This is a genomic window from Mesorhizobium humile (genome assembly GCF_033977215.1).
GTDB lineage: Bacteria > Pseudomonadota > Alphaproteobacteria > Rhizobiales > Rhizobiaceae > Mesorhizobium > Mesorhizobium humile.
This window is the reverse complement of the sequence record NZ_JAVIIV010000034.1, coordinates 1-40,888: the sequence shown is the minus strand read 5'-3', so window position 1 is coordinate 40,888 and position 40,888 is coordinate 1. Positions and strand designations below refer to the sequence as shown.

Annotated in this window: 43 protein-coding genes and 1 tRNA gene; 26 read left to right on the top strand and 18 right to left on the bottom strand. The window is 65.5% G+C overall.

The window, feature by feature from the left end; translation table 11 throughout:
• Positions 1-223 precede the first annotated feature (223 nt).
• Complete coding sequence (locus tag RFM52_RS30850; protein WP_320293823.1) at positions 224-547, bottom strand: hypothetical protein; 324 nt, start codon at positions 545-547, stop codon at positions 224-226.
• Positions 548-726: 179 nt separating this feature from the next.
• Between RFM52_RS30850 and mbfA the strand changes: the two genes are divergently transcribed.
• Entirely contained in the window at positions 727-1,710 is a 984-nt protein-coding gene (gene mbfA / locus RFM52_RS30845; protein ID WP_320293822.1) for an iron exporter MbfA, read from the top strand.
• A 167-nt stretch (positions 1,711-1,877) separates the two neighbouring features.
• Here mbfA and RFM52_RS30840 read toward each other — a convergent pair whose 3' ends face one another.
• Together RFM52_RS30840 and RFM52_RS30835 are read right to left on the bottom strand one after the other, a co-directional pair.
• On the bottom strand, positions 1,878-2,222 hold the full coding sequence (locus tag RFM52_RS30840) for an antibiotic biosynthesis monooxygenase family protein (protein ID WP_320293821.1): 345 nt from the start codon (positions 2,220-2,222) through the stop codon (positions 1,878-1,880).
• A complete protein-coding gene (locus RFM52_RS30835; RefSeq protein ID WP_320293820.1) occupies positions 2,219-2,587 on the bottom strand; it encodes an NIPSNAP family protein in 369 nt (122 codons plus the stop codon). The genes RFM52_RS30840 and RFM52_RS30835 overlap by 4 nt, the downstream gene beginning before the upstream one ends.
• Positions 2,588-2,757: 170 nt before the next feature.
• Between RFM52_RS30835 and RFM52_RS30830 the strand changes: the two genes are divergently transcribed.
• A complete protein-coding gene (locus tag RFM52_RS30830; protein ID WP_320293819.1) occupies positions 2,758-3,432 on the top strand; it encodes an ArsR/SmtB family transcription factor in 675 nt (224 codons plus the stop codon).
• 214 nt (positions 3,433-3,646) lie between these two features.
• Here the strand turns inward: RFM52_RS30830 and ligD are convergent, their stop codons facing one another.
• The 3 genes from ligD to RFM52_RS30815 form a co-directional block, all read right to left on the bottom strand.
• A complete protein-coding gene (ligD, locus tag RFM52_RS30825; RefSeq protein ID WP_320293818.1) occupies positions 3,647-6,157 on the bottom strand; it encodes a DNA ligase D in 2,511 nt (836 codons plus the stop codon).
• A 12-nt stretch (positions 6,158-6,169) separates the two neighbouring features.
• Positions 6,170-7,024, bottom strand: coding sequence for a non-homologous end joining protein Ku (ku, locus tag RFM52_RS30820; protein WP_320293817.1), 855 nt, complete (start codon positions 7,022-7,024; stop codon positions 6,170-6,172).
• Positions 7,025-7,105: 81 nt separating this feature from the next.
• The gene (locus RFM52_RS30815; protein WP_320293816.1) at positions 7,106-7,612 is read right to left on the bottom strand and encodes a YciE/YciF ferroxidase family protein; all 507 of its coding nucleotides are present in this window, start codon (positions 7,610-7,612) and stop codon (positions 7,106-7,108) included.
• 397 nt (positions 7,613-8,009) lie between these two features.
• Here RFM52_RS30815 and RFM52_RS30810 point away from each other — a divergent pair, with 397 nt between their 5' ends.
• The 4 genes from RFM52_RS30810 to RFM52_RS30795 all read left to right on the top strand — a co-directional run bounded on the left by RFM52_RS30810 (position 8,010) and on the right by RFM52_RS30795 (position 10,652).
• A complete protein-coding gene (locus tag RFM52_RS30810) occupies positions 8,010-8,156 on the top strand; it encodes a hypothetical protein (RefSeq protein ID WP_108702809.1) in 147 nt (48 codons plus the stop codon).
• A gap of 2 nt (positions 8,157-8,158) precedes the next feature.
• On the top strand, positions 8,159-8,284 hold the full coding sequence (locus tag RFM52_RS30805) for a hypothetical protein (RefSeq protein ID WP_263498209.1): 126 nt from the start codon (positions 8,159-8,161) through the stop codon (positions 8,282-8,284).
• Between the two features lie 111 nt (positions 8,285-8,395).
• Positions 8,396-8,848 carry a thiol-disulfide oxidoreductase DCC family protein gene (locus RFM52_RS30800; protein ID WP_320293815.1) on the top strand — a complete coding sequence of 151 codons (453 nt, stop codon included), beginning with the start codon at positions 8,396-8,398 and terminating at the stop codon, positions 8,846-8,848.
• 70 nt (positions 8,849-8,918) lie between these two features.
• A complete protein-coding gene (locus RFM52_RS30795) occupies positions 8,919-10,652 on the top strand; it encodes a saccharopine dehydrogenase family protein (RefSeq protein WP_320293814.1) in 1,734 nt (577 codons plus the stop codon).
• Here the strand turns inward: RFM52_RS30795 and RFM52_RS30790 are convergent.
• Positions 10,601-11,062, bottom strand: coding sequence for a RidA family protein (locus RFM52_RS30790; RefSeq protein ID WP_320293813.1), 462 nt, complete (start codon positions 11,060-11,062; stop codon positions 10,601-10,603). The two genes, RFM52_RS30795 and RFM52_RS30790, sit on opposite strands and share 52 nt — an antisense overlap.
• Before the next feature lie 239 nt (positions 11,063-11,301).
• On the opposite strand from RFM52_RS30790, the gene RFM52_RS30785 reads away from it, so the two are divergent.
• Together RFM52_RS30785 and RFM52_RS30780 are read left to right on the top strand one after the other, a co-directional pair.
• Entirely contained in the window at positions 11,302-11,670 is a 369-nt protein-coding gene (locus RFM52_RS30785; protein ID WP_320293812.1) for a YciI family protein, read from the top strand.
• Positions 11,671-11,681: 11 nt separating this feature from the next.
• Positions 11,682-12,929, top strand: a complete 1,248-nt coding sequence (locus tag RFM52_RS30780) for an RNA polymerase sigma factor (protein ID WP_320293811.1) — start codon at positions 11,682-11,684, stop codon at positions 12,927-12,929.
• Between the two features lie 500 nt (positions 12,930-13,429).
• Here RFM52_RS30780 and RFM52_RS30775 read toward each other — a convergent pair whose 3' ends face one another.
• The 6 genes from RFM52_RS30775 to hrcA all read right to left on the bottom strand — a co-directional run bounded on the left by RFM52_RS30775 (position 13,430) and on the right by hrcA (position 19,645).
• A complete protein-coding gene (locus RFM52_RS30775; RefSeq protein WP_320293810.1) occupies positions 13,430-14,053 on the bottom strand; it encodes a glutathione S-transferase family protein in 624 nt (207 codons plus the stop codon).
• A gap of 456 nt (positions 14,054-14,509) precedes the next feature.
• Positions 14,510-15,490 (bottom strand): cysteine synthase A, encoded by a 981-nt coding sequence (cysK, locus tag RFM52_RS30770; protein ID WP_320293809.1) that lies wholly within the window; start codon positions 15,488-15,490, stop codon positions 14,510-14,512.
• 235 nt (positions 15,491-15,725) lie between these two features.
• A complete protein-coding gene (locus RFM52_RS30765) occupies positions 15,726-16,343 on the bottom strand; it encodes a LysE family translocator (protein ID WP_320293808.1) in 618 nt (205 codons plus the stop codon).
• A 486-nt stretch (positions 16,344-16,829) separates the two neighbouring features.
• The gene (locus tag RFM52_RS30760) at positions 16,830-18,161 is read right to left on the bottom strand and encodes a PQQ-dependent sugar dehydrogenase (RefSeq protein ID WP_320293807.1); all 1,332 of its coding nucleotides are present in this window, start codon (positions 18,159-18,161) and stop codon (positions 16,830-16,832) included.
• A gap of 117 nt (positions 18,162-18,278) precedes the next feature.
• Complete coding sequence (locus RFM52_RS30755) at positions 18,279-18,476, bottom strand: hypothetical protein (RefSeq protein ID WP_320293806.1); 198 nt, start codon at positions 18,474-18,476, stop codon at positions 18,279-18,281.
• Positions 18,477-18,547: 71 nt separating this feature from the next.
• Complete coding sequence (hrcA, locus tag RFM52_RS30750; RefSeq protein ID WP_320293805.1) at positions 18,548-19,645, bottom strand: heat-inducible transcriptional repressor HrcA; 1,098 nt, start codon at positions 19,643-19,645, stop codon at positions 18,548-18,550.
• A gap of 218 nt (positions 19,646-19,863) precedes the next feature.
• On the opposite strand from hrcA, the gene rph reads away from it, so the two are divergent.
• From rph to hemW, 4 genes are all read left to right on the top strand, one after another.
• Complete coding sequence (gene rph, locus RFM52_RS30745; protein WP_320293804.1) at positions 19,864-20,580, top strand: ribonuclease PH; 717 nt, start codon at positions 19,864-19,866, stop codon at positions 20,578-20,580.
• A gap of 184 nt (positions 20,581-20,764) precedes the next feature.
• Positions 20,765-21,175, top strand: coding sequence for a VOC family protein (locus tag RFM52_RS30740; RefSeq protein ID WP_320293803.1), 411 nt, complete (start codon positions 20,765-20,767; stop codon positions 21,173-21,175).
• Entirely contained in the window at positions 21,175-21,852 is a 678-nt protein-coding gene (gene rdgB, locus RFM52_RS30735) for an RdgB/HAM1 family non-canonical purine NTP pyrophosphatase (RefSeq protein ID WP_320293802.1), read from the top strand. The genes RFM52_RS30740 and rdgB overlap by 1 nt, the downstream gene beginning before the upstream one ends.
• The gene (gene hemW, locus RFM52_RS30730) at positions 21,849-23,021 is read left to right on the top strand and encodes a radical SAM family heme chaperone HemW (RefSeq protein WP_320293801.1); all 1,173 of its coding nucleotides are present in this window, start codon (positions 21,849-21,851) and stop codon (positions 23,019-23,021) included. Before rdgB ends, hemW begins: the two co-directional genes overlap by 4 nt.
• A 198-nt stretch (positions 23,022-23,219) precedes the next feature.
• Here hemW and RFM52_RS30725 read toward each other — a convergent pair whose 3' ends face one another.
• On the bottom strand, positions 23,220-23,408 hold the full coding sequence (locus RFM52_RS30725) for a hypothetical protein (protein ID WP_320293800.1): 189 nt from the start codon (positions 23,406-23,408) through the stop codon (positions 23,220-23,222).
• 237 nt (positions 23,409-23,645) lie between these two features.
• Here RFM52_RS30725 and rsmI point away from each other — a divergent pair, with 237 nt between their 5' ends.
• Together rsmI and RFM52_RS30715 are read left to right on the top strand one after the other, a co-directional pair.
• On the top strand, positions 23,646-24,536 hold the full coding sequence (gene rsmI, locus RFM52_RS30720) for a 16S rRNA (cytidine(1402)-2'-O)-methyltransferase (RefSeq protein ID WP_320293799.1): 891 nt from the start codon (positions 23,646-23,648) through the stop codon (positions 24,534-24,536).
• Between the two features lie 51 nt (positions 24,537-24,587).
• Positions 24,588-24,965 carry a YraN family protein gene (locus RFM52_RS30715; protein ID WP_320293798.1) on the top strand — a complete coding sequence of 126 codons (378 nt, stop codon included), beginning with the start codon at positions 24,588-24,590 and terminating at the stop codon, positions 24,963-24,965.
• A gap of 224 nt (positions 24,966-25,189) precedes the next feature.
• Here RFM52_RS30715 and RFM52_RS30710 read toward each other — a convergent pair whose 3' ends face one another.
• Positions 25,190-25,996: an undecaprenyl-diphosphate phosphatase gene (locus RFM52_RS30710; RefSeq protein WP_320293797.1), complete on the bottom strand. Its 807-nt coding sequence runs from the start codon at positions 25,994-25,996 to the stop codon at positions 25,190-25,192.
• Positions 25,997-26,316: 320 nt separating this feature from the next.
• Here RFM52_RS30710 and RFM52_RS30705 point away from each other — a divergent pair, with 320 nt between their 5' ends.
• From RFM52_RS30705 to RFM52_RS30655, 11 genes are all read left to right on the top strand, one after another.
• Complete coding sequence (locus RFM52_RS30705) at positions 26,317-27,009, top strand: glutathione S-transferase family protein (RefSeq protein WP_320293796.1); 693 nt, start codon at positions 26,317-26,319, stop codon at positions 27,007-27,009.
• Positions 26,990-28,141, top strand: a complete 1,152-nt coding sequence (gene queG / locus RFM52_RS30700) for a tRNA epoxyqueuosine(34) reductase QueG (protein ID WP_320293795.1) — start codon at positions 26,990-26,992, stop codon at positions 28,139-28,141. Before RFM52_RS30705 ends, queG begins: the two co-directional genes overlap by 20 nt.
• A gap of 13 nt (positions 28,142-28,154) precedes the next feature.
• The gene (locus tag RFM52_RS30695) at positions 28,155-29,057 is read left to right on the top strand and encodes an SDR family oxidoreductase (protein ID WP_320293794.1); all 903 of its coding nucleotides are present in this window, start codon (positions 28,155-28,157) and stop codon (positions 29,055-29,057) included.
• A 143-nt stretch (positions 29,058-29,200) separates the two neighbouring features.
• Positions 29,201-30,283, top strand: coding sequence for a penicillin-insensitive murein endopeptidase (gene mepA / locus RFM52_RS30690; protein WP_320293793.1), 1,083 nt, complete (start codon positions 29,201-29,203; stop codon positions 30,281-30,283).
• Positions 30,284-30,372: 89 nt separating this feature from the next.
• On the top strand, positions 30,373-31,392 hold the full coding sequence (locus RFM52_RS30685; RefSeq protein WP_430699221.1) for a glucokinase: 1,020 nt from the start codon (positions 30,373-30,375) through the stop codon (positions 31,390-31,392).
• Positions 31,393-31,584: 192 nt separating this feature from the next.
• Positions 31,585-33,456, top strand: a complete 1,872-nt coding sequence (locus RFM52_RS30680) for an ABC transporter ATP-binding protein (protein ID WP_320293792.1) — start codon at positions 31,585-31,587, stop codon at positions 33,454-33,456.
• Positions 33,453-34,274 carry a 4-hydroxy-tetrahydrodipicolinate reductase gene (gene dapB / locus RFM52_RS30675; RefSeq protein ID WP_320293791.1) on the top strand — a complete coding sequence of 274 codons (822 nt, stop codon included), beginning with the start codon at positions 33,453-33,455 and terminating at the stop codon, positions 34,272-34,274. Before RFM52_RS30680 ends, dapB begins: the two co-directional genes overlap by 4 nt.
• A 77-nt stretch (positions 34,275-34,351) precedes the next feature.
• On the top strand, positions 34,352-34,972 hold the full coding sequence (locus tag RFM52_RS30670) for a 2,3-bisphosphoglycerate-dependent phosphoglycerate mutase (RefSeq protein WP_320293790.1): 621 nt from the start codon (positions 34,352-34,354) through the stop codon (positions 34,970-34,972).
• Positions 34,973-35,163: 191 nt separating this feature from the next.
• Positions 35,164-35,248: transfer RNA gene (locus tag RFM52_RS30665), tRNA-Leu, on the top strand.
• Between the two features lie 407 nt (positions 35,249-35,655).
• Positions 35,656-37,329: an FAD-dependent oxidoreductase gene (locus RFM52_RS30660; protein WP_320293789.1), complete on the top strand. Its 1,674-nt coding sequence runs from the start codon at positions 35,656-35,658 to the stop codon at positions 37,327-37,329.
• On the top strand, positions 37,329-37,634 hold the full coding sequence (locus tag RFM52_RS30655; protein ID WP_320293788.1) for a UBP-type zinc finger domain-containing protein: 306 nt from the start codon (positions 37,329-37,331) through the stop codon (positions 37,632-37,634). The genes RFM52_RS30660 and RFM52_RS30655 overlap by 1 nt, the downstream gene beginning before the upstream one ends.
• Before the next feature lie 36 nt (positions 37,635-37,670).
• Here the strand turns inward: RFM52_RS30655 and RFM52_RS30650 are convergent, their stop codons facing one another.
• Positions 37,671-37,847: a hypothetical protein gene (locus tag RFM52_RS30650; protein ID WP_140542936.1), complete on the bottom strand. Its 177-nt coding sequence runs from the start codon at positions 37,845-37,847 to the stop codon at positions 37,671-37,673.
• 145 nt (positions 37,848-37,992) lie between these two features.
• On the opposite strand from RFM52_RS30650, the gene RFM52_RS30645 reads away from it, so the two are divergent.
• Positions 37,993-38,118: a type II toxin -antitoxin system TacA 1-like antitoxin gene (locus RFM52_RS30645; protein ID WP_320293787.1), complete on the top strand. Its 126-nt coding sequence runs from the start codon at positions 37,993-37,995 to the stop codon at positions 38,116-38,118.
• Between the two features lie 253 nt (positions 38,119-38,371).
• On the opposite strand, the gene RFM52_RS30640 is transcribed toward RFM52_RS30645, so the two are convergent.
• Together RFM52_RS30640 and RFM52_RS30635 are read right to left on the bottom strand one after the other, a co-directional pair.
• A complete protein-coding gene (locus tag RFM52_RS30640; protein WP_320293786.1) occupies positions 38,372-39,121 on the bottom strand; it encodes a maleate cis-trans isomerase family protein in 750 nt (249 codons plus the stop codon).
• A 97-nt stretch (positions 39,122-39,218) separates the two neighbouring features.
• Positions 39,219-40,460, bottom strand: coding sequence for a D-amino acid dehydrogenase (locus RFM52_RS30635; RefSeq protein ID WP_320293785.1), 1,242 nt, complete (start codon positions 40,458-40,460; stop codon positions 39,219-39,221).
• Between the last annotated feature and the right edge of the window lie 428 nt (positions 40,461-40,888).

The following is a 40,888-nucleotide window of genomic DNA, read 5'->3' as shown; positions in this document are numbered from 1 at the left end:
CACGGCATGGATTCTAGGGTCTGCGCGCGTCGCTTCGCTCCTTGCTCCGCCCTAGAATGACGAAGAATAGGGCGCCACTCGCGCGCAATGCCCCTCTGTCGCCTTGGCGACGTCTCCAGGGGGCTGACGCTGTCAGATGCGATTGCCCTGCCCGCCCAAGGGGGAGGTTAGCAGCTTCGGCCGGCGCCCTGATGACCTGCTTGGCGGCGGTGACGGCTGAGGCTCACCCCAGCAGCGTCTTCGTCCTTTTGCTGCCGCCGAGCTTGCGCCAGGAGTTGAAGCGGTGGGTGGCGGCAGCGAAGGATATCTTCATCTGCTGGGAAACCGTGTAGCGCGACTTGCCCTCGTCGAACATGCGGTAACAGCACTCGGCGCCTTCCTCGGTCAGCTTGCCGTCCGGCGTCTTGTTGTGTGGGTTGGCCGGGTCGAATTTTTCGAGCTGCTCCTCGACAAGGCCCTTCAGGCGCTGCAGGTCGGCCTCGATGCTGGCGATGAGATCGAGAACGGGCTTCGCATCGAATCCGTGCGGAGGCTTCTTGTGCGTCATTCCTTTGGTTCCTTCAATTTCGGCTGTTGCCGACTATATAGGCTAACATTTGGTGATAATGAAGAGGCGGCGCGGCTCCGCTGGATCACTCTTTCGCGCGCGCAGTCGTGCCGTTCACAATTGACGTTCGACGGCCAAGACTCTAGTTTAGAATTATTCTAAACTAGAGTGATCCCATCATGCTTTCCCGTGTTTTCGGCTTCGGCCGCCGTTCGTTCGATTCACTGTCGGAGCAGGAGATCCTGGCGCTGGCGATCTCTTCCGAGGAGGATGACGGGCGCATCTATCGCGCCTATGCCGATGGCCTGGCGCAGGACTTTCCGCAATCGGCAAAAGTGTTCGAGGCGATGGCCGAGGAGGAGGACGGGCATCGCGATTCGCTCATCGAGCTTTACCGCAGGCGCTTCGGCGAGCGCATCCCGCTGATCCGGCGCGAGCATGTGAAAGGCTATTTCGAGCGCAAGCCCGACTGGCTGGTGAAGCCGCTCGGCATCGAGCATGTGCGGCGACAGGCCGAGGCGATGGAGCAACAGGCCTATCGCTTCTATGTCGAGGCGGCCAAGCGCACCACCGACGCCTCGACGCGAAAACTGCTCGACGATCTCGCCGTGGCCGAACAGGGCCATGAGAGCTCGGCGCATGACTTGCAGCAGGAGCACGTGCCGGGGACGGTCCAGGTCGAGGAGGCGAGCGCCGAGCAGCGCCAGTTCATCCTCACCTACGTGCAGCCCGGGCTGGCCGGGCTGATGGACGGGTCGGTGTCGACGCTGGCGCCGATCTTCGCAGCCGCCTTCGCCACGCACGACACCTGGCAGACGCTTCTGGTCGGCCTCGCCGCCTCGATCGGCGCCGGCATCTCGATGGGCTTTACGGAAGTCGCCTCCGACGACGGCAAGCTGTCGGGGCGCGGCTCGCCGATCAAGCGCGGACTGACGGTCGGCCTGATGACGACGCTGGGCGGCCTCGGTCACGCGCTGCCCTATCTGATCCCGCACTTCTGGACGGCCACCGCCGTGGCGGCGGTGGTGGTGTTCTTCGAGCTCTGGGCGATCGCCTTCGTCCAGAACCGCTACATGCAGACGCCCTTCTGGCGCGCCGCCTTCCAGGTTGTGCTGGGCGGCGCGCTGGTGTTTGGCGCGGGCGTGCTGATCGGGAATGCGTGAGGGCCGGCGTCCCCTTCTCCCCTTGTGGGAGAAGATGTCGCCGAAGGCGACGGGTGAGGGGTGTTCCAGATGCCACCAGCGTCTCACTCCGCTGGAGCACCCCTCATCCGTCTCGGCGCTAAAGCGCCGTCCACCTTCTCCCACAAGGGGGAGAAGGAAGAATCGCGCTACCCATTCACCGCCTTGCTGTCCGCCGGCGCCTCTTGCCTCTCCGTCAGCCCATAGTCGCGCACGACATGGGCGATGCGCAGACGGTAGCCGGCAAAGATTCCGCCACGGCCGGCCTGCTGCGCCTGCCGGTGCTCCTCGGTGTTGCGCCAGGCCTTCACCGCTTCCTCGTCGCGCCAGAATGACAGCGACAGCACGCGCTTCGGATCGGTAAGGCTCTGGAAGCGCTCTACCGAGATGAAGCCGTCGATGCCGTCGAGCAGCGGCCGGAGATTGGCGGCGATGCCGAGATAGGCATCGCGCTTTCCCTCCGCCGGCTCCACTTCGAAGATGACAGCGATCATGCTTCTATTCCCTCCTTGACCGTCACGTCGGTGCGAAAGACCTGCCGCGGACCATGCGGTCCGGACACCAGCTTCAGGAAGACGCGATCCTCCTTGAGGATGAACTTCTCGCGCCGCGCGAACTCGTAATTTGCCTTGCCGGCCGGGTCGGCGGCAAGCCGCGCGCGATAGGCTTCATAGGCCGCGAGGCTCTCGATGTCGTAGGCGGCGTAGGCCGTGGTGGCAGAGCCTTCATGCGGGGCGTAGTAGCCGATCAGATCGGCGCCGCAGCGCGGAATAGCCTGGCCCCAGGCCCGCGCATATTGCTCGAAGGCCGCCTTGCCGAACGGGTCGATCTCGTAGCGGATGAAGCAGGTGATGGTCATTGTCGGTCTCCTCGTCTGGTTGGTTTTCGACGACGACGGTTCGATCCCGGTCGAAACATCGCTTGCGTCATTGTGCTAGGCATCTTCCTGTCAGGAGAGCTTGCCGCGCTGCTTGAGATGACCGCAGAATAGTGCTTCCCTGACGGGAATGCTTCGATGAGGATCGAACCATGCGTGAAGGACCCGACATCGCCCGCATCGCCAGCCTGGTCGGCGACCCGGCCCGCGCCAATATGCTGAACGCCCTGATGGGCGGCACGGCGCTGACGGCGTCGGAGCTGGCGCTGGAGGCCGGGGTGTCGCTGCCCACCGCTTCCTCGCATCTGTCGAAGCTGATGGATGGCGGGTTGCTGACCTTGGCCAGCCAGGGCCGGCATCGCTACTACGGCCTGGCCAGCGCGCAGGTGGCCGGCATGATCGAGGCGATCATCGGCGTCGCTGAGGCGGTCGGCCCGAAGCGCGTGCGGCCCGGACCGCGCGATGCGGCCATGCGCGTGGCGCGGGTCTGCTACGACCACCTCGCCGGCGAGCAGGCCGTGGCGATGCTCGACCGGCTCTTCGACAGGAAGCTTTTGCTGCGCGACGACAATGAGATCAGGCTCTCGTCATCCGGCGCCTCACATTTTTCCGCGCTCGGCATCGAGACCCATGCCAAGGCGCGGCGGCCGGTGTGCCGCGCCTGCCTCGACTGGAGCGTGCGGCGCTCGCATCTCGCCGGCTCGCTGGGCGCCGCCATCCTCGACAAGATCATTGCCGAGAAATGGGCGCGCCGCGAGAAGGACAGTCGCGCCGTGGTGTTCTCGCCCAAGGGCAGGCAGGAGTTTGAGCGGGTGTTTCTGGTGTAAGGCGGGTGCAACGATAACCTCGCAATGTCGGCGCGAGGCACCCCCCTCTGCCCTGCCGGGCATCTCCCCCTCAAGGGGGGAGATCGATGTCACGCCGGCTTTCGCCAACCTTCAACGTTGCAGGACAAGCGAGGCGCCGAAACTGCCAATCTCCCCCCTTGAGGGGGAGATGGCCGGCAGGCCAGAGGGGGGTGCTGTCCCTCGGCGGTGAAAACTACCCCCGCTTCAACACCTTCCCCAGCTTGAAGAACTCCTTCCACGGATCAGCCTTCTTCAGCTGTGCCAGCGTGGAAGCATCGCCAAGCGGGAAAGCATTCGGCGCCAAGCCCTTCTCGAGCTCCGCCCACGTCACCGGCATCGATACCGTCGCGCCCTTCTTGGCGCGCGAGGAATAGGGCGCGACCGTCGTCGAGCCGCGACCGTTGCGCAGGTAGTCGACGAAGATTTTCCCGGTGCGCGCCTTCTTCGACAGCGTCGCCGTGTAGCGATCGGGTGCCGCCTGCTCCAGCGCGCGGGCGAAATCATGCGCGAAATCCTTGACCGCATCCCACTCCGCCGACGGTTTCAGCGGCACCAGCACGTGATAGCCCTTGCCGCCGGAGGTCTTGACCAGGTTCGGCAGCGACAGCTCGTCGAGCTGCTTGCGGATGTCGAGCGCTGCCTCGCGCACCTTGGAGACATCGACACCTTCGTCCGGATCGAGGTCGAAGATGATCTGGTCCGGCTTTTCCAACGCATCGAGCGTGCAGCCCCAGATATGCACCTCGACCACGCCGCACTGGACAAGCGCCGCCAACCCGTCGAAATCCTTGATATAAAGGATCTCCTCGCCGTCGGTCGGATCCTTCATCCTGGCGATCTTGTCGCTCATGCCGGGCGAGGCGTGTTTCTGGAAGAAGCGCTGGCCGTGGATGCCGTCCGGCGCGCGCACGAGACTCAGCGGCCGGTTGACGACGAATTGCTCCATGCGCGGCCAGACCAGCGCGTAGTGATCGAGCAGGTCCTGCTTGGAGACTTTTTCGTCGGGCCACAGCAGCTTGTCGGGATGCGAGAGCTTTATCGACGTCTTGGCCATTCCGGCCGAGGTTTTCGGCGTGGTCTTTGCGCCCGGTTTTGCTTCGCCCTCTGCCTTATTGGCCTTCTTCGGCTGTTCCTGCACGACTTCCTCCGGCGGCTTGTCCTCGCGAAGCCCCTGGAACGAGGCGTGGCGGATTATACGGTCGGATGTCCAACTGCGGAACTCCACCTCGCCGACAAGTTCCGGCTTGACGAAGGTGAGGCCCTTGCCCTTCGGCACGGCGGCCGAAAAGGGCGACGTCTTCGCCGTGAGCCCGTCGAGCTTCTTTTTCAAATCCGTCAACACCTTGCCGGAAAAGCCGGTGCCGACGCGGCCGGCATAGTGCAGCTTGCCGCCCTCGTTGAAGCCGACCAGCAGCGAGCGCACGCCGCGTCCAGTCTTGTCGGAAGGCAGATAGCCGCCGATCACGAATTCCTGCCTGAGCGTGCATTTCGACTTGATCCAGGAGAGCCCCCGCCCGCTGCGGTAGGGCGCGTCGGCCCGCTTTGACACCACGCCTTCCAGGCCCATGCGGCAGACATGCTGCAGCATCACCTTGCCCGGTTCATGAAAGTGATCGCTGAAGCGCAGCGCCGAATTTTCGGGCTGCTTGCCGAGCAGCTCGGCCAGCGCCTGCTTGCGCTCGACCAGCGGCTCGCGGCGCAAATCCCTGCCGTCGAGCCGCATCAGGTCGAAGACGTAATAGACGAAGCGGTCGGCGCGGCGGGCCGACAGATCCGCCTGCAGCAACGGGAAGGACGACACGCCGCTGTCAGCCAGCACCACGACCTCGCCGTCGATGATGGCGTTGCGGCATTTCAGCTTGGCAAGCGCTGCCGTCACCGGACCGTCGAACTTTCCGGTCCAGTCGAGGCCGGCGCGAGTGAGCAGCCTGACGTCGCTGCCTTCGATCTGCGCCTGCATGCGGTAGCCGTCGAACTTCACTTCATGCAGCCAGTCTTCGCCGGCAGGCGCATCCTTCTCCAGCGTCGCCAGCTGCGGCTCAATGAATTCGAGACGCTTGCCATGCCCGGCCTTGGCCTTGCCGGCGGCAGGCCGGTTGGATTGCCAGACCTTCGGCTTCTCGCCCTTGGCCGCTTTGCCCTCGCCGACCTCCTCGATGGTCAGGCCCGACTTCACCGATTTCGGCTCGTCCGCAAGAACATCCTCGCCGGGACGGGCAGCGGCATCGTCGGATTTGATCAGCAGCCAGTTGTCGCGCTTCTCGCCGGGGCGCGGCCTCAGCCTGACCAGATGCCAGCGGCCGTTGAGCTTGTGGCCTTCGAGCTCGAAGTCGATATGGCCCTTCTTCATGCCCTGGGCCGGATCGCCGTCCGGCGTCCACCTGCCTTCGTCCCAGACGATGACCGAGCCGCCGCCATACTGGCCCTTCGGAATGGTGCCTTCGAAGGAAGCATAGTCGATCGGGTGATCCTCGACATGAACGGCCAGCCGCTTCTCATGCGGATCGAGGCTCGGCCCGCGCGTCACCGCCCAGCTCCACAAGACGCCGTCATGCTCCAGCCGGAAATCATAGTGAAGCCGTGTGGCGGCATGCTTCTGGACGACGAAGATGCCGCCCGCCTGCTTGCCGCGCGTTACCTTGCCGGCCGGCTCGGCGGTTTTCCTGAAATCGCGCTTGGCGTGATATTGCTCGAGGCCGGCCATGGCGCCATTCTCCTATGCGGATTTACGTTTCGGCGCGGGCTTGCTCTTGCTTTTCCCGGCCGCCGCTTTCGATATGGCTTTGCCGCCGCCTTCCGCGTTGAGGCTTTTCTTCAGCGCGTCGAACAGGTTGACCACATTGGAGGGCTTCGGCGGCGCCTTGGCCTTGGGCGCCTTCTTGCCCGCCTTCTTGGCGCGGATCAGCTCGAGCAACGCGTCCTCGTAGCGGTCCTCGAATTTCGACGGATCGAACTTCGTCTTCTTGCCGTCGATGATATGCTGGGCGAGGTCGATCATCTCCTTGTCGGTCTTCGCCGCCTTGATGTCCTCGAACACCGTCGCCGGCCGGCGCACGGTGTCGTCATAGCGCAAGGTGGTCAGCACCATGCCCTTGCCGAGCGGCTCGATCACCACCGGGCGCTCGCGCTGGTAGAGCACGATGCGCGCGAGGCCGGCCATTTTCCTCGCCGCCATGGCGTCGCGGATGACGGCGAAGGCTTCTTCCGAGACCTTGTCGGCCGGAGAGACATAATAGGGCGTGTCGAGATATATCTGCTCTATCGACGATTTCTCGACGAAACCGTCGAGGCTCATCGTGTGCGAGGATTCGATCTGCACCGCCTCGATCTCGTCCTCCTCGATATGAATGAAATCGCCGTCGCTCACCTCATAGCCCTTGATCTCGTCCCCCTCTTCGAGCGGCTTGCCGGTCCCGGCATCGACATAGATGCGTTTGACGGTGTTGCCGGTCTTTCGGTTGAGGATGCGGAACGAGACTTTCTCGGCATGGGTCACGACGTTGGTCAGCTCGATGGCACATGTGACCAGCGACAGCTTGAGATAGCCCTTCCAGGCCGGACGTGGTGCCATTGCGAACTCCTGCGCGATGCGGTTTCAACCGCAACGGACAGGGGTTCGCTTGGGTTCCGGGGAGGCCGGCCACGCGGCCTGTTATTCGGCGGCCTGCAGGTTGACCTTGCTTTCGGCGATCTCGGTGAGCTTGCGGTCGGTCGCCTCTTCTTCCTTGAGGTTCTTGGCCAGCACGTTGGCGCAGTCGCTGCGGCCGAGCTGCCTGGCCCAGGCGATCAGCGTGCCGTAGCGCGTTATCTCATAATGTTCGACGGCCTGGGCGGAGGCGATCAGCGCTGCATCCAGAACTTCCTTGTCGTCGACATCGCCGCTGACTTCGTCAGCCTCTGCAAGGATGCCGTCGATGGCCGGGCAGTTGACAGTCTTGGCCTTGACACCGCGCAGTTCGAACACCTGCTCGACCCGCTCGATGTGGCCCTTGGTCTGCGCGAGATGCTTCTCGAAGCCGGCCTTCAATTGGGGATCGGTCGCCTTGTCGATCATCTTCGGCAGCGATTTCTCGATCTGCTTCTCGGCATAATAGATATCGCGCAGCGTGTGGATGAAGAGGTCGTCCAGCGTCTTGATGTCTTTCGAAAAGAAGCCCATGGCGGTTGCCTTCCATGTTTCGCGTTGTGGGAAAGTTGCGCGGCGGACAGCCGTCAACATGGCCAGGTTCGCCCTGGCCTTGCGGGCTCAACGTTGTCTTCTTTGACAGGTTCCAGCCCATCGGGCCGCGCGAAAGGAAATTTCCCCGGGCCGGACGAACGTGAAACACAAGCGCGTCCAAGCGACATCGGAACGAAACATATGTGATGCAAAAGTCACACGGAACGGAATCGCGACGAAAGGCACCGAAAGACCCCGAATCAGCCGCAATCCGGCCACGATGCAACGACTTTCGGACCAGAAATTAACATCACGTTCACCGACTATTCACGCCTCGACGCTATGCTCTCGATCAATTCGGACGGGACATCCGAAAGCGGGACAGGGACCAAGTAAAATGAACTTCTGGAATCACATCGCCGGCTACGCCGCCGCCATTCGCGAATTCGTCGCGCCGACCTATCGGCCGGAGCGCTATTACATGCGCGGCCCGGGCCCGGCTTGCGCGCGCCGCGGCAACTCGCTGGGCGTCAGCGCCAACTGATCATGACCCGCGAACGCGCCCACCACAGCCGCATCTGCCGGCCTGCCGCCGACCAGCGCGCCACCACCTATCGCGCCGAGCGCCTGACGCTCGCCGCCAACTGGCGTGCGACAACGCCGCGGCTTTGACGCCGCCGCCGGCTGGCTTAGTGTCTCCCTCTAGTTTGACGCAATTCCGGACGGAAAACCGCTCACACTTTTCCTGGAATTGCTTTAGGGACACAAGCAGCCGGGGCCGCCATGACCGACCTGCCCGAACCGAACCGTCCCGCCTCTCCAAGCCAGGCCTATGACGCAAGCCTGCCGCTGATCGTCTTCGACGGCGTCTGCGTGTTCTGCTCGGGCTTCGTCCAGCTTATCCTCAGGCTCGACCGGGAAAAACGCTTCCGCTTCGCCACGGCGCAATCGCCGCTCGGCGAGGCGCTGTTTCGCCAGCACGGCCTGCCGACCGACGATTACGACAGCAACCTCGCCATCATCGACGGCGCGGCCTTCACGAAGCTCGACAGTTTCGTCGCGGTCATGTCCACGCTCGGCTGGCCATGGCGCGCGACCAACACGCTGCTCATCCTGCCGCGGCCGCTGCGCGACTGGCTCTACGACCGCATCGCCAAGAACCGCTACGCGCTGTTCGGCCGCAAGGACAGTTGCGACATTCCTTCGGCCGAGTTGCGGGAGCGGCTGATCGGCTAAAGCAATTCCAGAAAAGTGTGAAACGGTTTTCCGTCCGGAATTGCGGCAGGACTGGCTTGGGGGCAAGGCTATGAAGCTTCTCATCGTCGGCGGCTACGGCACCTTCGGCGGACGCATCGTCCAGCTCCTGGAGAACGAGCCTCGCCTCGAGCTCATCATCGCCGGCCGGTCGCTCGCCAAGGCAGCGGCCTATTGCAAGGGTCGAGGCGATACCAAGGCGCGGCTGGCGCCGGCGGCGTTCGACCGCGACGGCGACCTCGGCGCGCAACTCGCCTTGGCGCCCGACATTGTCGTCGACGCCAGCGGCCCATTCCAGGCCTATGGCGAGGGTCGCTACCGGCTGATCGAAGCCTGTATCGAAGCGCGCATCCATTATCTCGACCTTGCCGACGGTTCGGAGTTCGTCGCCGGCGTTGCCGGCTTCGATGCGGCGGCCAGGGCGGCCGGTATCCTTGTGCTCTCGGGCGTGTCGAGCTTCCCGGTGCTGACGGCAGGGGTGGTGCGGCGCCTTTCGGCCGGCATGGCGCGCGTCGACACGATCCGCGGTGGCATCGCGCCGTCGCCTTTCGCCGGCGTCGGCGAGAACGTCATCCGCGCCATCGCGAGCTATGCCGGCCGGCCGGTGCGGCTGCTGCGCGATGGCAGGCCGGCCGAGGGCTACCCTCTCACCGAGCAGATGCGCTACACGATCGCGCCGCCCGGACGCGTGCCGGTGAGGAACACGCTGTTTTCGCTGGTCGACGTACCAGACCTGCGCGCGCTGCAGGCGCTGTGGCCGGAAGCGAGCACGATCTGGATGGGCGCCGGGCCGGTGCCCGAGGTGCTGCACCGGGCGCTGATCGGCCTGGCATGGCTGGCGCGTATCGGCCTCATCCGCTCGCTGTCGCCGCTGGCGCCGCTGATGCATTGGGCGACCAACCGGCTGTCATGGGGCGAGCATCGCGGCGGCATGTTCGTCGCGGCCGAAGGCGCGGACGAAGCCGGCAAGCCGATCAAGCGGTCCTGGCACCTTTTGGCCGAGGGCGATGACGGGCCGCTGATCCCGTCCATGGCGGTCGCGGCGATCGTCCGCAAGGCGCTCGACGGCCGCATGCCGGCGCCGGGTGCGCGGGCGGCGGTGGGCGACGTCGAGCTGGAGGACTATGAAGCGCTCTTCGCCGGCAAGACGATCCATAGCGGCTTCAGGGACGATACCGGCAAGGGAAAGGCGCTCTATCCCGATCTGCTCGGCGATGCGTGGAAAAACCTTCCGGCCGAGATCCGCGCCATGCATGAGGGAGCGGTTATGGCGCAAGGGCGCGCCAGCGTGGAGCGCGGCGATGGCCTGCTTAGCCGGCTTGCCGCGCGGCTGATCGGTTTTCCTCCCGCCGGGACGGATGTTGCGGTCAAGGTGCGCTTCGACATCGACGCGGATGGCGAGACCTGGACGCGGACTTTTGGAACGCACGGCTTTTCGAGCCGGCAATTCGCCGGGCGCGGCCGATCGGAGCGGCTGCTTTGCGAGGGTTTCGGCCCGCTGACCTTCGCCATGGCGCTGGTGGCCGGGGAGAACCGCCTGTCGCTCGTGCTGCGCCGCTGGAGCCTTCTCGGCCTGCCATTGCCGATGTGGCTTTGCCCGCGCTCGAACGCATACGAAACCGTGGAGGACGGCCGCTTCCGCTTCCATGTCGAGATATCGCACCCGCTCGCCGGGCCGATCGTGCGCTACCGCGGCTGGCTCGAGCCTGTGCTGGCAGCTGGCTGTCGCGAAGCTCAATCCGGCAGCGCCGCGACCGCGACGATTTCGATGACGATATCGGCTTGAGCAAGTGCCGCAACGCCGATCACCTCCGAGGGCGGCGGATTGTTGTAGCTGCAGTGCTTGGGACAATGCTCGGCGAAGAACTCGTCCAGCACGTCCAGGCGAAAATTGGGCGAGCCGAGAACGCCGCCATCGGGAAACGGCCCTCTGACGAAGAAAGTCAGCCTGATGAGATGTTCGAGGCCGCTGCCGAGTTCCTCCAGATCGGATTTGATGTTGCCGAGCACGGCGCGCCATTGCGCCGCCGCATCGCCGACGAAGCCACCGCCGGTCTTGCCCATTGGATCGTAGTCGTCCGACGTCGCCGTGTTTCCGCACAGATAGACGGTCCCCTTCGCTCCGCTGACGACCGTTCCTTTTCCCCAAGGCATCAGCCGGCCGTTCTTGAATTTCTTGTGGGTCGCAAGTTCCATGGTCTTTCTCCCGTCTCGCGCGCGATCCGTCCCGACCCAGAGAAAAGGATAGTGCCGAGCGGCGGCGCTGCCAGTTGCTCCAAGCATTCCGCGATCGGCCGTGGTTGCCCGGAGAGCCTCGTTCTTGCGGAATCGCGCGACGAAGACGAAGATTTTTCCGACGCCTGTCGAAATCGGCCGATGCCGCACGACATAGACCGGCACGCGACGATGCGGCCTTCAAGAAACGGGAGAAGACCATGCGATACATGCTTTTGATCTATAATGACGAAGCCGCGATGGCGAACGCTCCGAAGGAGCAGACCCAGCAGGTGCTCGCGGCCTATGGCGCCTATACCGAGGCGCTGAAGACATCCGGTGCCTACATCGCCGGCGAGCGGCTGCGTCCGACCCAGGCGGCCACCGCGGTGCGGATGGCGAACGGCAAGACCAATGTGCTCGACGGCCCCTATGCCGACACCAAGGAGCAATTGGCAGGTTTCTACATGATCGAGGCAGCCGACATCGACACGGCCATCGAATGGGGTGCGCGCTGCCCCGCGTCCAGCAGCGGCACGGTCGAGGTGCGGCCCATATGGGAAATGGCCGAGTACATAGCCGCCGCATAGCGAACCTTGTGATGGATGATCGCTCGGAGATCGCGCGGGCGGCGGCCGAGGCGGCCGCCCGGCGCAGCTACGGCAAGCTGGTCGCCTGGCTGGCGGCCTGCACGCGCGACGTTGCCGGCGCCGAGGACGCGCTGGCCGACGCCTTCGCGGCGGCGCTCGAACGCTGGCCGCGGACCGGCGTGCCGGCGCAGCCGGAGGCCTGGCTGCTTTCGGTGGCGCGGCGGCGCGACGTGGACGCGGTGCGGCGGCGGCTGACCGGCGAGGCGGCCCGCGATCATCTGCAGCTGATGGCCGAGGAGATGGAGGCGCGCATGAGCGGCGAGGAGCTGCCCGACGACCGGCTGCGCCTGATGTTCGCCTGCGCCCATCCGGCGATCGAAGCCGGCGTGCGCGCGCCGCTGATCCTGCAGACCGTCCTCGGTTTCGACGCCGCGACGATCGCCTCGGCCTTCCTGGTTTCGCCGGCGACGATGGGGCAGCGGCTGGTGCGGGCCAAGGCGCGCATCCGCGAGACCGGAATTCCGTTCCGCGTGCCGGAGCAGGCGGAGCTCGGCGACCGGCTGGGCGCCGTGCTGGAGGCGATCTACGCCACCTTCGCCGAAGGTTGGTCCGATGCGACCGGCACCGATACGAGGCGCCGTAACCTCGCCACCGAAGGCATCTGGCTTGGACGGCTGGTCGCCTCGCTGATGCCGGACGAGCCGGAGGCGCTGGGACTGCTGGCGCTGATGCTGTTCGCCGAGGCGCGGCGCTCGGCGAGGCGCGGCCCGCAAGGGGATTTCGTGCCTTTGGCCGAGCAGGATATCGCGCTCTGGGACGACGGCCTGATCGACGAGGCGGAAGCCCTGCTGGTGCGCGCCGCGCAAAGGGGCATCATCGGCCGCTACCAGCTGGAGGCCGCCGTGCAGTCCGCCCATACGGCGCGCCGGCGCGGCAGCGGTACCGACTGGGCGGCGATCCGCCAGCTTTACGACGCGCTGCAGGCCGTGGCCGGCTCGCCGGTGGTGGCGATCAACCGCGCGGTGGCGATCGCCGAAACCGAAGGCGCAACGGCTGGATTGGCGGCGCTCTACGTGCTGGGCGAGGACAAAAGACTGCAGGATTACCAGCCCTATTGGGCCGCCCGCGCCGGGCTGTTGGCCAGGCTCGGCAACACGAAGCAGGCGGCCCAGTCCTACGACCGGGCCATCGGCCTCGAGCGCGACCCGGCGCTGCGGCGTTTCCTGCAGGGCGAGAAGGCGAAGCTTGTTGGGAGCTGAGGGGATTGGCGAAAGCCTCCCAGCCTCGTCATTCCTGGGCGGAGCAGCCGCGAAGCGGCGTCGCGGAGACCCTGGAATCCATTCCGTGACCTGAGCCGTGTAATGCAGCGGAGCAGAATTCTGCACCGTAGCGGCGCTCGGGGGTCACGGAATGGATCCTCGGGTCTGCGCGTCCGCTTCGCTCCCGCTCCGCCCGTGGATGACGACCGCGATTGGCGTTTCGGCTGGGGATTGGCGGAAGCCTCCCAACCTCGTCATTCCAGGGCGGAGCAGCCGCGAAGCGGCGTCGCGGAGACCCTGGAATCCATTCCGTGACCTTGATCGTAGACCGCAGCGGAGCAGAATTCTGCACCGTTGCGGTGCCTCGAAGTCGCGGCATGGATCCTCGGGTCTGCGCGCGTCGCTTCGCTCCTTGCTCCGCCCGTGGATGACGAGGTGATGGGCGTTCCGGCCAATCTCCAAGGCATACGACCTGCCGAGCCTGACCGCCGCGCTCTTTTTTAAGCCCACATCTCATGCGTTGCGTTCAGTTTGCGCATCAGCTCGTGCTGGCGCAGCCTCGCCCACAGGCGTTCGATGTTCGGCCAGGCGGCCCGCGCTTTCTCGACATCGGGATGCCAGGCCACCAGCATGACCAGGTAGATGTCGGCCAGCGACAGCGTCTCGCCGGCCAGCCAGTCGCGGCCGGCCAGCGCCTGGTCGAGAATGGCAAAGCCGCGATCCATCTCGGCGACCGCCGCCTGCTTCACCGGCTGCAGGCCTTCGCCATCGGCGGTGTAGCGGTGCGCGTAATAGAGCCGCAGGACCGCCGGATAGAGCACCGACGACATGAAGGCCAGCCCGCGCAGGAAATCGGCGCGGCCGGGCGAGCCCGCTTCCGGCGCGAGGCCGGCCCGCGGATGACGTTCGGCGAGCAGGATGCAGATTGCCGCCGATTCGGTCAGCGAATGACCATCGGGCAGCGTCAGCACGGGCACCTGGTTCAGCGGACTGATGGCGAGGAAGGCGGGATCGGGTGGATCTTTCTTCGGAACATCGACGTGCTCGAAGGGCAGGCCGGCCATGGCAAGCGCCGCCTCGACGACGAAGCCGCCGCTGCCCGGGCGCGTATAAAGCTTGTACATGAGAAATCCTCCCGCCGGCCGATTGGGCCGGCGGCGATATGAGCCGGAAGCGGCGCCCGCCTCAAGCCGGGCAGCGCCGGCCACGGGTTCTTTTTGAACAGTCCAGCCAGGGATCATCCGGAGAGTGCCGCTTGTCCGCAAGCTCTTGGGATTGGTCGAGGAGTCCCCGACTTCGTCATCCACTGGCGGAGCAAGGAGCGAAGCGACGCGCGCAGACCCGAGGATCCATGCCGTGACGTCTCGGCGTCACAGCGTTGCGAATCTTTCTGTGACGAACAGCAGCTTCGCTAGTGTCCGCAAACTGTGGCGACACACGGTATCCATTCTGGACCGTGGTATTCCCTGGCCACGGTCACGGCATGGATCCCAGGGTCTACGCGACGGAGCTTCGCTCCTGCTTCGCCCTGGGATGACGACCGTGAGGGCCGTTGCAGTCACTCTCCGAGGTATGCGCGCCTAAGCGCCCAGCCCGTCGAACAGGATGGTCGAGAGATAGCGCTCGGCGAAGGAGGGGATGATGACGACGAGGTTCTTGCCCTTGTTCTCCGGGCGCGAGCCGACGACGATGGCGGCCTGCAGCGCGGCGCCCGACGAGATGCCGACCGGCACGCCTTCGAGGCGGGCGACCAGACGGGCATTGGCGACCGAATCCTCGTTCGAGACCCTGACGACCTCGTCATAGATCGAGGTGTCGAGGATTTTCGGGGCGAAGCCGGCGCCGATGCCCTGGATCTTGTGCGGGCCGGGCTGGCCGCCCGACAGGACCGGCGAGGCCTCCGGCTCGACCGCCACGACCTGCAGCGAAGGCTTGCGCTTCTTCAGCACCTGGCCGACGCCGGTGATGGTGCCGCCGGTGCCGATGGCGGAAACGAAGATGTCGACCTCGCCATTGGTGTCGTTCCAGATCTCCTCGGCCGTGGTGCGGCGGTGGATCTCGGGATTGGCCGGATTCTCGAACTGCTGCGGGATGATGGCATTGGGCAGCGTCGCGGCGAGCTCGTCGGCCTTGGCGATGGCGCCCTTCATGCCTTTCGGGCCTTCGGTCAGCACCAGCTCGGCGCCGAGCAGCGCCAGCATCTTGCGGCGCTCGACCGACATGGTCTCCGGCATGGTGAGGATCAGCTTGTAGCCCTTGGCGGCGGCGGCGAAGGCGAGCGCGATGCCGGTGTTGCCGGAGGTCGGCTCGATCAGCGTGGTCTTGCCGGGCGCGATCTTGCCGGCTTCCTCCAGCGCCTCGATCATGGCGACGCCGATGCGGTCCTTGACCGAAGCGATCGGGTTGAAGAATTCGAGCTTGGCCATGAGGTTGGCGACGATGCCCTTCTCCTTGGCGAACTTGTCCAGCCTGACCAGCGGCGTGTCGCCAATCGTCTCCGTGATCGAATTGAAGACGCGGCCGCGACCGGGTACGCGCGCGGAAGAGACGGGCTTGTTCATTGGTTTCACTCCCAAGGCAAAGGCACAGGCAGACAGAATAGGGTTTTCAGCCGCGCAAGATAGGCCGGCGCCCGAAAATATCCGAGTGGGGCGATTGCTCAAAAGCGCCCGTGACCGGAAATGCATTTTCCGAAATGGCCCGATTTCGGAATGGCTTGGCTGAAATTAAAGCGATCACGCGCCAAGCTGTGTTGAGATTCAGGTCAGGCCGGCCTCACCCGAATATCAACACAGCTTACTGGCGGGCGGCGATGGCTGCTGCCGCGCCCATCATGAAGCCGGCGGCGGTGCGGTTCAGGACCTTCAGCGCGCGCGGCGATTTCAGGAACCAGCGCGCCTTGGCGGCCAACGCCAGATAAGGCACCAGCACCACGAACAGCACCACCACGGTGAGCATCGCAAGGATGGCATAGTCGGCAAGCGTGATCGTCTTCAGGTCGACAATGGTCGGCGTGATGGCGAGATAGAAGATCATCGTCTTGGGATTGCCCAGCGTTACCGTCAGCCCGGCAATGAAGCTCGACAACAGGCCGCCCTTGGCCTTTCGCGCCTCGACGGTCTCGGGCGTGATGCCGCTGGTCCAGAAGCGCCAGGCAAGGAAGGCCAGGTAAGCGACGCCGGCCCATTTGATGGCGAGGAAGACCATGCCGAAGGTCTGCGCGACGAAAGCAAGCCCGAGCACGACGGCGGTGAGATAGGTGAGGTCGCCGAGCATCAGGCCGAACGACATGGCCAGCGACGAGCGGAAGCCGGAGCCGAGCGCGCGGGCGACAAGGGCGGTGACGCCGGGGCCTGGAATGGCGGCGGCGACGCCGAGCGCGGCGCTGTAAGCGAGGAATCCGGTGAGTGTCATGGTTTTGGAAACTGGCCGTAGGAACCGATTTAGAGCCGGGCTTTTATCATGATGTCGGTTCGACGGTAATTCCCTCACGGCGGGATTCGTTGCGCCAGCGATGTAAGGAGTTGGTTTCCGCAGCGAGAAGAATTTTGACCGGTCGGCTATGTCTGCGTTGGTGGGGTCGCATAGCTTGGAGATTGGCCGAGACGCCCACCCAGTCGTCATCCACGGGCGGAGCAAGGAGCGAAGCGACGCGCGCAGACCCGAGGATCCATGCCATGACTTCGACGCGCCGCAATGGTGCAGATTTCTACGCCGTTTGCATCCTTCGGCCAAGGTAACGGCATGGATTCTAGGGTCTGCGCGCGTCGCTTCGCTCCTTGCTCCGCCCTAGAATGACGAGGTTGGGGAGGCTTCGGCAAATCGCCAGCGTTTGCGCTGATTTCATGGAAATGAGCGGTGAATGCCTTGCCGCTCGACAACGGCAGTCATCCCAAACAGCTACCCACCATAGCTAATGCGCCAGATGGTGCCGTTGCCGTCCTCGGTGAGGATCAGGGCGCCGTCCCTGGCCACGGCGACGCCGACCGGCCGGCCCCAGACCGCGTCGTCGGCAATGACGAAGCCGGTGGCGAAGTCGTCATACTCGCCGGTCGGCCTGCCGTCCTTGAATCTCAGCCGCACCACCTTGTAGCCGGTGCGGACATCGCGGTTCCATGAGCCGTGCAGGGTGACAAAAGCATCGCCCTTATAATCGGCAGGAAAATTGCCGCCCTCGTAGAAAGTGATGTTGAGCGGCGCCGAATGGGCCTGCATCAGCACATCCGGAACGGTGACCTTGCCGGCGAGGTCGGGGCGCGCGCCCTTGTGGCGCGGGTCCTCGTTGTCGCCGATATAATACCAGGGCCAGCCATAGAAGGCGCCGTCCTTCACGGCGGTCGCATATTCGAAGGGGGTATTGTCGCCAAGCTCGTCACGCTCGTTGACGACGCACCAAAGCGCGCCCGTCGCCGGCTGCACGGTCATGCCGGAACAGTTGCGCAGGCCGGTGGCGACGGTCCTGCGGTTCTTGCCGTCGGGGTCGAAGGCCAGCACGTCGGCGCGGCCTTCCTCCGAGCCCCAGGCCGCGCCCAGCGGCTGCGATTTCGCCCACGCCTCGACACCGCCCTTAGGCTTGGCGCCCATATCCTCGGCGATGTTGGAGCCGGAGCCGACCGACAGATAGAGCGTCTTGCCGTCTGGCGAAAAGGCGATGTCGCGCGTCCAGTGATGGTTGGCCGGGATCTTGGCGACGATGGTCTCCGGCTTCCCCGAAGCCTCGAGGTCGCCGTCGCGGTAGGGGAAGCGGACGACGCTGTCGCTGTTGGCGACATAGACCCACTGCGGCTTGTCGCCCTGCGGGTAGAAGGCGATGCCGTAGGGCCGGGTCAGGCCCTTGGCGAAGATCGACGCCTCGGCAGGCTTGGCGCTGCCCTCGGCCAGACGGTAGACACGGACCTGGTTCGCCCGGCTGTCGGCCACGAAGAGGTCGCCGTTCGGCGCCACGCGCACGACGCGCGGACTGTCGATGCCGGAAGCGACCAGCTCGGCCGAGAAGCCCGGCGGAAGTTTCGGCGTGGCGCCTTCGGGGCGATCGATGACGTCGCCGCCGTTCGTGGCGGACTCCGTCACATAGGGTTTCTGCAGGTCCTGAGGCTTCAGCAGCCGGCGCACGCCCGGACGGTCGGCCTTCCAGTCGCCGAAGGCCTTTTCACCGCTGAGCAAGGGTTGATCGGCCTGCTGCGCGAAGGCGCCGGTGGCAAGGACCAGCGCGAGGCCGGCGATCCGCATCATGCTGTTCTCCGTCGTCCGCCAACGCGCCTCAATTGATCAGGCGCCCGGACCCAGGACATATTGGGCAACCGGTCCGGAAGGGAAGCTTGCGCACGCGGATTTGACGAGGCGCCGGGCTCAGGCCTCTTCGCCATCCAGGTCGTCGTCGAGCCGCTTTTCCAGCTCGACGAGGTCGGCAGGCAAGGGCAGGCCCATGGCGCGCAGCTCCCGCAATTTCTCGCGCAACTGTTCCTGGATCTCGTGCTCGTCCTCGGGCTGATTGATCATTTCCTGAAGCAGAAGGTCGATCTGGGCCTTGAGCGATTCCAGCGCCATGTTTTTCTCCTTTGCGCCCTCAGCCGCGTCGAGATTCAGGTCAGGCCGGCCTCACCTGGATATCGATACACCTAGCGCAGCATGCGCGAAATCAGCTGTGCCGTATAGTCGACCATCGGCACGATGCGGGCGTAGTTCAGCCTGGTCGGGCCGATGACGCCAAGCGCGCCGACGACACGGGCGTCCTTGTCGCGATAGGGGGCGACGACCAGCGACGAGCCGGACAGCGAAAACAGCTTGTTCTCCGAGCCGATGAAGATGCGCACGCCCGGCCCTTCCTCGGCGAGGTCGAGCAGCTGCAGCAGTCCGTCCTGGGTTTCCAGGTCCTCGAACAGGTGGCGAAGCAATTCGATGTCCGCCTGGGCGGTGACGTTTTCCAGGAGGTTGGCGCGGCCGCGCACGATGAGGCGCGCCGGCAGCCCGCTTTCGGCGCCGGCCCAGACCGCGAGGCCCTTCTCGACCAGATCCTGCGACAGCGTGTCGAGGGCCGCCCTGGTCTCGTCCTTGATGCGGGCGATTTCCGCCCGCGCCTCGGCCAGCGTTCGGCCGCGGATATGGGCGTTGAGGAAATTCGAGGCCTCGTGCAGCTGCGACACGGTGGTGCCGACCGGCAGGTCGACGACGCGGTTCTCGACATCGCCGTTCTGCGACACCAGCACGGCGAGCGCCTTGGTGGGCTCGAGCTGGATGAATTCGATGTGCTTCAGCGCCACCTCGTTCTTGGAGGCGAGCACGAGGCCGGCGCCGCGCGACATGCCGGACAGCATCTGGCTGGCCTCGGTCAGCATATGCTCCAGCGTCGCGCCCGAGCCGGAGGCGCGCACCTGCGCCTCGATGACGCGGCGCTCCTCGTCGGAAAGGTCGCCGAGCTCCATGAAGGCGTCGACGAAGAAGCGCAGGCCGGTCTGAGTCGGCAGCCGCCCGGCGGAAACATGGGGCGCGTAGATCAGGCCGAGATGCTCGAGGTCGCTCATCACGTTGCGGATGGTGGCGGGCGACAGCGAGGAGGGCAGGATGCGCGACAGGCTGCGCGAGCCGACCGGCTCGCCGTCGCGCAGATAGGAATCGACAATCCGCCGGAAAATATCGCGCGAGCGCATGTCGAGTGACTGAAGGACCGGCGACTGAAACCCGGGACTCTGGGACGTCGGATCGACTGGTTTGTTCATACCGGCGAGAAACCTCCTGTTGAAAGATATAGACTTAAGCCACACCGGCGCAACCCGGTGCCGCGCTGCGGTCACAGTGCCGCGTTGCGGTCACGGTGCTGCGTTTGGGGTCAACCGGCCCGTTTTCCTTTGCGACCCCATTTTCCTTTGCGACTTGCGTCGCATGCGTCTACAAGCCGGCCACGATTCCGAAATAAGAAGAAAGACAAGAGGCCTCGATGCGTCCTTCCAAACGCCAAGCCGACGAAATGCGCGCCATCTCCTTCGAGCGCGGCGTCTCCAAGCACGCCGAAGGCTCGTGCCTGGTGAAGTTCGGCGACACGCATGTGCTGTGCACGGCGAGCCTGGAGGAAAAGGTGCCGGCCTGGATGCGCAATTCCGGCAAGGGATGGGTGACGGCCGAATACGGCATGCTGCCGCGCTCGACCGGCGAGCGCATGCGGCGCGAGGCCTCCGCCGGCAAGCAGGGCGGCCGCACGCTGGAGATCCAGCGGCTGATCGGCCGCTCGCTGCGCGCCGTGGTCGACCTGCAGGCGCTGGGCGAGCAGCAGATCACCGTCGACTGCGACGTCATCCAGGCCGATGGCGGCACCCGCACGGCCTCGATCACCGGCGGCTGGGTGGCGCTCTACGATTGCCTGCGCTGGATGGAAGCGCGCCAGATGGTGAGCGTCGCCAAGGTGCTGAAGGATCATGTCGCGGCGATTTCCTGCGGCATCCATGACGGCCAGCCGGTCATCGATCTCGATTACCTGGAGGATTCCTCGGCCGGCACCGACGCCAATTTCGTCATGACCGGCAAGGGCGGCATCGTCGAGATCCAGGGCACCGCCGAGGGCGAGCCCTTCTCCGAGGAGCAGTTTGGCGCGCTGATGGGCCTGGCGAAGAAGGGGATTTCGCGGCTGGTTAGCCTGCAGCAGATGGCGGTGGCGTAGGTTTTCGGATGTCGAGCCTGGGCCCCCCTCTCTGGCCTGCCGGCCATCTCCCCCTCAAGGGGGGAGATTGGATGTCGCCTTGGGTTTCGCCAATCGTCTACGTTGCAGGAAAGGCGCCTAGGCCGAAGCTGCTAATCTCCCCCCTTGAGGGGGAGATGCCCGGCAGGGCAGAGAGGGGGGCCTCGTGATACCCTCCGCAATCCTCGAATCCGCCCTCTACGTCACCGATCTGACCGCGGCCGAAGCCTTCTACCGCGACATCATCGGCCTCGAGGCGCTGGGCAAGGTCGAAGGCCGGCATGTCTTCTTCCGCTGCGGCAATGGCGTGCTGCTTCTCTTCAACGCCGAGGCGACCAAGATACCGCCGCCGCCCGACGCTCGCCTGAAAGTGCCGCCGCATGGCACGGCCGGCGAGGGACATCTCTGCTTCGCCGCAACCGCCGATGAAATCGCCGAATGGCGCAAGCACCTCGCGGCCAGGAACATCGCCATCGAAAGCGATTTCGAATGGCCGCAGGGCGGGCATTCGATCTATATCCGCGACCCGTCGGGCAATTCGATCGAGTTCGCCGAGCCAAGGATCTGGGGTTTTTGATGCATTCCCTCAACGGACAGAAAATCGTCGTCGCCAGCCATAATGAAGGCAAGCTGCGCGAATTCGCCGACCTGATGGCGCCGTTCGGCTTCGAGGCGAAGTCGGCCAAGGAATACGGCCTTGCCGAACCCGACGAGACCGGCACCACCTTCGAGGAGAACGCTTATATCAAGGCCTACGCGGCCGCCAAGGCCACCGGCCTGCCGGCGCTGTCGGACGATTCCGGCCTGTGCGTCGACGCTCTGGACGGCGCGCCCGGCGTCTACACCGCCAACTGGGCCGAGAAGCCCGACGGCAGCCGGGATTTCGGCATGGCTATGCAAAAGACCGAAACGGCGCTCGAGGAGGCCGGCGCGACCGAGCCTTCGCAGCGCACCGGCCGCTTCGTCGCCGTCATCTGCCTGGCCTTCCCGGACGGCGAGGCCGAATATTATCGGGGCGAGGCGGAAGGCACGCTGGTGTGGCCGCCGCGCGGGACGCTCGGCTTCGGTTACGATCCGGTTTTCCTGCCCAACGGTTTCGACAAGACTTTCGGCGAGATGAGCGCGGAAGAAAAGCATGGCTGGAAGCCCGGCCAGGCGACGGCGCTGTCGCACCGCGCCCGCGCCTTCCAGAAATTCGCGCAGGCACGTCTGGATTTGGCACGCCTGGATTTGGCGCGATCAGGACCCGCATGAGCGCAGTGACGATACCGCTCGACCGGAGCCCCGGCTTCGGCGTCTATATCCACTGGCCGTTCTGCGCGGCCAAGTGCCCTTATTGCGACTTCAACAGCCATGTCCGCCACCAGCCGGTCGACCAGGAGCGTTTTGCCCGCGCCTTCGAAACCGAGCTCGCGACCATGCGCGACCGCACTGGCCCGCGCGAGGTGACCAGCATCTTCCTCGGCGGCGGCACGCCGTCGCTGATGAAGCCGGAAACGGTCGGCGCGGTGCTGGAGGCCGTGGCGAAGCACTGGACCGTGCCGGCAGGCATCGAGGTGACGCTGGAGGCCAATCCGTCCTCGGTCGAGGCCGAGCGCTTTCGCGGCTATCGTGCCGCCGGCGTCAACCGCGTCTCGCTCGGCGTGCAGGCGCTGAACGACAAGGATTTGCGCTTCCTCGGCCGGCTGCACAATGTCGAGGAGGCGCTGCACGCCATCGGCCTCGCCCGCGAAATCTTCCCGCGGCTTTCCTTCGACCTGATCTACGCGCGACCCGGCCAGACGCCGGAGGCGTGGGGGGCGGAACTGGAGCAGGCGATCGGCTATGCCGTCGACCATTTGTCGCTCTACCAGCTCACCATCGAGGAAGGTACGCCCTTCCATGCGCTTTACGCGGCGCGCAAATTCACGCTACCCGACAACGACCACGCCGCCGACCTCTATGCGCTGACGCAGGAAGTGACGGCGGCGCATGGGCTGCCGGCCTATGAGATTTCAAACCACGCCCGGCCGGGCGCGGAAAGCCGGCACAATCTCACCTACTGGCGCTACGGCGAGTATGTCGGCGTCGGACCGGGCGCGCATGGCCGTTTCGTCGAGAACGGCCGCCGCACGGTGACGATAGCGGAAAGGATGCCGGAGACCTGGGCCAATCTGGTCGAGGCCAAAGGGCATGGCGTCACCGGCGGCGAGATCCTGACCCGCACGGAGGAAGCCGACGAGTTCCTGCTGATGGGGCTGCGGCTTGCCGAAGGCATCGACCTGCAGCGCTACGAGACGCTCGCCGGGCGCGGTCTATCCAGCGCGCGGCTTTCGGTGCTGCAGGACGAGGGGCTGGTGGCACCGGTCGGCAACGCCCGCCTGCGCGCCACAACCGCCGGCATGATCGTGCTGGATGCGGTAGTGGCGGATCTGGCGCGGTAATCCAGCACGTTCGTCATTCTCGGGCTTGACCCGAGAATCCATGCCATGACCTGTGCGAAGGGCGCGACGATACAGAATCCTGCACCGTTGGCGGCGCTTCGATGTAACGGCATGGATTCCAGGGTCTGCGCGCGTCGCTTCGCTCCTTGCTTCGCCCTGGAATGACGAGGCGCGAGATCGCGAAGGGTGCTGGTTATCTTAAGCGTCGTGCTTCTGGCGGTGCTTGCCGCGGGTCTTCTCGCCATGCGCCTCGCCGTGGCGAGCCTGCTTCTGGTCGGCCTTGTCGCGGCGCGCGCCGGGCTGGGCGGCGATCGAATGTGGGGGCATGCCCTCGCGGGCGGTTTTGCTTTCAAGTCGGCTGATAAAAATGTCGAAGCGATTGGGCATCGTTCGGTCCTGCCTCCTCCCGGGGAATCAGGGGTTAAATTCGCCGATGTGGGTTTCGTTCCGCACTGTGGCAAAGGCATGGCGATTTCCTTTATGCCGACCTCACGTTTTGCAACGGGGCGTCAGCCATGCGAAACAGATTTGGTTCTTTCGCAATTCCGGACGGAAGGCTACGGCGAAGTCGCCGAGCCTAACCGCTCACACTTTTCCTGGAATTGCTCGAATGAGGGGCATTCGGTGACCGGCGACAAACGCAGCTATCTGATCGGACAGACCGAGATCGCGGCGCGGGCGCTTCAGCCGGCGCTCTATCTGGTGGCGACGCCGATCGGCAATCTGGCCGACATCACGCTGCGCGCGCTGGAGACGCTTGCCGCCGCCGACATCGTCGCCTGCGAAGACACGCGCGTCTCGCGCGTGCTGCTCGAACGCTACGGCATCCGGCGGCGCACCACCGCCTATCACGAGCACAATGCGAGCGAGGCCGGACCGAAGCTGATCGAGGCGCTGGCGGCCGGACAGAGCGTGGCGCTGATCTCCGACGCCGGCACGCCGCTGGTCTCCGATCCGGGCTACCGGCTGGTCGGCGAGGCGCTGGAGCGCGGCATTCGCGTCGTGCCGATCCCGGGACCTTCGGCCGCGCTCGCGGCGCTGACCGCTTCCGGCCTGCCCTCCGACGCCTTCCTGTTCGCCGGTTTCCTGCCCGTGAAGACCGGGCAGCGGCTGACCAAGCTGGAAACGTTCAAGCAGGTGCCGGCAACGCTGATCTTCTTCGAGTCGCCCAGACGGCTGGCCGAGACGCTCGGCGCCATGGTCGAGGCGCTGGGCGGCAGTCGCCAGGCCGCGATCGGCCGCGAGCTGACCAAGACCTTCGAAGAGATGCGCACCGGCACGCTTCTCGAACTCGCCGACCATTATGCCGCGACCGATACGCCGAAGGGCGAAGTAGTCATCTGCGTCGGCCCGCCCGATGCGGCTGAAGAAGAACCGGCCGACATCGACCGCCTCCTGCTCTCGCTTGCCGCCGAAATGCCGGCCTCGAAGGCCGCGGCCGAAGCGGCGAAGATGACCGGCGGCCAAAAACAGGCGCTTTACCGGCGGCTCCTGGAGCTCAGGGACAGACCATGATCCCAAAAAGTGGAAGCCGGTTTCTGGAAAAGATCACGGTCAAACACAAAGATGGCTGAACGCACCGCCGGCCATCGCCGCAAAGCCTATCGGCGCGGCCATCGCGGCGAGTGGCTGGCGGCGCTGGCGCTGATGCTGAAAGGCTACCGTATCCTCGCCCGCCGCCATCGTACCAGGCTCGGCGAGATCGACCTGATCGCCAGGCGCGGCGACCTCGTGCTGTTCGTCGAGGTCAAGGCGCGCCGCACGCTGATCGAGGCGATGGAAGCGATCGGCCATGCATCGGAGCGCCGCATCGAGGGCGCCGCGGATATCTGGCTGTCCCGCCAGCCGGATTACGGCAGGCTTTCGATGCGTTTCGACATGGTGGCGGTGCTGCCCTGGCGCTGGCCGGTGCATGTCGAGAACGCGTTTTATGGACGGAATTGAGGGCTACTTCCGGGACCGTAGGCGGGACAGCACCCCCCTCTGGCCTGCCGGACATCTCCCCCGCAACGGGGGAGATTGGCAGCTTAGGCGCCGCGCCCTTCTTCGACGTCGATAATTGGCGAAAGCCGCGATGGCGTCTGATCTCCCCCCTTGCGGGGGAGATGGCCGGCAGGCCAGAGGGGGGTTGGCGGGAACTCGACAAAGCGGTGTGGGCGAAGCCCGCCTCACCCCCAGACCATCAACGCCACCAGCCCGACGCCACCCACCACCAACCGCCACCAGCCGAACAGCGCGTAGCCGTTGCGCGAGACGTAATCGAGCAGGAAGCGCACCACGATGAGCGCGGTGACGAAAGCGGCGATGAAGCCGACGGCGATGATCGGCAGGTCGGCAGAGGTCAGCACGTTGCGGTTCTTGAAGAGGTCGAAGGCGAAGGCGCCGACCATGGTGGGCATGGCGAGGAAGAAGGAGAATTCGGCCGCCGCGCGCTTGTCGACGCCCATCAGCAGCGCACCGACGATTGTCGAGCCGGAGCGCGAGGTGCCGGGGATCAGCGACAGGCACTGGAACAGGCCGATCTTGAGATAGACGCTCAACGGGAAGCGCTCGACGTCGTGATGCACCGGCTTGAAGTTGATGCGGTCGACGACGAGCAGCACAACGCCGCCGATGATCAGCATGATGCAGATAAGCCTGGGCGATTCAAACAGGATGGTCTTGATGAAATCATGCGCCAGCGCGCCGATGACCGCCGCCGGCAGGAAGGCAATCAGGATGCCGATGACGAAATGCCGGGTCTGCGGATCGCTGGGCAGCTTGATCAGCATCTGCCAGAGCTTGCTGAAATAAACGCTGAGGATGGCCAGGATCGCGCCGAGCTGGATCAGGATCTCGAAGGCCTTGCCGGTGGAATGAAAGCCGAGGAAATGGCCGGCAAGCAGGATGTGGCCGGTCGAGGACACCGGGATGAACTCGGTCAGGCCCTCCAAAAGCCCAAGCAGCAGCGCTTCGACGATGGTCTGGCTTTCCATGGCAACCTCAGGATTTCGGGGATAGATGGGGACAACGGCTTGCTTGTCACGGCGCGGAAGTCCCCCTATAGGTCGCAACACCGTGACGGCCGCATGACGGGCCGCCAAGACTTACCGGCGCGGGTAACGATTCGCCAGTGTGGCAATCCGGAATTCGCCGCACCTCGGAGCAGCGCAATGTGCGAATTCCGGATTCTGAGCCACACTGTCAACTTTAAGTTCTAGTGTGGTTTTGGATTTGAAGTTCCTGGACACTGATGCCATTGAGGGTACAGGAACTTCAAATCCACCACACTAGTGCGCCCTATCATCGCGGAACCATGCTGACGCTTTTCCATCATCCCATGTTCGCCACCTGCCGGTTCGTCCGCCTCGCCTTCGGCGAGTATGGCGAGGAGTTGGCGCTGATCGAGGAAAAGCCGTGGACGCGGCGCAAGGAGTTCCTGGCGCTGAACCCGGCCGGCACGCTGCCGATCCTGCTGGCCGAAGGCGACGTGCCGATCGTCGGCGCCATGGTGATCGCCGAATATCTCGACGAGACGCGCGGGGTGCTCAAACGCGACAAAAGGCTGTTCGCCGAGGACCCGATGCAGCGCGCCGAAATCCGCCGGCTGACCGACTGGTATCTCAGCAAGGCCGAAAGCGAAGTGACGCGGCATCTGGTGCGCGAGCGCGTGCTGAAGCCGGTCATGCCGGAAACCGCCGGCGGCGGCTCGCCGGATTCGGCGGCGATCCGCGCCGCGCGCGCCAACATCCGCCAGCACATGAAATACACCAACTGGCTGGCCGGCACCCGCCATTGGCTGGCCGGCAGCAAGGTGACCTATGCCGACCTCGCGGCGGCGGCGACGCTGTCGGTGCTCGATTATCTGGGCGAGATCGACTGGCGCGAACATGCGGCCGCGCGCGAATGGTACACGCGGGTGAAATCGCGGCCGTCGTTCCGGCCGCTGCTCTCCGACCGGGTGCGCGGCCTGTCGCCGGTATCGCATTATGCGGACCTCGACTTCTGAAACCTTACGCGCGCTGATCGAGGCGGAGGCGCGCCGCGCCGGCTTCGAGGCTGTCGCCGTGACCCGGCCGGACGCGATCCCGCTGGCGCGGGCAAGGCTCGCCGAATTCGTCGCCGACGGTTTTCACGGCCAGATGGAGTGGATCGCCGAGACGCTTCAGCGGCGCGCCGAACCCTCGACGCTGTGGCCGGAGGTCCGCTCGATCATCGTGCTCGCCATGAATTACGGCCCGGACCGCGACCCGCGCGATATCCTCGCCAAGCCCGACCGCGGGGCGATCTCGGTCTATGCGCAAAACCGCGACTATCACGATGTGATGAAGGGCCGGCTGAAGGAGATCGCCGGCAAGATCGTGGCCAAGGCAGGCGGCGACGTGAGGGTGTTCGTCGATACCGCGCCGGTGATGGAGAAGCCGCTGGCGGAAGCGGCCGGGCTCGGCTGGCAGGGCAAGCACACCAACCTGGTCAGCCGCGCGCATGGCTCGTGGCTGTTCCTCGGCACGATCTTCACCACGGCCGAGCTGGAGCCGGACCAGGCCGAGATCGACCATTGCGGCTCCTGCCGCGCCTGCCTGGACGCCTGCCCAACGGACGCTTTCCCGGCGCCCTACCGGCTCGACGCGCGGCGCTGCATTTCCTACCTGACCATCGAGAACAAGGGGCCGATCCCACGCGAGTTCCGCGAAAAGATCGGCAACCGCATCTATGGCTGCGACGACTGCCTGGCCGCCTGTCCGTGGAACAAGTTCGCAAGTGCTGCTTCCGAGGCGAAGCTTGCCGCGCGCGCCGATTTGCGCGAGCCGTCGCTTTCGCAGCTGCTCGCGCTCGACGATCCGGCATTCCGCGCTTTCTTCTCGGGCTCGCCGGTCAAGCGCATCGGCCGGGACCGTTTCATCCGCAACGTGCTGATCGCCGCCGGCAATTCCGGCGATGCGTCGCTGGCCGCCATTGTGCGCGGTCTGCTCGGCGACGCCGCGCCGCTGGTGCGGGGTGCGGCAATCTGGGCCCTGTCGCGGCTGCTCTGCGAGCGCGAATTTGGCGAGCTTGCCGCCACAGCCTCGAAGTCCGAGATGGACGCGGTGGTCCGCGAGGAATGGCTGGCGGCACCGGCACATCCGGCGACGGCCGATTGATGGGGGTTCATCGATGAGCGAAAGACGCTTCTTCATCTTCGGCGCCGGCTATTCGGCCAAGGCTTTCGCGCGGGCCAACGCGCACCACGAGCCGATCTCCGGCACGACCCGGGCGCCGGAAAAGTTCGAGGCGCTGCGATCGGCCGGCATCGAACCGCTGCAATTCGACGGCGCGCTGTCGCCCGAGCTCGGCGATGCGCTCGCCAAGACCACGCATCTCATCGTCTCGGTCGCTCCCGACGAGGCCGGCGACCCGGTGCTCAACGCCGCCGGCGATGCGCTGCGGAATAAGATGCCGGCGCTTGAGTGGATCGGCTATCTCTCGACCGTCGGCGTCTATGGCGACCATGGCGGCGCCTGGGTGGACGAGACCAGCGACTGCCGGCCGGTGTCGAAGCGCTCGGTGATGCGGGTGGCGGCCGAACAGGAATGGCTGACGCTTGGCCGCGAGATCGGCAAGCCGGTGGCGATCCTGCGGCTTTCCGGGATCTACGGGCCGGGCCGCAACGCGCTGGCCAATCTCGAGGACGGCACCGCGCGGCGGCTGGTCAAGCCGGAACAAGTGTTCAATCGCATCCATTGCGACGACATTGCCGGGGCGCTCTGGCATCTCTCCGAAAACAATCTCGGCGGCATCTTCAACGTCACCGACGACGAGCCGGCGCCGCCGCAAGACGTCGTCGCCTATGCCGCCGAGCTGATGGGCGTCACGCCGCCGCCGGAAATTCCCTTCGAGACCGCCCAACTTTCGCCCATGGCGCGGTCTTTCTATGGCGAGAACAAGCGCGTCGCGAATCAGGCGATCAAGGCGGCCGGCTATCGCTTCCGGTTTCCCAACTACCGGGTGGCGCTGGAGCGGATGTGGGCCGACGGCAACTGGCGGGACGGCGCGCCGCGCAGCCCGATGAGAGGATGATGCCGGAACGTGTGAAGCGGTTTTCGGACGACATCATCCTTCGCATGATCGATGCGGGACGCGCGGCGTGGTATGATTCGTTCCCGATCAGGTTCGCCTGACCGCGCGGCAAAACGGATAGACTGGAGAGGGGCCCCAGCCTGATGAATTTGCGATCTCTGCCTGACCGCAAACCGTTCCTGACCGCAGCCCTGGCGCTGGTGACGCTGGCCGCGCTGGCGGCTGTCGCCATCTCGGCCGAACCCCGAGCGAAGGACCTGTTCGGCGCGCGAAAACTGCCGGCTGTGGCGCCCGCCCAATCCTTCGGCTTCTATTCGAAAGGCTGCTTCACTGGCGGCGTGGCGCTGCCGATGGAGGGTCCCGGCTGGGAAGTGATGCGCCCGTCGCGCAATCGGCGCTGGGGCCATCCGGCCATGATCGCGCTGATCGAAAAACTGGCGCGCGACGCCCAGGCCGATGGCTGGCCGGGCCTTCTGGTCGGCGACGTCTCGCAACCGCGTGGCGGCCCGATGATGACCGGCCACGCCTCGCACCAGATCGGTCTCGACGCCGACATCTGGCTGACGCCGATGCCGAAGCGGCCGCTGAGCATGGCGCAGCGCGAATCGATGAGCGCGACGCTGATGGTCGACGAGAAGACGCATCTGGTGAAGGACGCGCTGTGGACGCCGGCCCACACCAGGCTGCTCAAACGCGCGGCAAGCTATCCGGAGGTCGAGCGCATCCTGGTCAATCCCGGCATCAAGAAGAAGCTCTGCGACACCGTTACTGGCGACCGCTCCTGGCTGCGCAAGGTCCGGCCGTTCTGGGGCCACGACTATCATTTCCATATGCGCATCGGCTGCCAGCCGGGCTCGCCCTTCTGCAAGGCGCAGGAGACGACGCCGGACGACGATGGCTGCGGCAAGCCGTTGGCCTGGTGGTTCACCGAGGAGCCGTGGCGGCCGAACAAGAACCCGGACGCGCCCAAGGCGCGCGACCTGATGACGATGGCCAATCTGCCCAAGCAGTGCCTGGATGTTGTCAATGCGCCGGACGCGCCTTCGCTGGAGGCGGTGACCTATCACGGCGGCGCCGCCGCCGCGGTGGCCGTGGCCGAGCCGCAGCCGAGCGAGCCGGCGGAAACGATCTCCAGCGGCAACGCCGCGATGCCGTCGGCGGCGAGCGCCTTCGCGCCGACGCCAAAGATCGGCATCCCGCTGCCGCGCCCACGGCCCGGGAACTGACGCGCAAGCGGGCTTCCCCTTTCCGGGGCCATGCGCTAGTCAATCGATTGAAACGGCGCAGTGGCGGCGCAACGAGGACGATCAAGAGCATGTCAGGCGAGAACGAGACGGGGCTGCGGTTCCCGGTCCTGATCGGCGATATTGGCGGCACCAATGCGCGCTTCTCGATCGTGCTCGACGCCAATTCGGAAGCGACCGAGCCGCAGATCGTCCAGACCGCCAATTTCACGACCATCGACGAGGCGATCCAGGCGGCGGTGCTCGACCGCTCGTCCATCCAGCCGAATTCGGCGGTGCTGGCGATCGCCGGGCCGGTCGACGGCGACGAGATCCCGCTCACCAACTGCCCCTGGGTGGTGAAGCCCCGGCAGATGTTCGCCAATCTGGGCCTGAGCGAGGTCGTCGTGCTCAACGATTTCGAGGCGCAGGCGCTGGCCGTGGTGGCGCTCGGCGAGGAGCATATGGAAAAGATCGGCGGCGGCACGCCGGAGCCCAATGCGAGCCGGGTCGTGCTCGGCCCCGGAACGGGTCTTGGCGTCGCCGGGCTGATCTATGCGCTCAACCACTGGATCCCGGTGCCGGGCGAGGGCGGGCATATGGATATCGGCCCGCGCACGCCGCGCGACTTCGAGGTGTTCCCGCATATCGACAAGCTCGAAGGCCGCATCTCCGGCGAGCAGATCCTGTGCGGACGCGGGCTGGTCAACGTCTATCGGGCCGTGGCCAGGACCGACGGCAAGCCGACGCCTTTGACGACGCCGGCCGAGGTCACTGCGGCCGCACTTTCGAAATCCGATCCGGTGGCTGAAGAAGCGCTGACGCTCTTCGTCACCTGCCTCGGCCGCACCGCGGGCGACCTGGCGCTGGTGTTCATGGGCCGCGGCGGCGTGTTCCTGACGGGCGGCATCGCGCAAAAGATCGTGCCGGCGCTGAAAGCGGGCAATTTCCGCGCCGCCTTCGAGGACAAGGCGCCGCACAGCGCGCTGATGCGCGAAATGCCGGTCTATGTCATCACCCATCCGCTGGCGGCGCTGCTCGGGCTTGCCGCCTATGCCAGGACGCCGTCGCTGTTCGGCGTGAACACGGCGGGACGCCACTGGCGGACGTGATCGCGCCGGCTTTGGGGGTAGCGATCGGCCGCCGCGACGAAGTTTCGCCATAGGCAAGCCGTAGCCGGGGCTATCCCTTTGTTTTGACGCAATTCCGGACGGAAAACCGCTCACACTTTTCCTGGAATTGCTCTAAGAGGATGCCGAAATGCGGCCCATCCTGCACGCGGAAAACCACGAAGCGCCCCCGATTTGACTGTTCAAAGTTCCCTCAAACTGAAAGTCCAGCCTACCGAGGTCAGTGCGGTGCTGCGCCGCATCCTGGCCGAAAACGGCAAGGAATATCGCTGGACCTATGTCGTCGCCGTCGTATGCCTGCTGATCGTTTCCGGCACCACCGCCTTCACGGCGTGGATCATGGCCCCGATGATCAACCAGATCTTCTACGAACGGCGCAGCGACATGATCGTGTGGATCTGCGCCGGTTTCATGGGCGCCTCCGTGCTGCGCGGCTTCGCCGGCTATGGCCAGGCGGTGGCGCTGGCCAGGATCGGCAACAACCTGGTCGCCCGCTACCAGAAGCGCAGCTTCGACCATCTGATGAAGCTCGGCGTCAACTTCTTCAACGAGACCCGTTCCGGCCGGCTGGCGGCACAGGTGAACGAGAATGTCGGCGGCATCCGTGACCTCTTGTCGCTGACGCTGACCTCCATCAGCCGCGACGCGGTCTCGCTCGTCGCCCTCGTCGGGGTGATGATCTACCAGGATCCGGTGTTGTCGCTCAGCTCGCTGCTGATCGGGCCGCCGTTGATCTGGGCCGTCATCTACATCACCCGCCGCCTGCGCAAGATCAACCGCGAATCTGTGCTGATCAACTCACGGCTGAACGGGTCGGTGCAGGAGGCCACGCAAGGCATCGCCATCGTCAAGGCCTTCACCCTGGAGGACGAGCTGGCGCGCCGCATCGGCATCATGGCCGACACGGCCGAGCAGCGTAACAACAAGATCGCCCGCGTCGCGGAGCGGCTGTCGCCGATTTCCGAAATCCTCGGCGGCCTCGCCGTTACCGCCGTGCTCGCCTATTCCGGCTATCGGGCGCTGGTGCTTGGGCAGCCGCCAGGCGCGGTGTTTTCCTTCATCACCGCGCTGATCCTGGCCTATGATCCGGCAAGGCGCCTGGCGCGCACGCAGGTCGGCATGGAACGTGCCCTGGTCAATGCGCGCATGATCTACGAGCTGCTCGACCTCGAGCCGAAGCAGGGTGACGCCCCCGACGCGGTCGAGGCGAAGGTCACCACCGGCGAGGTGCGCTTCAACAATGTGACCTTCGGCTACAACGCCGACACGCCGGTGCTGCGGGACCTGAGCTTTACCGCCGCCGCCGGCAAGGTCACGGCGGTCGTCGGCGCCTCGGGCGCCGGCAAGTCGACGATGGTGGCGCTGCTGCAGCGCTTCTACGACGTCGACAAGGGCTCGATCGAGGTCGATGGCCAGGATATTGCCAAGGTGACCAAGCATTCGCTGCGCCAATCGATCGCCTATGTGGCGCAGGCGCCTTATCTCTTCGAAGGCACGATCCGCGACAATATCCGCTACGGCCGGCTGTCGGCCACCGACGCCGAGATCGAGCAGGCGGCGAAACAGGCCGCCGCCGACGAGTTCATCCGCCAGCAGCCGCAAGGCTACGACACGCCGGTCGGCGAAGGCGGCTCGACCCTTTCCGGCGGCCAGCGCCAGCGCGTGTCGATAGCGCGCGCCATCGTGCGCCAGGCGCCGATCCTGTTGCTCGACGAGGCGACCTCGGCGCTCGACAACGAGGCAGAGGCGCGCGTCCAGGAAGCGCTGACCCATGTGATGGAAGGGCGCACGACCATCGTGATCGCGCACCGGCTTTCGACGGTGGTCAATGCCGACCACATCATCGTGCTGGAAGAGGGCCGGCTGGTCGAGGAAGGCACGCATGCAATGCTGATGGCCGACCCGCACAGCATCTATGCCCGTTTCCACCGGATCCAGGGCAAGAAGGGGCTGGGGCTTGTCGACGACGTCAAGGCAAGCCAAACTTCGGCCCAAACTCCGGCGCCGCGCAGCCGCGCCAAGAAGACCGTCAGGAGAAGCGCATGAGTGAATCCGGCGATATGGGCCTGGTGGTGGTGGGCGCCGCCGGCCGCATGGGCCAGACGCTGATCCGCGCCATCCACACCATGCCCGGCGCGCGCGTCGCCGCCGCGATCGAGCGGCCGGACTCGGCCCATCTCGGCAAGGATGCCGGCGAGCTTGCGGGCATCGGCATCATCAACGTGCCGATCGTCAACGATCCGCTGCCGGCCTTCGCCAAGGCCAACGGCGTGCTCGATTTCACGGCTCCAAGCGCGAGTGTCGAATTCGCCGGCTATGCGGCGCAGGCGCGCATCGTCCATGTTATCGGCACCACAGGCTGCTCGGCCGACGACAATGCAAAGATCGCCGCCGCCGCGCGCCATGCCACGATCGTCAAATCCGGCAATATGAGCCTCGGCGTCAACCTGCTTGCCGTGCTCGTCGAGCAGGCCGCCAAGGCGCTCGACCCGGAGGATTTCGACATCGAGATCCTTGAGATGCATCACCGGCACAAGGTCGACGCGCCGTCCGGCACGGCGCTGCTGCTCGGCGAAGCGGCGGCGAAGGGACGTGGGATCGATCTTGCGGACAACAGCGTGCGGGTGCGCGACGGCCACACCGGCGTGCGCAAGACCGGCTCCATCGGCTTCGCGGCGCTGCGCGGCGGCTCGGTGGTCGGCGACCACAGCGTGATCCTTGCCGGCACCGGCGAGCGCATCACGCTTTCCCATCATGCCGAGGACCGGGCGATTTTCGCGCGCGGCGCGGTGAAGGCAGCGCTTTGGGCTCGCGCGAAGAAGCCGGGCCTCTATTCCATGCGGGATGTGCTCGGACTTTCCTGACACAAGCCTGAAGTATTTCCTTCTTAGGCAGTTCCGGACGAAACCGTTGGAATTGCCCAACCCCTAGAGGAGCTGACATGTCGGGAACTCTCGTGCTCGTGCGCCACGGCCAGAGCGAATGGAACCTGAAGAACCTGTTCACCGGCTGGCGCGACGTCGACCTGACCGAACAGGGCACGGCGGAAGCGCTCGCGGCCGGCGAAAAGCTCAAGGCGCGCGGCCTGAAATTCGACATCGCCTACACCTCGGCGCTGAAGCGGGCGCAGGTGACCTGCCAGCACATCCTCGACGTCGTCGGCCAGAGCGATCTCAAGACGATCCGCGACCAGGCGCTCAACGAGCGCGACTATGGCGACCTCTCCGGTCTCAACAAGGACGACGCGCGCAAGAAATGGGGCGAGGAGCAGGTGCATATCTGGCGCCGCTCCTACGACATCGCGCCGCCCGGCGGCGAAAGCCTGAAAGACACCGGCGCGCGGGTCTGGCCCTATTACCTGCACGATGTGCAGCCGCATGTACTGCGCGGCGAAACCGTGCTTGTCGCCGCGCATGGCAATTCGCTGCGCGCGCTGATCATGGCGCTGGACGGCAAGAGCGGCGAGGAGATCGTCAAGCTCGAGCTCGGCACCGGCGTGCCGGTCATCTACAAGCTCAACGCCGATTCCACCGTGGCGTCGAAGGACGTGCTCGAGGGGTGAGGCAAAGCTTCCTTCTCCCCGTCACTATACGGGGAGAAGGTGCCGGCAGGCGGATGAGGGGCAGCGCCAGCTTCCGCGACTAACTCGTCCGGGCTCAAAGCCAGAACCGGAGCCCCGGCTATCCAGCATCGGCGCCGACGAAAAAAGCGCGTTGACACATATCGTTTGCCCGCTTACATGAGCCCGCACCAGCCCAGATGGCGGAATTGGTAGACGCGCACGGTTCAGGTCCGTGTTCCGCAAGGAGTGGAGGTTCGAGTCCTCTTCTGGGCACCATCCTTCGCTCTTCGAGCTTCGGATGGCAGGCCATCCCGAAGTTCCAAGAGCGAAGGGGTCGCCATTCATCCCGACTGCCAACGGGATAGCGCTTCCCAGATTTACGACGTTCGATTGGCCGTAGCCTCTGAGCTTCGTCATCCTAGGGCGAAGCAGGAGCGAAGCTCCGTCGCGGAGACCCTGGGATCCATGCCGTGACGTCGAAGCGTTGCGGCATTCCAGAATTCTGCTCCGTGGCACGACAAGGCCAAGGTCACGGCATGGATCCTCGGGTCTGCGCCGCGTCGCTACGCTCCTTGCTCCGCCCGTGGATGACGACCGGATGGGCGCCGCCATCCACCTCCCCTTCCGGCCAGTCCCCCAACAAACCGCTTCAAACCCGCCGCCCCGGACGCTACGGTCCGCCCATGGCCCCTACCGTCAGCCCGACCATTGCCGCCCGCCGCGACCAGATGTTTCCCATCCTGACCGATGCGGATATCGAGCGTATGCGCCGCTTCGGCGAGGCGCGCGCCTATGCCGCCGGCGATCATATCGTCACGGCTGGTGCGGTTTCGCCAGGCGTGATCCTCATCCTGTCGGGCAAGGTCGACATCACCCAGGCCGGAGGGATCGGGCCGCGCGAGCCGATCATCAGCTATGGCGCGGGCAATTTCGTCGGCGAGCTGGCGCAGTTGTCGAACCGGCCGTCACTGGTCAATGCCGAGGCGGCCTCGCCGGTCGAGGCCATCGTCATCCCCTCGCAGCGGCTGCGCGACCTGATGGTGCAGGAGGCGAACCTCGGCGAGCGCATCATGCGGGCGCTGATCCTGCGCCGCGTCGGCCTGCTCGAAAGCGGCGCCAGCGGGCCGGTCGTCATCGGCCCGCCCGGCAATGGCGACGTGCTGCGACTGCAAGGGTTTCTGCGGCGCAGCGGGCTGCCGCACCGGGCGCTCGATTCCGACACCGACCCTTGCGCGAAAACGCTGATCGAGCGGTTCCATGTCGATCCGCACCATCTGCCGATCGTGCTCTGCCCGAACGGCAAGCTCATGCACAATCCGGGCGAGACCGAGCTTGCCCGCTGCGTCGGGCTGCTGCGGCCGATCGATGCCGATAAGGTCTATGACGTGGCGATCGTCGGCGCCGGACCGGCGGGGCTGGCTGCGGCGGTCTATGCCGCCTCGGAAGGGCTGTCGACCATCGTGCTCGATTGCCGCGCCTTCGGCGGCCAGGCGGGCGCCTCGGCTCGCATCGAGAACTATCTCGGCTTCCCGACCGGCATCACCGGCATGGCGCTGATGGCGCGCGCCTATAACCAGGCGCAGAAATTCGGCGTCGAGATGGTCATCCCCGACGAGGCAAAGCTGCTCGACGACGCCGGCGACGGCGCCCGCTACAGGCTCTCCATCGGCGATGGAGAAACGGTGCGCTCGCGCGCGGTGGTGATCGCCAGCGGCGCGCGCTACCGCCGCCTCGACATCGCCAACCTGGCGCAGTTCGAGGGAACCTCGGTGCATTACTGGGCCTCGCCGATCGAGGCCAGGCTTTGCCAGGACCAGGAGGTGGCGCTGGTCGGCGCCGGCAATTCGGCCGGACAGGCGGCCGTCTATCTGGCGAGCCAGGTGCGCAAGGTGACGCTCTTGGCGCGCCGCGACAGCCTCGACGCCACCATGTCGCGCTATCTTGTCGAGCGCATCGCGGCGCAGCCCAACATCGAGGTGCTGACCGAGACCGAGGTCGCGGCGCTGGAGGGCAGCGAAGGCAATCTGGAAGCGTTGCGCTGGCGCAACCGGGCGACCGGTGAAGAGACGACGCGTCCCATCCATCACCTCTTCCTGTTCATCGGCGCCGATCCGAACACCGACTGGCTGGCGAATTGCAACGTGGCGCTGGACGCCAAGGGTTTCGTGCGCACCGGACCCGACACGACACCGGGGCACGGACTGATGGAGACGAGCCGACGCGGCGTGTTCGCCATTGGCGACGTGCGCTGCGGCTCGACCAAGCGCGTCGCGGCCGCCGTCGGCGAAGGCGCGCAGGTGGTCGCGGCGCTGCATGCCTATCTGGCGCGAAACGGTGAACCGGCGAGGAGAGCGTGATGGACGAATGCAGGCATACCAAGGACATCAAAAAGGTCACGCCGAGCGCGCTCGGCTGCGAGGAATGCCTGAAGAGCGGGTCCTGGTGGGTGCATCTGCGGCTCTGCCGGACCTGCGGCCATGTCGGCTGCTGCGACGACTCGCCCAACCGTCATGCGACAAAGCATTTCCATGCCACGCAGCATCCGATCATCGAAGGCTACGACCCGCCGGAAGGCTGGGCCTGGTGCTTCGTCGACGAGGTGTTCATCGACCTCGAAGGCGATACGACGCCGCAGAACGGCCCGATCCCGAAGTTTGTTTGAGCGTGCAGGGCAAGCCGGCGCGGCCAAGCGTCCGGTTTAGCGCACCGAGCTCGTCACGGTCGGATCGACGGCGTCGGGCACGGATTTGCGCTCATTGCCGGCAAGGATGCCGATCAAGAGAAGGCTGAGCACGACCGGCACAAACAGGATGGCGACGCGCGCCTGCACGTAGAAGATGGCACGCCATTCGTTTCGCTTTTCGTCGTTCATCATGCTCGCTCTGTCTGCGCCTCCCAGGGAGGGACATAGAGACGAAGCGTTAAACATCTCCTTCCGATTCGGTTAACGGGTGGCGATCTGTTATTGTGAGATCATGAAAAACGATCGTAAGGACGAGCCTCCCTCCAGGGAGACATTGATGAACCGTATCGAGGTTCCGCTCGAGGTCTATGCGGAATTCCTGGCTCTGCTCGATGCGCCGGCCCAATCCAACGAGAAGCTGTCCAGACTCATGAACACCCCGCAGCCATGGGAGAGTAAGTGACGTCTGCGGCTGCCGAGATCAATCGCCCATGGCAGCGCAGCCCCCTCTCCGTCCGCTGCGCGGACACCTCTCCCCCGCTTTGCGGGGGCGAGGAACGCCAATCGCCAAGGCCGCGTCTCCGCAAGCCTGGGTTCCTCGCCCCGCCAAAAGGCGGGGAGAGGTGGCTCGGCGAAGCCGAGACGGAGAGGGGAGCGCCCTATGGGATGACCCGCTGGATGCGCTTCCTATCCCCCTGAAAGTCCGCCTCCGCCGATCAAACAGCCGGCAGCGCGAACAGCCTCCCACCCGCCGGCACCAAGTCGTCGATGCCGGCAAGGCGCAGGCAGTGCCAGGCCATGGCGTGATTGGAGGAGGTGACGGGAACGCCGATGCGCCGCTCCAGCTCCGCCACCGCCTCGGCGACGCGCAGGCTGGTGCAGGAGATGAAGATCGCTTCGACGCCCGGCACTTCAGCCATGCGCTCGGCCGCCGCCTCGATCGAGGCGAGCGAGATGCGGGCGGCCTCGCGATCGTCGCGTCGGTCGAAGGTGGCGACGGCGGCGATGTCGAGGCCACGTCCAGTGAAATAACGAACCAGGCCCTGGTTGATCTCAGGCGCGTAAGGGGTCAGCAGGCCGATGCCCTTGACGCCGAGCGCCTTGAAGGCGGCCAAGGCGCCGGTGACCGGCGTGGTGCAGGCGACGCCGGGCCGCGCCTTCCTGATCTCGGCGAAGACGGCTTCCTCGCCGAGCGTCATGGTCGCCGAGGTGCAGCCGAAACCGACGACGTCGAGCGGGATGCTGGGCAGGATGAGGTCGACGGTCGGCGCGATGCGTGGGCCCATGGCGCGCAGTGTTTCCGGCGTGATGTCGTTGTCGTTGAAGAGGCGCGCCTCGTAGAAGGCGACGCCCGGAATGCGCACCAGCGCACGGAACTCATGCTCCAGCGTCTGGTCGGTGGCGAGGATCGCGAGCCCGATCGCCGCGCGCGAGGCGAGGCCGCCGTCGATCTCGGATGGAAGCACGCCCAAATCGACAGGCCCCGAAGATTGAGGGCGGGTGGCAGCCGCGCTGACAGACATGGCATTCCCTTTCCTGGTCGACCCCGTCGGGATCATGTTCTCAGTTCAAAAGTCCGTCCATCGAGATCGCCGGCTTGCGGCCGGCGATCAGGTCGGCGGTGATGCGGGCCGAGCCGTGCGACATGGTCCAGCCGATATGGCCGTGCCCGGTGTTGAAATAGAGGTTGCGCAGGCGCCGCTGGCCGAACTCGGGCAGGTTGTTCGGCGTCATCGGCCGCAGACCCGCCCACATTTCGGCGCGGTCGTAATCGGCGCCTTCGGGATAAAGCTCCTCGGTCACACCCTTCATGAAGGCGAAATCGGCCGGCTTGTGGCTGGTGTCGTAGCCGGCGAACTCGGCGGTGGCGGTGACGCGCAGCCGGTCGCCGAAGCGCGAGACGGCGACCAGATTGTGCTCGTCGATGGCCGCGATGGTCGGCGGCGCCGGACGGTTGCCGACAGGAATGGTCAGCGAATAGCCCTTGATCGGATAGATCGGCAGGCTGATGCCGACCGTCTTGGCTATCAGCGGGCTGTAGGAGCCGAGCGCCAGCACATAGGCGTCGCCCTTGACCCCGCCCTTGTCGGTCATCACCTGCGCGACGCCGTCGCGGGACGTCTCGATGCCGGTGATGGTGGTGCCGGTGCGGATCTCGCCGCCGCGCTCGACCACCTTGGCGGCAAGCGCCCGGGTGAATTTCGCCGGGTCGCCGGTCTCGTCGGTCGGGCAATGGATGCCGCCGGCGATCTTTTCACGTGCGGAGGCCAGCGACGGATCGAGCGCGACGATGGCGTCGCGGGCGAGCACCTTGATCAGCTGGCCGTCGGATTCGAGCAGCCGCATATGCTCGACGCCTTTGTCGAGCGCCTGCTGGCTGCGGTAGAAATAGAGGATGCCGCGATCGTTGCGGTCGTAGTCGATCGCCTCATCGGCGACGACCTCGTGCAGGATCGATTGCGAGTAGACGGCGAGGCGATGCTTGAGCAGCGTGTTGCGTCGGGCCTTCTGCGCCGTGCATTCCATCAGGAACAGCCACGACCAGCTGTAGAGCCGGGGATCGGCCGAGAGCCTGAAGCGCAGCGCCTGATCCTTCAACACCAGCGATTTAAGCAGGATCATTGGCGCCCTGGGCGACGACCAGACGAAGGAATGCCCCGGCGCGATCATGCCGGCATTGCCCCAGCTGGTCTCGGCGGCGACCTGTTGCTGGCGCTCGAGGATGACGACCTCGTGCCCGTCCTTCTGCAGCTGATAGGCGGTGGTGACGCCGACCACGCCGCCACCCAACACGATCACGCGCATGGCGCCTCCGGAGATCGCAAGTTTGGGGGCAGTTTAGAGGGTGGACTGCAGTGTGCAATGGCACACATGCGGAGATGTCGGCGGGACAGCGCCGCTCGTCGGCAGGACGATCGCAAATGGCGCATCGAACGAATGTCGTCGCTAATCCCTGACGTCTCGACGCTGGGCGAAAAAGGCGCTCTGGTTGAAGGCGCCGGTGGGGTAGTGAGCGCTTCTGGCGACGACGTTGGAGATTAGCCCGGGCCCTCCATGACGTCGTCATACTCGGGCTTGACCCGAGTATCCATGCCATGACCTCTGCCGTAGGGTGCAACGGTGCAGAATTCTGCAACCGCAGCAACGCCTTAGCGTCACGGAATGGATTCTAGGGTCTGCGCGCGTCGCTTCGCTCCTTGCTCCGCCCTAGAATGATGGGTGGACGGCCCCTT

Bases quoted from the DNA above. Each gene is read 5' to 3' on its own strand.
- dapB (WP_320293791.1), top strand. From the start codon at position 33,453: ATGAGTGAATCCGGCGATATGGGCCTGGTGGTGGTGGGCGCCGCCGGC.
- RFM52_RS30795 (WP_320293814.1), top strand. From the start codon at position 8,919: ATGAAGCTTCTCATCGTCGGCGGCTACGGCACCTTCGGCGGACGCATC.
- RFM52_RS30755 (WP_320293806.1), bottom strand. From the start codon at position 18,476: ATGGCGCTGGAATCGCTCAAGGCCCAGATCGACCTTCTGCTTCAGGAA.
- RFM52_RS30725 (WP_320293800.1), bottom strand. From the start codon at position 23,408: ATGCCCAATCGCTTCGACATTTTTATCAGCCGACTTGAAAGCAAAACC.
- RFM52_RS30655 (WP_320293788.1), top strand. From the start codon at position 37,329: ATGGACGAATGCAGGCATACCAAGGACATCAAAAAGGTCACGCCGAGC.
- RFM52_RS30635 (WP_320293785.1), bottom strand. From the start codon at position 40,460: ATGCGCGTGATCGTGTTGGGTGGCGGCGTGGTCGGCGTCACCACCGCC.
- rdgB (WP_320293802.1), top strand. From the start codon at position 21,175: ATGCATTCCCTCAACGGACAGAAAATCGTCGTCGCCAGCCATAATGAA.
- RFM52_RS30685 (WP_430699221.1), top strand. From the start codon at position 30,373: ATGTCAGGCGAGAACGAGACGGGGCTGCGGTTCCCGGTCCTGATCGGC.
- queG (WP_320293795.1), top strand. From the start codon at position 26,990: ATGCGGACCTCGACTTCTGAAACCTTACGCGCGCTGATCGAGGCGGAG.
- RFM52_RS30710 (WP_320293797.1), bottom strand. From the start codon at position 25,996: ATGGAAAGCCAGACCATCGTCGAAGCGCTGCTGCTTGGGCTTTTGGAG.
- RFM52_RS30670 (WP_320293790.1), top strand. From the start codon at position 34,352: ATGTCGGGAACTCTCGTGCTCGTGCGCCACGGCCAGAGCGAATGGAAC.
- RFM52_RS30775 (WP_320293810.1), bottom strand. From the start codon at position 14,053: ATGTACAAGCTTTATACGCGCCCGGGCAGCGGCGGCTTCGTCGTCGAG.
- RFM52_RS30830 (WP_320293819.1), top strand. From the start codon at position 2,758: ATGCGTGAAGGACCCGACATCGCCCGCATCGCCAGCCTGGTCGGCGAC.
- RFM52_RS30760 (WP_320293807.1), bottom strand. From the start codon at position 18,161: ATGATGCGGATCGCCGGCCTCGCGCTGGTCCTTGCCACCGGCGCCTTC.
- RFM52_RS30705 (WP_320293796.1), top strand. From the start codon at position 26,317: ATGCTGACGCTTTTCCATCATCCCATGTTCGCCACCTGCCGGTTCGTC.
- mbfA (WP_320293822.1), top strand. From the start codon at position 727: ATGCTTTCCCGTGTTTTCGGCTTCGGCCGCCGTTCGTTCGATTCACTG.
- RFM52_RS30650 (WP_140542936.1), bottom strand. From the start codon at position 37,847: ATGATGAACGACGAAAAGCGAAACGAATGGCGTGCCATCTTCTACGTG.
- RFM52_RS30800 (WP_320293815.1), top strand. From the start codon at position 8,396: ATGACCGACCTGCCCGAACCGAACCGTCCCGCCTCTCCAAGCCAGGCC.
- RFM52_RS30805 (WP_263498209.1), top strand. From the start codon at position 8,159: ATGACCCGCGAACGCGCCCACCACAGCCGCATCTGCCGGCCTGCCGCC.
- RFM52_RS30810 (WP_108702809.1), top strand. From the start codon at position 8,010: ATGAACTTCTGGAATCACATCGCCGGCTACGCCGCCGCCATTCGCGAA.
- cysK (WP_320293809.1), bottom strand. From the start codon at position 15,490: ATGAACAAGCCCGTCTCTTCCGCGCGCGTACCCGGTCGCGGCCGCGTC.
- mepA (WP_320293793.1), top strand. From the start codon at position 29,201: ATGAATTTGCGATCTCTGCCTGACCGCAAACCGTTCCTGACCGCAGCC.
- hrcA (WP_320293805.1), bottom strand. From the start codon at position 19,645: ATGAACAAACCAGTCGATCCGACGTCCCAGAGTCCCGGGTTTCAGTCG.
- RFM52_RS30790 (WP_320293813.1), bottom strand. From the start codon at position 11,062: ATGGAACTTGCGACCCACAAGAAATTCAAGAACGGCCGGCTGATGCCT.
- hemW (WP_320293801.1), top strand. From the start codon at position 21,849: ATGAGCGCAGTGACGATACCGCTCGACCGGAGCCCCGGCTTCGGCGTC.
- RFM52_RS30695 (WP_320293794.1), top strand. From the start codon at position 28,155: ATGAGCGAAAGACGCTTCTTCATCTTCGGCGCCGGCTATTCGGCCAAG.
- RFM52_RS30645 (WP_320293787.1), top strand. From the start codon at position 37,993: ATGAACCGTATCGAGGTTCCGCTCGAGGTCTATGCGGAATTCCTGGCT.
- RFM52_RS30815 (WP_320293816.1), bottom strand. From the start codon at position 7,612: ATGGGCTTCTTTTCGAAAGACATCAAGACGCTGGACGACCTCTTCATC.
- RFM52_RS30840 (WP_320293821.1), bottom strand. From the start codon at position 2,222: ATGATCGCTGTCATCTTCGAAGTGGAGCCGGCGGAGGGAAAGCGCGAT.
- rph (WP_320293804.1), top strand. From the start codon at position 19,864: ATGCGTCCTTCCAAACGCCAAGCCGACGAAATGCGCGCCATCTCCTTC.
- RFM52_RS30780 (WP_320293811.1), top strand. From the start codon at position 11,682: ATGGATGATCGCTCGGAGATCGCGCGGGCGGCGGCCGAGGCGGCCGCC.
- RFM52_RS30765 (WP_320293808.1), bottom strand. From the start codon at position 16,343: ATGACACTCACCGGATTCCTCGCTTACAGCGCCGCGCTCGGCGTCGCC.
- RFM52_RS30660 (WP_320293789.1), top strand. From the start codon at position 35,656: ATGGCCCCTACCGTCAGCCCGACCATTGCCGCCCGCCGCGACCAGATG.
- RFM52_RS30785 (WP_320293812.1), top strand. From the start codon at position 11,302: ATGCGATACATGCTTTTGATCTATAATGACGAAGCCGCGATGGCGAAC.
- RFM52_RS30835 (WP_320293820.1), bottom strand. From the start codon at position 2,587: ATGACCATCACCTGCTTCATCCGCTACGAGATCGACCCGTTCGGCAAG.
- RFM52_RS30715 (WP_320293798.1), top strand. From the start codon at position 24,588: ATGGCTGAACGCACCGCCGGCCATCGCCGCAAAGCCTATCGGCGCGGC.
- ligD (WP_320293818.1), bottom strand. From the start codon at position 6,157: ATGGCCGGCCTCGAGCAATATCACGCCAAGCGCGATTTCAGGAAAACC.
- RFM52_RS30850 (WP_320293823.1), bottom strand. From the start codon at position 547: ATGACGCACAAGAAGCCTCCGCACGGATTCGATGCGAAGCCCGTTCTC.
- ku (WP_320293817.1), bottom strand. From the start codon at position 7,024: ATGGCACCACGTCCGGCCTGGAAGGGCTATCTCAAGCTGTCGCTGGTC.